Below are 56800 nucleotides of genomic sequence, written 5' to 3'. Positions count from 1 at the left end.
TGATAAAGACAAGAGCCTTTGGGAATATTTGCGAGTGCAAGACGGGCTGGTCGATGAGATCGCGCCATTGCGCACGCTGCTCACTATGGCCGACTTCACCACGCCTTATCAATTCATGGAAATGATTGTTTCAGGTCCCATGCAAGGGCGCAGGAAACTGACGGCGCGGCTGAGCCACGCAGCGCTGGATCCGCTGGAAGAACTGCTGAACACCGCCTTGGCTTTTGAGCAGGATCACATTCCGACTTTGCAGGGCTTTCTCGACTGGTTTGATCGCGGTGATGTCGAGATCAAGCGTGATCAGATGGAGGGCGGCAATGAAGTGCGCTTGATGACCGTTCATGGTGCCAAGGGTTTGCAGGCACCGCTGGTCATTCTCGCCAACGCTACGTTCAATCCCGATAACAAGAAAAGCGGTGGTTTTGATATTCCTGATCCCACCGTGCCGGAGGGCGGGCCCGAATATCCGGTGCTGTCCATCCGCAAGGCAGAGCGGGTGGGATTGCTGGACGCTTATGCCACCGTCGCTGATGCACGCGAAATGGAAGAGCATTGGCGGCTGCTTTACGTCGCAATGACTCGGGCCGAGGAGCATCTTGTCGTCACCGGCACATTGGGACCACAGGCGCGCGGTGAAGTGCCGCGAAATAGCTGGTATGCCAAAGTAGAAGAGGGATTGGCTGCGCTTGGTACTGAATGGAGCGATAATGTCCGTTGGCTTGCCGAGCGGGGATATGAGGGTGCTGTACCATCCGGAAAACCAGCCATTCCGGCGAAAGAGGCTGAGGCATTTGGGGGTGAGGGGTCGCCGCCTCTGCCGGAATGGTTGTTTGCACCAGCGCCCAAAGAGGCGCGGCCACCAAGGCCGTTGACGCCATCGGATATTGGCCCCGATGATGCCGCCAATCCACCTCCGGGACAGGTCATGCGCGAAGCAGCTGAACGTGGGAAACTGCTTCACAGTCTGTTTGAGCGGCTACCGGATATTGCTCCGGAAAAGCGCGCGGATGTCGCGGATCGTTGGTTGGCAAAGCAGAAGCAAATTTCGGATGCCGCACAGCGTCGTTCGCTAATTGATACGGTTTTGGCCGTGCTCGATAATCCTCAGTGGTCGGCACTTTTTTCTCCGGACAGCTTTGCCGAAGCGCCCATTGCAGCGGTGGTTGACCAGCATGTCGTTTCGGGGACGGTGGATCGATTATTGATCACCGACGATCTGGTAAAGGTGGTGGATTTTAAGACCGGTCGTGTCGTGCCGAAAGAGGCAGAGCAAGCGCCGAGGGCCTATTTGCGTCAGATGGCCGCCTATGTTTCCGCTTTGGAGAAGATATTGCCCGACCGGCCTGTGAAGGCTGCGCTGCTCTACACCCATGGACCGACATTATTGGAGCTTTCCGATACGCTGATCGAACAGCATAAACCGAGCAACAAGCCCAGCTTGGAGCGCCCATGAAAATCCTTTTCAGGCAGACACTTGAGCATTGGGCCATGCGGGCCTAGATTATATTTAAACAAGCAAAGGAGATTCCCTGTGCCTACCAAAGCAATTACTGACGAAAGTTTTGAACAAGATGTCCTGAAAGCCGACGGCCCTGTGCTTGTCGATTTCTGGGCGGAATGGTGTGGCCCCTGTAAGATGATTGGCCCCGCGCTGGAAGAAATCAGCGACGAGTTGGGCGAGCAGGTAACCATCGCCAAGCTTAACATTGATGACAGCCCGGATGCGCCCGGAAAATATGGCGTACGCGGTATTCCGACGATGATTCTGTTCAACAAGGGTGAGCCGGTTGAAACCAAAGTCGGCGCAGCGCCGAAGAGCCAGCTCAAATCATGGCTGGAAGAAAGCCTGCCCGCTTAACGATTTACCGGCTTAATCGCTGAAAACGTCCCCCAGAAGCTCGGCGGCCTCGTCCCATAATTTTGGTGATGAGGCCCCGAGCAACCCGGTTTTGCGGTCTGCTGGCCTATAGGCGTCACCATTCCAGCGCGCCGCTTTCCCGCCCGCTTCGTTCAGAAACAATATGCCCGCCGCATGATCCCAGGGCAGGCTGCGTTCAAAAGTGGAAATATGGTTGGTGCCTAGCGCCAATCGCGGATATTGCTCCGCCGCACAGCGCGGAATATCGACAATCTCATAATGCCCGTCAGCCGCGGCAAGAAGCTTGTCGCGTTGCTCTGACGTCATGAAGCCAGTGGCCAGTGCGGCTATGGGTTTTTCATCGGGATCGGCTGATTTGCTGCGTTTTTCACCATTGATAAAGGCCCCTTGCCCTTTCGCGGCGTAGCATAGACGGTCCTGTAAGGGGTCATAGAGCCAGCCGGCGACCGTTTCGTTATCCTGTGACAGCGCGACAATCATACCAAAAGGCGGCCTGCCTGCCGCAAAATTGCCGGTCCCGTCAATGGGATCAATAATCCATGACTGTTCGTCGCCCAGATGCTCCATAACCGACGGATCGGCCGCGCTGGCTTCTTCACCCACAATCGCGGCGTCGGGGAGCAGAGCGGTCAATTTTTCGCCGAGCATCGCTTCGCTCAGCCGGTCAGCCACGGTCACCAGATCGCCGGGCGACTTTTCCTCAATATCTGCGGTTTTGAGGTTCTGATAATGCGGTAGCACCACCTCTTTCGCCACGTCCTTCAGGATATTCCGCACCGCAAGATTGAGGTCGGAATGGTTCATGCGGGGGACAATATCTGGCCGAGGCGCGGAAAATGCACATGCAACGCGCCGGCCTGCTCGTCCTCGCGTTTGATAATGATCTCGCGATCAGTCAGGCCAACCAATGTGCCGCTGACCGCTGCCGGATCTGGAGTTTCTGTTCGCACGGAAACCTTGTCACCAGCTGAAAAACCGGATGCCAGATCCACCGAACTTTCGCTGACAGGCTGCGATGCCTCGGCATAATCGATTGCCTGCTGCCCCGTCCATTTCTCGAAATTACCATAGCCAATGCCATCAATACGGTCATACCAGGCTGCGACATCGGAACCGAAGTCCGATGGTTTCTTGCCAGCAAAACTGGCGAAACGAATGTTCATATAGAGCATCAAGTCGGCGTGGCCGGCTGTGTCACCGCTGATAAAGTGCCGCCCATCTGCCAGGCTTTCGGCGACCAAGGCTGCTCCGGCCTCAAATTGTGCCGTTAGATGCGGAACCATCGGCAGGAATTTCCGGCGATCCATGCCGAACCGTTTGGCGCGATCTTCCCAGAATTCATTACTGACAATCTCAGGATTGGTGCCCAAAGCGACGGCTACCGCTGGCATGAACCACAGGCCGCCCGACCATAAGGCGATCATCCGACCGGCAAAGCCCAGTGGCTCCGGATAAAGGCTTGGCTCAGGCTTCAGCGCCTCAAGTGCATCGACAATGACAGCCGTGTCGCAATAGATTTCCGATCCGATTTGCAGCACAGGAATGCGCTCATAACCGCCCGTCAGAGCGTTGAGATCAGGCTTCGGGCAAATGTCAGGTTGCTCGACAGACTTCCAGTCTATGCTCTTCAATCCCAGCGCCAGCCGCATCGCTTGTCCAAACGGGGAGTTTTCGTAGTGATGCAATATGATTTCGGTCATTCTAGCTCCTGTAGTCGGCGTTTATCGAGATATATCCGTGGGTCAGGTCACAGGTCCAGACAGTGGCCTTGCCATTACCAATTCCGATATCAACGTTTATGTCAATTACGTCGCCCTTCAGATGCTGGGCGACAGGTGCCTCATCATAGCCGGGCACAACCAGGCCATCCCGCGCAACCGTGATCCCGCCAAATCCGATGGACAGCTTGTCGCGGTCTGCGGGTTCGCCAGCCTTGCCGACCGCCATGACAACACGACCCCAATTGGCGTCTTCTCCGGCAATGGCGGTTTTGACGAGCGGGGAATTGGCGATCGAGAGCGCGATACGCTTGGCGCTTTCGTCATTTTGAGCCCCCGTTACGGCAATTTCGATGAATTTGCTGGCGCCTTCACCGTCACGAACGACGAGATGCGCCAGTTGCATGCACAAATCACTCAAGGCCGCCTGAAACGCATCGGCGCCGGGATCGTCAAACGATTGCAGGGCAGGGGCGTCATTCTCTCCCGTGGCAAAGGCGAGGACAGTGTCACTGGTTGATGTATCACTATCGACGGTGATGCAGTTGAAGCTTTTGGCTGTTGCTGCGTTGAGCATATCCTGCAGCAAGCCAGGCTCCACCGTAGCATCGGTGAAAATATAACCCAGCATCGTCGCCATATCCGGAGCAATCATGCCAGATCCTTTGACGATACCATTCAAATATACCGTTTTCCCGCCGATAATCACGCTTGTGGTCGCCATTTTGGGAAAGGTGTCGGTGGTCATGATCGTGGAAGCCGCCTCTCCCCAGCCACATGGCTTCGCAGTGAAAGCAGCTTTCAAACCGGCCTCGGCCCGGTCCTTGGGCAAAGGTTCGCCAATAACACCGGTAGAGGAAACGAATATCTCTTCCTCTGCGCAATTCAAATGATTGCTCGAAAGGGATAATATCCGCTGCACCGCCTCCATGCCACGCGCGCCGGTAAAGGCATTTGCGTTGCCAGCATTGACGACCAATGCTCTTGCCTTGCCTCCGGGCAAGGCCTTGCGGCACCATTCCACCTCTGTCGACGGACATTTGCTCTGGGTGAGCACGCCTGCGACAGATGTGCCTTCGCTGAGCTCGATATAGGTAAGATCGCAGCGATCCCACTCCTTGTACCGCGCCTGGGCGATGCGGCAGGTGACTCCTGAAATTTCCGGAAGCTCTGGTATATGAGCAGGGGCAAGGGGTGATATAGTTTCTGACACTTAACTTGCCTTTATCTATTGGTTTGCTAAAGCGAATATCTTCACACAGGGCTTATTGATGAACGTCTATATTGCAAGTTTTATGTTGCTGCTTTTCAATGCGGTGGGCGTTAATCCGCCGGCTGCTGCTATGGCAACAGAGACCGCTGGCAATGAAGTCGCTTCCGAGTCCGAATTGGCGACTCCATCCGACTGGGATAAAGCGGCTCGGACCTTCATTCAGAGCGAAATGCCGTTTACAGTTCGTGTGTCTGGTGGACGCTATACTACGTCCGTTTGGCCGGTATTGCCCGTCCTGTCGACCATCGGTGACAAGCTGGAGCATGTCGAAGGCGCGCCTTAGCCGCTTGCTGGACAATCACGCGCTTTGATTTGTCCCCAATCGTCCCCAAATGCAGATAATAATGGGTGTGGTTCATGCCCAGTACCTTAAGAAATATCGGAAATCATCATGATCGGCGGCTTTGCCAAATCCCTTTTCGGGTCTTCTAACGACCGTTACGTCAAATCCATCATGAAAGTGGTTGAGAAGATCAACGCTTTCGAACCAGAAATCGAACCGCTTAGCGATGAAGAGCTGGCGGCGAAAACGCCCTATTTCCGCGAACGTGTGGCCAATGGCGAGACGCTTGACGATATTCTGCCAGAAGCATTTGCGGTCGTTCGTGAAGCGGCGAAACGGACCCTGGGTCAGCGCCACTACGACGTGCAAATGGTTGGCGGTATTGTTTTGCATCGCGGCGAAATTTCCGAAATGCGCACCGGTGAAGGCAAAACCCTCGTCGCGACCCTCGCTTGCTACCTGAACGCGATCGAAGGCAAAGGCGTCCATGTTGTTACCGTGAATGACTATCTTGCCCGCCGCGATGGTGAGTGGATGAGCCAAGTTTATAATTTTTTGGGCATGAGCGTCGGAACGATCATTCCCAATATCGGTGAAGAGCAGCGTCGCGCAGCTTATGCAGCCGATATTACCTATGGTACTAACAACGAGTTTGGTTTCGACTATCTACGAGACAATATGAAACATGATCGTGCGCAGATGGTTCAACGACCATTTAATTTCGCAATTGTTGACGAGGTCGACTCCATCCTGATCGATGAAGCGCGGACCCCGTTGATTATTTCTGGGCCGACGGATGACAAGTCCGATCTCTACATTTCGGTGAACGAGGTTGTTCAGAAAATCACCGAAGAAGATTATGAAAAAGATGAAAAAAGTCGCCAGATATCATTAACCGAAGATGGTACCGAGAAGGCGGAACGCCTGTTGGAAGACGCGGGGTTGCTGGAAGGCAGCAATCTCTATGATTTTGAAAACACGCAGGTTGTTCATCACCTCAATCAGGCTTTGATGGCCAATGTCATGCGCAAGCGGGACACGGATTACATTGTCAAAGATGGCAAAGTAGTCATCATTGATGAATTTACAGGCCGGATGATGGACGGACGCCGCTGGTCCAACGGCCTGCATCAGGCGGTTGAAGCCAAGGAAGGCGTTCAGATTGAGCCGGAGAACCAGACAATGGCGTCGATCACTTTCCAGAACTACTTCCGCATGTATCCAAAGCTGTCAGGCATGACGGGTACGGCAGCGACGGAAGCGGCGGAGTTCTTTGAAATCTACAAGATGAATGTCGTGACGATTCCGACGAACAAACCGATCCAGCGTATTGATGAGAATGACGAATTTTACAAAAATACCATCGATAAATTCGCCGCGATCGCAAAGAAAATCAAAGAACATAGCGACAAGGGCCAACCCGTTCTTGTCGGCACGGTGTCGATCGAGAAATCAGAGCTTTTGTCGGATTTCCTTAAAAAAGAAGACGTGACGCATAATGTTCTGAATGCCCGGTTCCACGAACAGGAAGCACATATTGTTGCGCAGGCGGGTAGCCCGGGTGCTGTAACCATCGCTACCAATATGGCTGGCCGCGGCACAGATATTCAATTGGGCGGCAATATTGATTTCCGCGTCGAGCAGGAGCTCGCCGATATGGAAGATGGGCCAGAGCGCGATAAGGCCGTTGCCAAAATCGAAGAAGAAGTTCGCGCATTGCGTGAAGAGGTACGCGCGGCGGGCGGTTTGTTCGTGTTGGGCACGGAACGGCATGAAAGTCGCCGTATCGATAACCAGTTGCGTGGCCGCTCGGGTCGTCAGGGAGATCCCGGGCTCAGCCGCTTCTATCTTTGCCTGGAAGACGACTTGCTTCGGATTTTTGGTACCGAGACGATGTTCGCCAAGATGATGAACAAGAACCTTGAAGATGGTGAGGCGATTGGTGGCAAATGGCTCTCGAAAGCCATTGAAACGGCTCAAAAAAAGGTTGAAGCGCGCAATTATGAAGCGCGGAAACAGGTCGTCGAATATGATGACGTGATGAACGATCAGCGAAAGGTGATTTACGAGCAGCGCTCTGAAATCATGGATGCTGAAACGGTTGGCGACGTTGTCGAAGATATGCGGCTTGAAACGGTCAATGCTATTGTCGCCGACTGCTGCCCACCAGGAAGCTATCCGGAGCAATGGGAAACAGAAACGCTTAAAACCCGGATCGAAGAAGTATTCGGGTTGAAGCCCGATATCGATGCCTGGTTACAGGAAGATGCGGTTGAACCGGAAATCATTGAATCACGGATCGTTGAACTGGCCGATGCTGATTTCAACGCAAAAGTGGAACAGATTGATCCCGAAATCTGGATACAGATCGAAAAGTCCATCCTGCTGGAATCACTCGATCATAACTGGAAAGAACATTTGGCAACGCTCGATGCCTTGCGGCAGGTGGTGTTTCTGCGCGCCTATGCTCAGAAAAAGCCACTTGATGAGTATAAAAAAGAAGCCTTCGGTCTGTTCGAACGGATGCTGGAAGTCATTCGCGAAAGCGTGACAAAAACGATCGCGCTTAGCCAGTTCCATCGTCAGGAAGAGATCGAAGTTCCCGAATTGCCGGAGTTACCCGATTTCCTTACTACGCATATTGATCCGCTGACCGGCGAAGACGACAGTAACGATATTGATGGCGGAACGTTGGGAACCGTCGCGTCAACCTTGCCACCACGTCAATCGGTTGGAGCGGTTCCGGCCGACGTCAACTTTGAGGGGGTGAGCCGCAATGCGCCTTGTCCGTGTGGTTCGGGTCGAAAATACAAGCATTGTCACGGAAAATATTGATATTGTGAAGCTTATGCCGGGCGACACCTGATATGGCTATTGGTATCGCCGGGCTAGCAATATTATTTTTCCTGACCGCCGGGCTTTATGCTTCTGTCGGTTTCGGTGGTGGTTCGACCTATATCGCGTTACTCGCCCTTTCCGATATTGACTATCGGGTGCTGCCAATCATTGCGTTGCTCTGTAACATCATCGTTGTGATTGGCGGAACCATAAGATTTCAGGCTCGGCAGTTGATCGCGTGGCAGAGAATCTGGCCTATCCTGCTATTATCGGTGCCAGCGGCCTGGATCGGTGGAAACATCGCCATTGATCGCGACAGCTTTCTCATTTTGCTTGGATTTTCACTCGCAGTGGCGGGTTTTCTGTTGCTGATTGAACCCTGGTTTCGTAGCCGTATGTCCACTCAAGAATTGATATGGCCGCAGCAATTTTGGTTTGCGCCGGTCATAGGCGGGGCCATCGGATTCCTCTCCGGAATGGTCGGCATTGGCGGCGGGATATTTCTCGCGCCATTATTGTTTCTTACCAATTGGGCTGATAGCCGGAGGATCGCTGCAACGGCCAGCGTATTCATTCTGGTGAATTCCGCGAGCGGTCTTGTTGGTCAATTTATGAAGTCGCACGAAGAGCAAGGGATGGCTGTTTTGTTACCCTATTGGCCGCTATTTCTCGCAGTCCTGGCCGGAGGACAGATTGGCAGTTTCCTGTCAAGCAAAGCATTGCCTGAACTATGGATCAGACGGTTGACCGCATTACTCATTCTTTATGTGGCAATTCGGATATTGTCGCAGCGACTTGGCTAGTTTGGATTTCGTCCAAATACGACAAGACAAAGAAAAATGGCTCCCCGGGACGGATTCGAACCATCGGCCAATCGATTAACAGTCGATTGCTCTACCACTGAGCTACCGGGGAATAGAAGCGATTTGCATCACAACGAGCGCGGCTATAGCAACGTCATTCGCACCCGGCAAGCCATCAAACAACAAATTGTTCCATAGCGATCCGATCATCCAATGCATGCTCGGGATCAAACAACATCGTAAGCGTCTGATTACGATCGATTGAGATGGTCACCTTTGCTACATCACGGACTTCTTGCTGGTCACCAACCGCACTAACAGGCCGTTTTTCGGCATTTAGTACCTTGATGCTGATAGGCATTTTGTCTGGCAATATGGCCCCTTTCCAGCGGCGCGGACGGAACGGGCTAATGGGCGTAAGGGCCAGTAGATTCGAACCCAATGGTAAAATGGGACCATTTGCGGACAGATTATAGGCCGTAGATCCAGCCGGCGTGGCGATTAGCACGCCATCGCAAACCAATTCTTCGAGCATGATTCGATTGTTGACCTGAATTTCCAATTTTGCGGTTTGTCGTGTCTCTCTCAACAGCGAGACCTCGTTGATCGCGGGCAGGACAAAGTTGGCACCGGAGATTGTTTCAACCTCCATTTTAAGCGGCCGCACTTTGAAGGGGCGTGCGCCCTCCATCCGGCGAACCAGATCGTCTTCATGCCAGTTGTTCATCAGGAAGCCGACCGTGCCCAGATTCATCCCATAAACCGGCATGATTTTCCGCCGATTGAGCATCTGGTGCAATGTTTGCAACATAAAACCATCACCGCCGAGAACAACCGCTTGATCCGCTTCTTCAATCGGAACCCAATCCATCAAAGACTGGAGTTTCTCTCCCGCTTCCTGTGCTTGCGGGGTAGGGGACACGACGAGTGCCCATTTCGTTTCGCTCATCCGCCCGTGACGTTCATGTGACGCTCCAATATCTCTGCGGACCCGTCTAATTGCGCATTAAAATCATGTCTTAACGGTTTGAGCTTCAAAGCTTTTTGAAGCAACCGGTCAACAGCCTCGATCCCTTCATTGCGCACTGCGGCGCGTAAATCAACATGCGCGTTATGGCCAAGGCACATGTATATCTTGCCATCAGTGGTCAGACGCAGACGATTGCAGTTGTCGCAGAAATTCTGGCTCAGTGGCGTGATAAGACCCAATCGGATGCCGAGCGGCTCGATAGCCATATAACGGGCTGGTCCCGCACTTTTGTGGGCAATCGGTTTTGCTGTATAAAGGGCCAATAACGGAGCAATAAACTCCTCGGCGGGGATATGTTCAAGCTTTCGATCGGCCCCGACATCGCCGAGCGGCATGGTTTCTATCACCGTCAGATCATGGCCGTTTCTTGCGCAATATTCCGCCATCGGAACCATCGCATTCTGATTAAAATTGCGGAGGGCAACCATGTTGATTTTTACACTAATTCCAGCCTGTTTGGCGGCCTCGATCCCCGCCAAGACTTGCTCGATCTTTCCGCCACGGGTTATTTCCGCAAAATCTGCCGGATTTAGTGTATCCATACTGACATTGATGCGCCGGACATTATGTTTTGCCAAATGATCGGCATAGTCGCTTAATACGGTTCCGTTCGTGGTCAGCGTAAGTTCTTCCAGTTCGCCGGATTTTACTTTCCGCCCAAGCCTCTGGATCACATCGCTCATATCGCGTCTGACTAGAGGTTCTCCCCCGGTGAGCCGGATTTTCTTGACCCCGTGACCAATGAAACGTTCTGCAATAAGGGTGATTTCTTCCAGAGTGAGTAGCTCGGATTTTGGCATAAACGTCATGTTTTCCGACATGCAATATTGGCAGCGGAAATTACATCGATCTGTCACCGATATACGTAGATAGTCGATCTTTCGGCCAAACCCGTCAAACATTGCCTGTATCCATTCGTTATCTATGCAAAATGCTAGCGTTTTGTTCAGATGCAAGCAACGCCCTATAAAGGATTAGCCGCTATGGAAAAAGATAGGAACGTCTGCGCGTGAGTGTAACGCGGCAGCATGGGGAATAAGGGAGCACTAGTAATTAACGAAGAGTCGCATCCACTATCGGACCATATTGGCTTGAAAAGCCTTTTCTTATTGTCCTTTCATGAACGGGATCCCCTGGCTGCGCGGGTTTCTGCCAATGGTTGGCAGGTTAGCTCTGCTCGACGGGCAGATGGTCTGCGCGGTCGATTTTTGGCTTCCAATGCCTTAATCGCACTTATTGATTTGCGGGATGCTGCTGCCGAAGGATTGGCGGCCATTTCCGATATAGCGGCGCTCGATGAAAAGCATGGAATTGCAATTCTTACCTTGGGAAACGAAAGCACGCAGCAGGATATTGCAGTGAAAGCTTATCAAGCCGGCGCGACGCATTTTCTCGATTTTGCCAATCCCAATTCCAATCTCGAACAGGCGATCAAATTTGCCTATCGCTATGTTGAAAATATTCACGGTGGAACGGAAGCCACAGATGATTTTCACAGCTTGCTGACGCAAGTTGGCGAGCAATGGTCATTCTCAAAGGATGCTGTTGGCCAAAATTGGGTCAGTGACAAGTTGAAATCCAATTTTCCGGAGCTCGATTTTGAGCGCTACCCAGCCACCGGAATATATCGATTATTGTCAGCTCAGGAGCGCGCGCGAGTGCGCGGTGCGATGGGCCGCCTGCGCACGGGCGCTGCCCAGGCAGCAGTGCCGCTTTTGTTAAAGGGTGAAAAGATAATCCATCACCTGCACGATGCTGGAGATCGCATAAACGGCCGCTTGGAGCGTGTGACGGAAAGCGAGACGGACCTTGGGTGGACTGGCCGTGATCTGTTGTCAGGCCTGCGCAATGGTTCTGTGGCCAGGAAATGGATGCGTAACCACCTTGCAAACAACAAGAACCTTTGTTTGATCATGTTCGGCCTGAAGAATTTCGGGACCATCAATGCCGCCTATGGACGTGTCGTTGGAGATGAAATCATGCGTCGCATCGGACAACGGCTAGTAGCAGAAACCGTTGATCACTCTGCTGATGACATTCTCGTCGCCAGAATGGACGGGCAGAATTTTGTCGTGGTGATGGCGTTGAATAGCGACAAGCCAATCGTGACAGACGCATTTACGGCTTGTACCGAGAAACTGCTCAGAAGTGTCTTTAAGCCGATTTCCATCGACGCGCGCGATATCGGACTGGTCGCTCGGGCAGGGATCGCGATTGCCAACGATTCGGCCGATGAAACGGTATTGATCAGGCGTGCGACTCTGGCTTTGGCGGAGACAATGTCATCTGACGCCCTGCCATTGAAAATCAGCGATTCTTCTGAGCAAAATATCTTACTCGAACAGCAATTAGAGGCAGATTTGGTCCATGCTCTTCAGCATGGAGAGATAGCGATCGCGCTGCAACCACAGATAAAAGTGGCTACCGGGCAGTTGGTAGGCGCTGAGGCTTTAGCCCGTTGGAACCACCCGCAATTGGGGTTTTTGGGTGCCGCAACGCTGTTCTCGGTTGCAGAGCGGGCTGGATTACTGACTCTGTTATCTTCACACATCCACAAACTCGCCTTTAAGACAGCAGGTCATTGGCCAGAGAGTCTTTCGTTCTTGCGTTTGTCCATCAATGTAACCGCTGGCGACCTTGCCAATGCCGAATTTGTCAGGGACATGATGCATGCGATTGAAGATGCCGGCTTTGCAGCCTCGCGAACGACCCTGGAAATAACGGAAAGCGAGTTGATCGGTAATCTCAGTACGGCCGCTCATCGTCTTGCAACGCTCAGAGAAAATGGACTGCGTATTGCAATCGATGACTTTGGAACCGGTTACAGTAGTCTCTCTTACCTCAAAAATCTGCCACTTGATTATCTCAAGATAGATAGCGGACTGACCCTTGATATCAGCGGTTCTGAAAAGGATCAGGTTGTTGTCAAATCGATTATCGATATGGGACGCAGCCTGGGCCTTGCAGTCATTGCCGAAGGTGTCGAAACAGAAGCGCAACTGGCGACACTGGGCGCGCAAGGTTGTGAGTATTTTCAGGGGTTTCTGCGATCTGGCCCGATCTCACCGGGAGAATTCGAGATATTTGCCTTACGCAGCAATTGATCAGATTCGGATTACCCGGATTTCTGTCCCGCCAATTTTGACAATCCGTTTGTGAGTTGTGTCAAACCATGTAGCCGTGACTTGGGGTCGCGCCAACGCCGTTCGATGAACAGTTTATTGTCAGGCCTGATTTGCGCTGTCCCTTTCAGGCGTTCGGCATAAGCCAGCAGTCCAGGGACATTTGGAAATTTGTCGCGATGGAAACTGACTAATGCACCGCGCGGTCCCATTTCGATCTTGGCGATATTGGCTTTCACGCAATTCATTTTGATTTCCATGAGCTTGAGCAGATTGTCCGTTTCGACTGGCAATGCTCCGAATCTATCGATCATTTCTGCCGCAAAGGCCTGAATTTCCTGATGTGTTTGCAAACCGTTCATGCGGCGGTAAAGGCCCATACGCAACGACAGATCAGGAACATAGTTTTCCGGAATAAGAATGGGGGCATCGACTGTAATCTGCGGTGAGAAGCTCTCCGTTGCCCTATCCAGCCCTGCGCCCTTGGCTTTCGCTTCCAATATCGCGTCTTCGAGCATTGACTGGTAAAGTTCAAAGCCGACTTCCCGAATATGTCCTGATTGTTCGTCACCAAGCAAATTGCCAGCACCACGAATGTCGAGATCATGGCTGGCCAGTTCGAAGCCAGCGCCGAGACTGTCGAGATCACCCAGGATTTTCAGACGCTTTTCAGCTTTTTCCGTGACTATCCTGTCTTTCGGAGTCACCAGATAGGCATAGGCGCGGGTTTTGGACCGACCGACCCGGCCACGGAGTTGATAGAGTTGTGCCAGTCCAAATCGGTCAGCGCGATGGATAACCAGCGTATTGGCACTAGGTATATCAAGACCACTCTCGACAATGGTCGTGGCGAGCAACACGTCATATTTCTTGTCGTAGAAAGCAGACATACGTTCTTCAACCTGTGCCGGTGGCATTTGGCCGTGGGCAACCACGTAACTGATCTCCGGAACATATTCTTTCAAGAATTCCTGTATCTCAGGCAGATCGGCGATGCGGGGTACGACAATGAAGCTCTGCCCGCCGCGATAATGCTCGCGCAGCAATGCCTCGCGCAGCGGAACCGGATCCCACGGCATGACATAGGTGCGCACAGCAAGACGATCGACAGGTGGTGTCTGGATCACGGACAGCTCGCGCAACCCCGTCATCGCCATCTGCAGCGTGCGCGGAATAGGCGTTGCGGTGAGTGTCAGCACATGAACATCCGCTTTCATCGCCTTCAACCGTTCTTTGTGGCTCACCCCGAATTTCTGTTCTTCATCAACTATTATCAGGCCAAGCCTTTGAAACTCTATGGATTTTGCCAGCAAGGCGTGGGTGCCAATGACGATGTCTATTTTGCCATTGGTTAGACCCTCTTTGGTTTTTTTGGCTTCGGCAGCGGGAACCAGACGTGATAATCTGCCGAGGTTGATCGGAAACGGTCGGAAACGTTCTTCGAAGTTGCTGAAATGCTGACGCGCGAGCAGAGTGGTCGGTGCAACTATGGCGACCTGCATACCGGCCATCGCAGCGGCAAAAGCAGCGCGCATGGCAACCTCGGTCTTGCCAAAACCAACGTCACCGCAGACAAGCCGGTCCATGGCTTTGCCTGACGCCATGTCGCCCAGAACTTCTTCGATGGCTTGCTGTTGGTCGTCTGTTTCCTGATAGGGAAACCGGTCGACGAAGCCTGCCATTTCACCCGTTTCGATCCGCGCTGGTGTCGCGGGTTGTAGGGCCCTTGCTGCCGCTGTCTTCAAGAGTTCATGAGCAATGGCCCGAATGCGTTCTTTCAGTTTAGATTTGCGTCGCTGCCATCCTTCACCGCCCAGTCGATCGAGGACAACGGTTTCTCCGCCTTCGCCGTAACGACTAAGCACGTCAATATTCTCAACTGGTACAAATAACTTGTCACCACCGGCATATTTCAGGGCAACACAGTCATGCGGACTTTCGCCAACGGGAATCGAAACAATGCCTTCATAGAGGCCTATGCCGTGCTCCAGGTGAACAACCAAATCGCCCTGACTGAGCGCGGATAGTTCTTCAATAAACGCATCACCACTTTTGCGCCGCTTTGATTTGCGGACCAAGCGGTCGCCAAAAATATCCTGCTCGGTGAGCAGCGCTAGGTCATCGGTTCGAAATCCGGAAGCCAAAGGAAGGACGGTAAGCGCAACGGAGGCGTCCAGCGCTACGCAAGAGTCCCAATCATCGCAAATGGTCGCGTTACTAACGCCATGGTCTTGCAACAAGTCGAACAAGCGCGCGCGCGAGCCATTGCTATAGCTGGCCAGAATAGCCGTGCTGCCGGCTTTCGTAAGCGTATTGAGATGCGCGCCGAGTGCTTTGTAGATGTTTTCGTTGCGAGCGCGCTCGGGAGAGAAGTCACGAGGGGAAGATACCGACAAAGAGACGACCGTAGATGATTCCGGTTCGTCAAACTCACTTATGATGTGGATTGGTGCATTCGACTGCTGTTTGCGCCATTCGGACGGCTCCAAATAGAGCATGTCCGGTGTGAGTGGTCGGTAGCTCGATAAATTGGCTTTGTCCGCCTCCTGCCGGTTTTTGTAATAGTCTGCGATGGAAGAAAATTGCGCTTCTGCGGCAGCGGTTACGGCTTTCTCCCGGAATATAAGTGCATCATCCTGAAGATAATCAAAGAAGCTGACCAATCGCTCTTCTATGAGCGGTAGCCAATGTTCCATGCCGGACAGTCTGCGACCCTCTGAAATGGATTGGTATATCGGGTCGCTTGTTGCGACCGCCCCAAATAGCTCGCGGTAGCGCGTGCGAAAGCGGGTGATACTGGTTTCATCGAGCAAAACCTCGGATACCGGCAGCAGATCGAATCCTTCGACGGTGCCGATCGTGCGTTGGTCCGCTGGATCAAACTCGCGCACGGTTTCGATTTCATCGCCGAAAAGATCAATGCGAAGCGGCATTTTGGCGCCCGGCGGAAAGAGGTCGATTAAGCCGCCACGCGCTGCAAATTCACCACTGTCCGCCACTGTATCAACGCGAACAAAGCCGTTGGCATACAGAAAGGATATCAACTTTTCCTGTTCGACAATGGTGCCCGGGGCAAGCCGTGTAACCAGTTCTGAAACCCGGGAGGGTTCAAGAACGCGCTGGGTCACGGCATTAGAAGTCGTAACCACTAACTGTCCGCCAGATGGAGGCATGGCAAGACGCGACAAAGCTGCCAACCGTTCCGATGTCGTATGTAGCGCTGGTGACGCGCGATCATATGGCAAGCAGTCCCACGCCGGAAATTCGATGATTTCCAATTGCGGTTGAAAATAGCGTGCGGCCTCCGCAACGGCGCTCATTGCTGCGTCATCAGTAGCTATGAACACGGTCCGCCGACCCGACTGAACGGCCATATCTGCGAGGCAATAGGGGCGATAGCCCGAGGTCACACCGGCCAGAGTCAACCCGCCGTCAGCGGATAGTAGTTTGTCGAGATATGACACGTAAATTATCTGTTTCAGTTCGGTTGTCGGGATATCACTTGGTGAAGTCGAAATAGTCTAACTTTTGCATCGCCAGCATTTGGTCTGTTTGAAAAAAATCAGGAACAGGTTGTTTGCCGATTGCCCACGCCATGATGTCGACGTCTTCTTCTTCCAACAGTTTTTCAAACCAGTCGATCTGTTCTTTGGACCACGTTTCGCCCCATTTATCGAAAAAACCGCCAATCATGTTATCGGCTTCGCGGGTTCCACGATGCCAGCTGCGGAAATGTAGTCGTTTCAGCCTGACGTCGCGTTCCATGTCTGCTCCTGATACTCGATTTCCAATTACGCAATTACGTGCGGACTCTTTCTGGCATATCGGTCCGCTTGCGTATAAAGCCGGATAGACATGCGGCCCGAGATACTCAATCCATTATTTGGCGAAACACAGTCCCTGAAAGGCGTTGGCAAAGCGCTGGCCAAGCCGATGGAGAAACTGCGCCTCACGCGTGTGAAAGATTTGCTCTATCAAAAGCCCAGCTATTGGATGCATCGCAAGCGTGTGAAGGAGCTTGATGAGGCAGATGTCGGTTTAACGATTATCGCTGAAGTGACGCCAGCGGATTATCGCAGCGGTGGACCAAGAAGCCCGTTTCGCGTGCAGGCGACGGATGCGCAGGGCAATTATATCAGTCTGACCTTTTTTGGCAGAAATACGGGCTGGCCCAAGAAATTGCTCCCTCTGGGCGAGACCAGAATCATATCAGGAAAGTTGGAGCGCTATGGTGACGAGCTGCAGATGCTGCACCCCGATGTTCTGGAAATCGGCGAGGAGAAAGAAATTGCTCTCATCGAGCCAATCTATCCGCTGTCGGATGGATTGGGGAACAAGCGCATGGGACAGTTGGTGGAACAGGCGCTGGCTCTGGCGCCTGAATTGCCGGAATGGATCGAACCGAGTCTGCTGGAAACCAAAGACTGGAAGAATTGGCGGGAAAGCATTTTTGCTTTGCACAGCCAGGAGAATGCGGGGGATGATGATCGGCTCGCCTATGACGAGATTTTTGCCAATCAACTGGCCTTCATGTTGGTCCGTGCCAACAATCGTCAGAAACGCGGTGTCTCTATTCAAGGCGACGGGCATCTGCGCGATAAGATCAAGCTTCCCTTTGAACTAACTGGCGCGCAAAAACGCTGCATATCAGAAATCGAAGGCGATCTGGCACAGTCATCACCAATGCTGCGATTGTTGCAAGGTGACGTGGGGTCGGGAAAAACACTGGTTGCCCTGATGGCGCTGCTCAGCGCCGTGGAAGCGGGTTATCAGGGCGCATTTCTTGCGCCTACCGAGATATTGGCCCGGCAGCATTTTGAAGGTCTGCAGAAACTATTGACCGGTCTCCCTGTAAACCTTGCCATCCTCACCGGGCGCGACAAGGGCAAAATCCGGGAATCGACTTTGATGGGCCTTGCCGATGGCTCGATTGATATTCTGGTCGGCACCCATGCGATTTTTCAGGAAAAAGTGCAGTATCGCAAACTGGCGATGGCAGTTATTGATGAGCAGCATAAGTTCGGCGTGTCACAGCGTCTGATGCTGACAGAGAAAGCAAAAAACACCCCGCATCTGCTTGCGATGACAGCTACCCCCATTCCGCGAACACTAACGCTCAGCCAATATGGCGAGATGGATGTATCACGAATAGATGAGCTGCCACCCGGGAGACAGCCAATCGAGACGCGCGTGATCGCTGATGCGCGGCTGCCAGAGGTTGTCGATGGGTTGGGCAGGCATATGGCAGCAGGTGGCCAAGCCTACTGGGTGTGTCCGCTGGTGGAAGGAAGCGAAAAAACCGACGTCGCGGCGGCAGAAGAGCGGGCTGCACAATTACGAACCCGGTTCGGTGATCATGTTGGTATGGTTCACGGGCGCATGAAAGGCCCTGAAAAAGACGCTGTTATGGAGCGATTTCAAAGCGGGGATATCCGGCTGCTGGTTGCGACAACCGTAATCGAGGTGGGCGTTGATGTGCCCAATGCGAGTCTGATGATTATTGAAGCGGCAGACCGTTTCGGATTGGCGCAACTCCATCAGCTTCGTGGGCGCGTGGGCAGGGGGGACGTCAAGTCGAACTGCTTGTTGCTGCGCGGGGACACTTTAAGTGAAACTGCGCGTGCGCGCCTCTCTTTATTGCGAGAAACCAATGATGGTTTCAAAATTGCAGAAGAAGATTTGCGCCTTCGCGGTGCTGGAGAGTTGCTTGGTACGCGCCAATCTGGCGACGCCGGTTTTCGGATTGCAACGCCGGAGCAGATATCAAAACTCATAGCTCCGGCCACAGATGATGCGCGGCTGCTACTGGATCGCGATGGCGGGCTTGATAGCCCACGCGGGCAGGCGGCCCGGATCGCACTATATCTGTTCGAACGGGATTGGGGTGTTAGCCTGCTGCGTAGCGGGTAGACTATTTAGGGTTCGGTATGACCAATTTGATCAAGCAGAGCCACAAAGTCCGGTTCGCGAATCACTCGCTCAAACTCAAAGCCAGAACGGCCACTATGGGACCAGACCAAAAATGCTTCGATCCGGCCAGCAACGGGAAGGCGGACGACCACTCTGTCACCTTTATTCAATTCAACCTCGTGGATAAATTGACAACCATGTGCCGAGATGTTGCTCAGCTTGACGGTAAATTCACCATCCTTGCGTGTTTCACAAATCGTCTCAAAATCAACAGGAAAGCGCGTTGCGCGGCGCATCTCCGGCATTTTGGGTTTCGATGTGCTTGGCATTGAAAAGGCTCCGTCCTTTGATGAAACCCTTCATTAACTGCGTTTTCCGAAGAAATGGTAAACCAGCGTAAAAATGTGACGGAATTATGCTGCTCGGCGCAACAGCCCGTGTTTTTTCTTTCCTGCTGAGATTTTTACATCGGCATCGGCAATTGTAATCATGACACCAGCATCCTTGATCTGTTCATCGTCGATTCTGGCACCACCGCCGGCAATCATCCGCTTTGCCTCTCCTTTAGACGCACAAAATCCGATACTTACCAACGCATTGAGGATGGAAATCTCTCCATGAGCAACTTCGAATACCGGCAGATCACCACCTGCCTGGCCGCGTTCAAAAGTCTGCAAAGCCGTATCGGCAGCATCTTTCGCAGCAGCGGCACCATGCGCCATCGCAGTCGCCGCATCAGCCAGAATCTTCTTGGCTTCATTAATCTCAGCGCCTTCCAGCGCTTCCAGCCGAGCAATTTCCGAAAGATCAATATCAGTGAATAGCCGCATGAATTTTCCGACATCCCGATCATCGGTATTGCGCCAAAACTGCCAGTAATCATACGGGCTGAGACGGTCTTCGTTTAACCAGATCGCACCATCGACGGACTTGCCCATTTTTGAACCGTCCGCCTTTGTAATCAGCGGCGTGGTCAGGCCATATAGCTCTGCGCCATCAATGCGCCGGCCAAGCTCAATTCCGTTGACAATATTTCCCCATTGGTCGGATCCACCCAACTGCAAACGGCAATCATGTTGACGGGATAATTCCAGAAAATCATATGCTTGGAGGATCATGTAATTAAATTCTAGGAAGGTGAGGGGCTGTTCGCGATCGAGGCGAAGCTTGACCGAATCGAATGTCAGCATCCGGTTGATCGTGAAATGGCGGCCTACTTCTCGCAGAAACGGGATATATTCCAAACTATCCAGCCAGTCCGCATTATTGACCATAATCGCATCTGTCGGTCCATCGCCAAAGATCAAGAAGCGCTCAAAAGACGTTCTGATCGATGCGATATTGGCGTTAATGCCATCATTATCGAGCAGCTTGCGTACTTCGTCTTTGCCCGATGGATCACCGACCTTGGTGGTCCCGCCGCCCATAACCACGATTGGCTTGTGCCCAGCTTGCTGCAAACGGCGCAACAGCATGATTTGAACCAGGTTACCGACATGTAATGAACTAGCCGTGGCATCAAAACCTACATAACCGGGTATAATGGTCTTTGACGCCAGCTGGTCCAATCCATTAGCGTCGGTTAATTGATGGATATAGCCGCGATCATTCATTAAGCGGAGGAGATCAGATTGATAGTTGGTCATGGAGTGGTGCGTTACATGCAGCAGAGTAAAGTCGCAATATGCGTTTGAACTTGCAATGCCATCCGCTCACACCCGTATCGGTCGTTCAGGATATTGCTGTCGCCTATGAATGGAAAGCGCATGGCAGCTTGTGGCTGCGCTATCATGCCGAAGTTTTGCTCCATGATCTGGACTTACCCGACTTGGTCGAAGCAAAACGGGTTGATGGATTATGGGAAAATACCTGCTTTGAGCTTTTTCTGCAAGAATCGGGGGCAAATCGATATTGTGAGTTTAACTTTTCTCCGTCGAGTTGTTGGGCGGCTTATCAGTTTTCCGATTATCGTGATGATATGCGCAATCTTCAACTACCGAAGCCGCCAGATATTTTTTTGGAGCTGAGCGATTCGCATGTAGCTATGGAAGTGACGCTTGGTCTGCCTGATATATGGGGCGCCGTTGCGCTGAACGCCGCCTTTGCGGCTGTGATCAAGGAAAATAGTGGTCCCAAGTCCTATTGGGCTTTAACACATCCACCGGGCAAGCCGGATTTTCATCACAAAGATTGCTTTACGCATCAACTAAAGGCAGCAGGTACGTTATGAAATTTGGAATTGATAGACTTCTGGATGAGCCAGAATTGCGCGCACCGCTTGCCGGAAAACGGGTTGCATTATTGGCACATCCGGCCTCGGTAACGGAAAACCTTACTCACTCGTTGGATGCTTTGGCACAATGCGATGGCATAGAGCTGACCTCCGCCTTCGGACCGCAGCATGGTCTGCGTGGTGATAAACAGGACAATATGATCGAATCTCCGGACTATGACGATCCGGTCCTCGGTATCCCGGTTTTCAGCCTTTACGGCGAAGTACGCCGACCAACCAAAAACATGATGGACAGCTTCGATATTATCCTGATCGATTTGCAGGACTTGGGCTGCCGAATCTATACTTTCATCACGACATTGCGCTACATATTGGAAGCCGCGGCCGAGCATGGAAAAGCGGTTTGGGTGCTAGATCGCCCCAATCCGGCGGGCCGACCGATCGAAGGCATGATTCTGGAAGAGGGCTGGGAAAGCTTTGTTGGTGCCGCACCGATGCCAATGCGCCATGGCTTGACGATGGGTGAAATGGGCCGCTGGTTTGTCAGCTATTTCAATCTCGACGTGGACTATCAAGTGGTCGAAATGCAAGGATGGCAACCGGAAGGTCCCGGATTTGGATGGCCCACAGATAGGATATGGATCAACCCCAGCCCCAACGCTCCGAATTTATCCATGGCGCGCGCCTATGCCGGTACGGTGATGCTGGAAGGCACAACCCTGTCGGAGGGGCGCGGTACTACGCGTCCTCTGGAACTATTTGGTGCACCTGACATTGACGCCAAGGCGGTAATCGAAGAAATGCAGCGCAAGGCTCCCCAATGGCTAAAGGGCTGTATCTTGCGGGAATGCTGGTTCGAACCAACTTTTCACAAGCATGTAGGCATGCTTTGTAATGGGGTTCAGATCCATGCGGAAGGCCCGACTTATGACCAATCGGCATTTCGTCCCTGGCGTCTTCAGGCCTTGGCGCTCAAAGCGATTAATAAGCTTTACTTCGGTTATGAACTCTGGCGTGATTTCCCGTATGAGTATGAAGAAGGCAAGCTCGCCTTTGATGTGATTAATGGCGGGCCTGGTCTGCGCGAATGGATTGAAAACCCATCGACTATTGCCAATGATCTGGAAGCGGTCACCGCTCCGGACGAACGGAGATGGGGTCAGATGCTGCAGGAATTTCTAATCTACTGACTATCAATCATCAAACATATGATGTTTTTTAGGCCGCTGGTGTATCCGTTGGTGCTGGCCACCGCGGTTCACCCGCCAAAGGAGATAAATAATGCTGCGGCGCAACATAGCTCTTGCGTCGTTCTGCTTTCTTGATATTTTGACGATATGTTACCCAGCAAAGAATTTTTCGAAGGCGTTGCGCTAAAGAAATGCGTCACTGCGACTTATAACCATATGCAAGTAATGCTGGCGCCGCATGTTCTCTATACGCGCCATGATGAAATGCATGTTGATGCAGTCACTATTGAGCGGGAAGGTCAGCCGCCACGAGAGCTGAAATTAGGCACATTCAAACTCTCTGGCTTGAAAGATGTTGTTGTCGAGGATCGTCAATTCGAACCCTATGATATTTTTGATGCTGCTGCTGAGAAATATCAGGGAACGACCCTAATGATGGTCGAACCTTAGTACACAACTAGCCGTGTTTCCGGGTCAGTTCCTTCATCGCATCGCTTAGCCCTTCCAGCGTCAACGGGTACATGCGGTCATTCATCAATTCCTTGACGATTTTTACGCTCTGCGAATAGCCCCATTGTTTTTCGGGGACAGGATTCAGCCAAGCAGTGGCGGGGTAGGTGTTGGTCATCCGATGGAGCCATGTGACTCCGGCTTCCTCGTTAAAATGTTCGACAGAACCGCCGGGATGCGTGATCTCATAGGGACTCATTGATGCGTCACCGACAAAAATCAGTTTATAGTCATGACCATATTTGTGGAGAATATCCCAGGTATTGGTTCGCTCCGAAAAACGTCGCCGATTGTCTTTCCACACACCTTCGTAAACACAGTTATGGAAATAGAAAAATTCGAGATTTTTAAACTCGCTATTCGCAGCACTGAATAGCTCTTCGCATATCTTGACGAAGGGATCCATTGATCCACCAACATCCAGAAACAACAGTAACTTCACCGCATTATGCCGTTCAGGGCGCATATGAATATCAAGCCAGCCCTTTTTAGCTGTGCCATTGATCGTGCTGTCGATATCAAGCTCATCGGCAGAGCCTTCACGGGCAAATCTGCGTAATCGCCGCAGTGCTACCTTGATATTACGCGTACCGAGCTGTTTGGTGTGGTCGAGATTCTGGAATTCGCGCTTGTCCCAAACTTTGACTGCCTTTTTCTGACCGCCTTCGCCGCCAATGCGGACGCCTTCAGGGTTGTAACCGCTGTTCCCGTATGGCGAGGTGCCACCGGTGCCGATCCATTTGCTGCCGCCTTCATGGCGTTTTTCCTGTTCGGCGAGACGCTCTTTCAACGTCTCCATGATCTCGTCCCAGCTACCAAGCTTTTTGACTTCTGCCATCTCTTCTTCGGTGAGATATTTTTCAGCGACTGCCTTTAGCCAGTCGAGAGGAATTTCCTCCTCCTGCATACCATAGCTGGTTTCGATACCTTTGAAGACTTTGGAGAATACCTGATCAAAGCGATCCAGAAGCCCTTCATCTTTAACAAAAGTTGCACGGGACAGATAATAGAATTCTTCAGGACTTCGCTGGATAACCTCTTTGTCCAATGCTTCCAGAAGCACGAGATGTTCCTTGAGCGATGCCGTTATTCCAGCTGCTCTGAGTTCGTCCATGAAGTTGAAGAACATTGGCTGTCGCTCCGTCTAGCGCGCTTCGCGTTTCGCCATGAATGCCAGGCGTTCAAATAGCATGACGTCCTGCTCGTTCTTGAGCAACGCGCCATGTAATGGCGGAATTGCCTTGCTGGGGTCCTGAGACTGCAACACTTCAAGCGGCATGTCTTCAGCCAGCAACAGCTTCAGCCAGTCTAGCAATTCCGACGTGCTGGGTTTCTTTTTGAGGCCAGGAACTTCGCGGACATCATAAAATATATCCATCGCCTTTTTGACCAAAATTCCCTGAATATCAGGGAAGTGAACGTTGATGATTTCCTGCATCGTCTCACGATCAGGAAACTTGATATAATGGAAGAAGCAGCGGCGCAGGAAAGCATCAGGCAATTCTTTTTCATTGTTGGAGGTAATCACAACAATGGGCCGTTCTGCCGCTTTGATGGTCTCTTTGGTTTCATATACATGGAATTCCATCCGATCGAGTTCTTGCAGAAGATCATTGGGAAACTCGATATCCGCTTTGTCGATCTCATCGATCAGAAGGACTGGTAACTCTTTGCTGGTAAAGGCTTCCCACAATTTGCCTTTCCGGATGTAGTTGGAAATATCATGAACCCGCTCATCGCCAAGCTGTCCGTCGCGAAGCCGCGCAACAGCGTCATATTCATAGAGGCCCTGATGCGCTTTGGTTGTCGATTTGACATTCCACTCAATCAATGGCGCTCCGGTAGCCTTGGCGATTTCATGGGCCAGGACGGTTTTGCCAGTACCGGGCTCACCCTTTACGAGGAGAGGCCGGCGAAGCGTAACGGCAGCGTTGACCGCAACCTTCAAATCATCGGTTGCAACATAATCTTTGGTACCGTCAAAACGCATATTCCATATTCCCTTGCCGTAAACGTCAATGGATTAGCGATAGGGAAAAGGCCGTTTTGAGGCAAGTTAATCATTTAGTTAATCAAACAAGTGCGTGATATCTGTGTTCAATCCGCGTTACGCGCATTTCTGCGAGCTTCCAGCAGCTGCCAAAGGCCGCGATGCTGGGTCAATATTTGATCGACACCAAAGTTTATTGCACGCTCAACGGCGCTCGATTGCGACAATTCGGTATTGAGCGCCATTGTCGCTTCGGATGCTGGCAGGACGGCTGCACGAGGCTCCACGCCCAGCTTAATGGCAATTTTTTCGAGCAGCGGCCGAATTGCTTGCCAGTCCAGAACGAGTGCAAAAGAAGCGCCGAGAGCACAGCCATTGCGATCAGACTGGGATAGCATTTCCAGCGCCTTGCGCTGAGCCAATACCGTGGCATTGCTCTGGTCTTCCGCGCGAACACCCGAAATCGGCCCTGCAGCGACAGTCAGTCTGGTCAGAAAGGCTCTTTCGGCCGTGAAGCCGTCCATGGCTTCGACCAGCCATTCACGAGCAATCACATCAGCGGTTTTTGTTGCGGCATGGTCGACAACTCCGGGGTGACGGCCGTGCAATACACAAAGAAAATGTGCAATATCTGCAATATCGCTGCCGTTTAAAATGGCAAAGTCGTCGCAGATATTTTTTACATAGCTAGCTGACTGCGTGCCATGTTCTGCTACGTGGTCCTTCAAGGATGGCCGCGCGGAAATTTTCAGACTTGTTTCTAGCATTGCGCTCACATCACATTAGAGTTTCTGGCGATCTACATGGCATTTTACAGCCGGGTAAACCCTGTTGAACCTTGTGAATAGAGCATAAACCTAAAGACCCGGTTTACGCCGCGTTAGCTAAGTGCAAACCATAGTATCGGACGGTAGCTATAAAACTGACCTTATTGGTCAAGAAAACTGCGCATTTTTCTGCTGCGGCTCGGGTGTTTCAACTTCCGCAACGCTTTTGCTTCAATTTGCCTGATACGTTCGCGTGTAACACTGAATTGCTGACCAACCTCTTCCAGCGTGTGATCGGTATTCATCCCGATTCCAAAACGCATCCGCAGAACCCGCTCTTCACGCGGGGTAAGGCTAGCCAATACGCGCGTTACGGTCTCTTTCAGGTTCGCCTGAATAGCCGCATCCACCGGAATGATGGCGTTTTTGTCTTCGATGAAATCGCCGAGATGCGAATCTTCTTCATCGCCAATAGGTGTCTCGAGGCTGATTGGCTCCTTGGCAATTTTCATCACCTTGCGCACTTTTTCAAGCGGCATAGAAAGGCGCTCGGCCATTTCTTCCGGTGTCGGCTCGCGGCCTTGTTCATGCAGGAACTGCCGTGAAGTGCGGACGAGTTTGTTGATCGTCTCGATCATATGAACCGGGATACGAATTGTACGTGCCTGATCAGCAATTGACCGCGTGATCGCCTGACGAATCCACCAGGTCGCATAGGTTGAGAACTTATATCCGCGGCGATATTCAAATTTGTCGACCGCTTTCATCAGACCAATATTGCCTTCCTGGATCAGATCAAGAAATTGCAGGCCGCGATTGGTATATTTTTTGGCTATGGAAATAACGAGCCGCAAATTGGCCTCAACCATTTCCTTCTTGGCAATCCGTGCTTCGCGTTCGCCCTTTTGGACCATATTGACGATGCGGCGGAATTCATCCAGCGATGTTCCGGTTGCAGCCGAAATGTCCGAAATTTCCGCACGAATCCGTTCTACCGAAACGGCTTCTTTTTCTGCAAAAGCTGCCCATTTTTTGTCCGTCTTGGCCATGCTCGCAAGCCAGCCATCGTCCAATTCATGCCCGACATAGCCTTCCAGAAATGCGCGACGCGGCACTTTATGCCGTTCTGCCAAGCGCAGCATTTGGCCGCCGAGGGCAGTTAGCCGACGATTGAAGGAATAAAGCTGGTCCACGAGAAATTCGATCTTGTTGGCGTGAAATTGCACGCTCTCAACTAGCGCAGTGAGTTCTTCGCGCAGGTTATGGTATTTTTTCTCTGACGCTGCAGGGAAATCATCGCCAACAGAAAAAGCTTCCATACGGGTATTCTGTAACTTGGAGAATTTCTTGAATACGGACGTAATGGTCGCGAATTTTTCCAAGGCCTCCGGTTTCAGGGCTTCTTCCATCTGTGCCAGAGAAAGGGTGTTATCTTCTTCTTCCTCTTCAACAACTCGCTTGGTGCGGCGCTCGGTCAGTTCATCTTCGTCATCACCTTCGCCTTCGGAGACTTCCGGTTCATCTTCGACCTCGTCATCATCCTTGAAAGAAGGTCCAGCGGTTTTCTCACTGATTTCGCCGTCATCATCATCCTCGTCTTCCAGATTTTCGGGAACGGGATCTTTGGAAAGCATCGCGTCGAGATCAAGTATCTCGCGCAGCTGCATCTCGCCATCGTTGAGAGCTGTGGACCACTCGATAATAGCGTTAAAGGTCGTCGGGCTTTCACACAGGCCCCAGATCATAGTATCGCGGCCAGCCTCAATGCGTTTGGCAATGGCGATTTCGCCTTCCCGGCTAAGCAATTCAACCGCGCCCATTTCCCGCAAATACATGCGCACCGGATCATCGGTGCGGTCACCCGCTGCCTTTTTGGGCGCAGCGGCAGTTGAAGCTTTCTTATCTTTGTCTTTTCCGTCGATAGACTCGACTTCATCGCCGCCCATTTCTTCAGCGGCTTCGTCGTCATTTTCAACAATCTTGACCCCCATGTCGGAAATCGATGACATCACATCTTCGATTTGCTCGCTGGACATCTGGTCCTGGGGCAGGGCTTCGTTTAATTCGTCATAGGTAAGGTAACCGCGCTTCTTGGCTTTCGCGAGAAGCTTTTTAACGGCTGAATCATTCATTTCAATAAGCGGTGCATCTTCGGTCGCCGCTGCTTTTTTTGCTTTACTTGCCAATGCCTAAGGCCCCTAAAATTAAAAACTAATCTTCAAAGTTCACACAATTCACACGATGTCATCAACCTGGGTCAACTCAACCAACCGTTCATGAAATTCTTGCTTTGCCTGTCGCAACCGTTGTTGCTCTGCATAGCTGTCTTCATCAAGATTATCCTGCACCCGCCGTGTTGCTTCCGCGAGAGCCGCCTCGAGTCCGGGACGCGCCGTGATCACTTTTATCGCTTCTGCCAAATCATTTTGCGCCCGTTCGATATAATCTGACGGGGCAGGATTTGGCATTTTGCGGTTGAAAGTGAAATTCAGCGCATCGGCCCGTAACAGCCCTTTTGCGACATTATAACAATCTGTCTGTTCCAATATGGTAAGAAGGGCCTGCATATCAAGCATTTCTTTACGCATTGCGATGCCAATCAGTTCAGACAACAACGATTGCATTTGCGAATCAGCAAGTCTGATCGCGGTTAACTCTTCAAAATGCTTGGAAATCTGCGAAGGGTGGCGAATTAGGCCTCCCAAAATAGCCTTTGCGATCCGCAAATCATGTCCATCGATCAGAACCGACTTTGTGTCGTCCATCGGCTTGAGGGACACATATTGGGATTTGTAACCAGTTTTTGAACGGCTGAACTGCCTGCCGGGTGCCTGGCTGTTGCGCTTGGAAAAAAAGGCATTTTCATATCGTTCCTGAAAATCTTGCCGATAATGCTGTGCAATGTCGTGATCGGCAATGTCGCGTACATGATCGGACAGGCGTTTTTTAAGGCCCGCTTTGGTTTCGGGAGTATTCAGTGGTTCCGCATCATATTCTACCTGCCAGATTTTATCGCCCAGCATTTGAGGTCGGTCAATCAAAGCCGCAAATGCTTGCGGGCCGTCGGAACGAATCATGTCATCCGGGTCTTGTCCCGCTGGCAAGGAGATAAAATTGAGACTGTGGGACGGGCGCAGGATCGGCAGTGCCCGCAAGGCAGCGCGCATCGCTGCCTTTTGTCCGGCATTATCACCATCAAAGCACAGGATGGGCGCTTCCACCATTTTCCAGATGCGTTCGATTTGATGTTCGGTAAGTGCAGTTCCGAGTGGCGCTACAACATCTTCAAACCCCGCCTGTGCCAGCGCAATGGCATCCATATAACCTTCGACGACCAAAATTCGTCCGGTCTGGCGTGAAGCAGGGGAGGCTTTGTCGAGATTATAAAGCGTGCGCCCTTTGTCGAATAAAGGGGTATCGGGAGAATTGAGATATTTGGGTTCGCCATCGCCCAATATTCGTCCACCAAAGGCAATGACTCGGCTCCGCGGATCGCGGATCGGGATCATCAATCGTCCGCGGAAACGATCATAAGGATCGCGATCGTCAACCTTGATGAGTAGTCCCGCTTCAACCAGCTGATCAACGCCGTGAACAGACAGCGCTTCCTTGAGCCGTCCACGCGAATCCGGGGCAAAGCCAAAACCAAAATCGCGGATGGTTTTCTCGGAGATACCACGATTTTTCAGGTATTCGCGAGCCGCCGCTCCCTCGATTCCGTTAAATTGCGTGACAAACCAATCCTGTGCTGCCGCCATGACGTCATGTAGTGTGGCACGGGCTTCCTGCCGCTGCGCTGCCCGTGGATCGGGGGCAGGGACCTCCATCTGCGCCTCGGCCGCCAGGTCTTTTACGGCATCCATAAAGCCGAGGCCGCGCTGATCGGTCATCCAGCTGATAGCATCGCCATGGGCCCCGCAACCAAAGCAATGGTAGAAGCCCTTCTCGTCATTAATCGTGAAGCTGGGCGTCTTTTCATTATGAAACGGACAACAGGCCTTAAACTCGCGTCCTGCCTTTTGCACCTTCACCGTCCGGCCGATCAGCGTGGACAAAGTGGTCCGGCTACGCAGTTCATCAAGCCATTGCGGAGAAAGAGTCATAAGTCTTTGATCAGCTGAGCGCTGCCTTCACCAGACCGCTGGCCTTGCTCATGTCGATTTCGGTGCCGTGGCGAGATTTGAGTTCCGCCATCACGCGGCCCATATCTTTCATCGATTCCGCGCCAAGTTCCGATTTGATGCCGTCAATCAAAGCCGCCGTATCGGCTTCGCTCAGTTGGGCGGGCAGGAATTCCTCAATCACAGAGAGTTCCATCTTTTCGCCCTTTGCGAGCTCATCACGACCTCCTGATTCGAACATCTCGATCGATTCGCGCCGTTGCTTCGCCATTTTCTGGAGTACGTCGGTCACCATGACATCGTCATCAAGCGTGCTATCTTTGGTGCGCAACTCGATATCCTTGTCCTTGATCTTCGCCAATATCGAGCGGGTGGCCGCAGTGCGATCCTTGTCCCCAGCCTTCATGGCCGCAATTTGTGCCGCTTTCACGTCATCGCGAATCATAGCGTTCCCCGTAATTTTGGAATAAGCTACCAACATAGCCGCAACTTATTTTTTTTCATAGATTGCAGCGTGTTTTTTCGTCCCCTAGTCACGGCGAAATTTGCTTGAAGCGCAGGAGCATGGGGCTCCCGCCACATTAAAGGACAATGCCCATGACCGACACCAGCATCCCCGCCGCTCCCAAGGGCGCCACTGGGATATTGGTATTGGCCGATGGTACGATAGTATGGGGCAGGGGTTTTGGCGCAACCGGCGCAGCAGTCGGGGAAGTTTGCTTCAATACGGCGATGACCGGCTATCAGGAAGTCATGACTGACCCTAGTTATGCGGGACAGATCATCACCTTTACTTTCCCCCATATCGGTAATGTCGGAACCAATGACGAGGATGTCGAAGCCGATAAGGCACACGCGCTGGGCTGTATCGTGCGCGAAGACGTTACGGAGCCGAGCAGCTTCCGGAACAACAAGCCCTTTGATCAATGGATGGCCGACAATGGCCGCATTGGATTGGCCGGTGTTGACACGCGGGCCTTGACGCGCCGGATCAGGGAAGCCGGTGCGCCCAATGCGGTTATTGCGCATGATCCCGATGGCCAGTTCGATATTGACGATCTGCTCGCAAAAGCGCGGGATTGGTCTGGACTAGAGGGCATGGATCTGGCGGTCGAGGTTACCGGCCATCAGACCAAGATCTGGGACAGCGGTGTCTGGCGTCTTGGTCATGGATATGCGCCATTGGATGAAATGGAGTCACGTCCGCATGTTGTCGCTTTGGACTTTGGCGCAAAGCGGAATATCTTCAGAAATCTTGTGAAGGCAGGCGCAAAAGTCACTGTTGTTCCTGCGCAAACTGCATTTGATGACATCATGGCACTGAACCCGGCAGGGGTGTTTCTATCCAATGGTCCGGGCGATCCGGCAGCGACGGGAGAATATGCCGTTCCGGTGATCAGGGAACTGCTCGACAAGGATGTGCCGATATTTGGTATCTGTCTTGGCCATCAGATGCTGGCCCTGGCCGCAGGTGCTTCGACCGTAAAAATGTTTCAGGGGCATCGCGGTGCCAACCATCCGGTGCAGCGGCACGAGGATGGCACGGTTGAAATTACCAGCATGAACCATGGCTTCGCGGTTGACAGCGCAACGCTTCCCGACACCGTAGAGGAAACCCATACCAGCCTGTTTGACGGCAGCAATTGCGGCATTTCTTTCAAGGATAAGCGTGCCTTTGGCGTTCAATATCATCCCGAGGCCAGCCCTGGACCGCAGGACAGCTTTTATTTGTTTCAGAAATTTGTCGTCATGCTGCAGTGATCAGGAATGTAAAAAGCAAACATAAATCATGCAAATAATGAAAAATTGGCCGGAAGAGTAAAATCCTAATAGTGACAAACCACCTTAAAACTTGCGAAGAGAACCGGGCAGGGTTCGTGCCGTTCACTTCACATTTTCTATGTGATGAGACCTACGCAAATTTTAAGGAAAACAATAATGCGGAAATTTCTCGTAATTTCGGCCACGATTCTGTTCGCGGCCTGCACCCCTGTCAAAGAACAGGCGATGACCGAATGCATGAAGCAGTCAGCAAGCTTTCCAAGCTCGGTAGACCCGGAAAAAATTTGTACCTGCATGACCAAGGACATTCCCGAGGACGCCAATGTAGCGGATGCGGAAAAAGCCATGATGGGCAATATGCAAGCCTGTGCCAGCGAAATGGTCCAGGATATGATCAAGAGCGACCTGCCGACAGCGGAAAAATCTGCCGCAGCCGAATAGGCCGCAATTATTCGTCAAACATAGGCTCTCTCCGCCCAGCCGGCGGGGAGGGCCTTTTCTATGCCTATGCGCCAACAAGCAAGGAACAGGTCACATGAGCAACGTTGATCCCGACTATCTGGCACAGGAATGGGCGACCGATGACGAGATATTGGAGAGCATGGCAGCGGGCGGCGATCTGGCGCGTGTGGTCAGAGAGATTAACGTGCAATTTGTCGGGGCGGTTGCCAACTTGAACAAGTTGAAAAATGACGCGAAGAAACTCGGTTTTCGGTCAGCTTTAGTCGAAAAATATGAAGGTGAGTGGCAGATTGAGCTGCAAATTGACGCCGATACGCGTCAGGAAACCATAAGAGAGCTGACGCGCAAATGCCTTGAGATTGAGCAGGATTATGACATTGACCACGATGGTTGGGGGTGTTTTGCCTGCAATGAAAATGGACCGATTTCTGATGAGAATCCGGCGTGATGGGTGAAAGCACTCACATAAATACCACACACATGGTCGGTACCATCCTTGCTCCCTCTCCCCTGTGGGGAGAGGGCTGGGGTGAGGGGGCTCGACGGTAATGGAGTTCGTAAATTTTCCAGTTACGCGCACGCTTATCCAGCCCTATCGCTTAAGCGAGGCTGCCGAGGGTCGCGACTATAATATCGGGTTGGAACACCCTCATCCAACTGCATCTAGCCAGCAGAGCTGGCAAGATTGCGTATCCTTCTCCCTCAAGGGAGAAGGTTTAGCCATTTTTGGCATTGCGCAACGCATGGCGAATTTCTTCCAGCACGCCATCGATATTTTCCGAGATATCATTATTCCAGAAGCGAATCACGGTATAGCCATGTGCCGCAATCATTTTTGTTCGGGCCTCATCGGAAAGGCTTTCGCTATGTTGGCCACCATCCAGCTCCACCACCAGTTTCGCGCTACGACAGGCGAAATCCGTGATCGCGGTGCCGATGGGAAATTGCCTGACGAACTTGTGGTTTTCCAGTTGAGATCGACGGAGGCGCGTCCAGAGTCGTGTTTTCGTTTCGGTCATATCGCGCCGCAGCTTGCGAGCGGTGCTGGTCAATCGCTTTTTCGCCATATATCTCTGTTTTCTGCTGGCAGATGCGCTAATGTAAGAGATATATTTGGTCAATGGCGGTCTGGGCTGCCGAAAACCCTCATTCAACTTCGTCTCGGCAAACTGGCTGCCAGGACTTTACATTCTTCCCCCGTAGAGGAGAAGATCGGGAACGCTAATGCCAAAAAGAACTGACATAAAATCCATCCTGATCATCGGCGCTGGCCCGATTGTTATCGGACAGGCGTGCGAATTTGATTATTCGGGGACACAGGCCTGTAAGGCGCTGAAAGAAGAGGGGTACCGGATCATCCTGGTCAACTCCAATCCGGCGACGATCATGACCGATCCGGAAATGGCGGACGCGACCTATGTTGAGCCGATTACGCCGGAAATTGTCGAGAAGATCATTGCCAAAGAGCGCCCGGATGCGGTGTTGCCGACCATGGGCGGGCAGACGGCACTGAACACGGCGCTGACGCTCAACAAAAGGGGCGTGCTGGAAAAATATAATGTCCAGATGATTGGCGCGGATGCCGAAGCCATCGACAAGGCGGAAGATCGCGAGAAATTCAAGGCTGCAATGGACAAGATCGGTCTGGAAAGTCCGCGTTCTGCGGTCGCGCATAGCGAAGAGCAGGCGCTGGAGATTTTGGAAGATATCGGGCTGCCCGCGATCATGCGGCCCAGCTTTACCATGGGCGGCACCGGCGGCGGTGTCGCGTATAACCGCGAAGAGTTTATTCATTTCATCCGCACATCGCTGGAAGCCTCGCCGACCAATGAAGTGCTGATCGACGAATCGCTCATTGGCTGGAAAGAATATGAGATGGAGGTTGTCCGCGACAAAGCGGATAATTGCATCATCATCTGTTCGATCGAAAATGTCGATCCGATGGGCGTGCACACGGGAGACTCGATTACGGTCGCTCCAGCCCTGACGCTGACCGACAAAGAATATCAGATCATGCGCAATGCCTCTTTGGCCGTCTTGCGAGAAATAGGAGTCGAAACAGGCGGTTCCAACGTGCAGTTCGCAGTTAATCCGAAGGACGGACGGCTTGTTGTGATCGAAATGAACCCGCGCGTATCTCGCAGTTCTGCGCTCGCATCCAAGGCCACCGGCTTCCCGATTGCGAAAGTCGCGGCGAAGCTGGCTGTTGGCTATACGCTCGACGAGATTGATAACGACATTACCGGCGCGACGCCGGCGTCGTTTGAACCGACGATTGATTATGTCGTCACCAAAATTCCGCGCTTTGCCTTTGAAAAATTCAAGGGCGCCGAGCCTTTGCTCTCCACCGCGATGAAATCTGTCGGTGAAGTCATGGCGATAGGCCGCAATATTCATGAATCGCTGCAAAAGGCGTTGCGCGGGCTCGAAACCGGGTTGGATGGATTTAACCGGGTGCAGGAGCTGATCGGTGCGTCGCGAGACGAGATTGCCGCCGAACTGGCGAGGGCTACTCCGGATCGCTTGTTGGTGGCTGCGCAGGCCATGCGCGAGGGCTTTAGTGATGCGGAAATTTTTGACATTGCCCATTATGATCCCTGGTTTCTGGCGCGTATTCGTGAAATTATCGACGCCGAGCAAGAGATACTGGACAATGGCCTGCCCAATGGGCGGGAAGCGCTCCGCAAGCTGAAATCCATGGGCTTTTCCGACCAGAGACTTGCGAATCTGGCCGTTGATGCCGTGCATGTGGCCGGTGGGGCAGGGCGCGCGGTTGCTGGCGGGCACGGACTGGTTCATGACGCCGTTGCCGCCATGGCTGGTGCGACGACCGAGAAAGAAGTTCGCGAGCTGCGCCACAAGCTGGGCGTGCGACCCGTTTTCAAGCGGATCGATACCTGTGCGGCGGAGTTTGAAGCCAAGACACCCTATATGTACTCCACCTATGAAGCGCCGATTTTTGGCGAACCGGAAAATGAGGCCATGCCTTCCGATCGCCGGAAAATCGTCATTCTAGGCGGCGGTCCGAACCGGATCGGGCAGGGCATTGAGTTTGATTATTGCTGCTGTCACGCCTGTTTCGCGCTGGCCGATGCCGGTTATGAAACGATCATGGTCAATTGCAACCCGGAAACGGTTTCAACCGATTATGACACGTCGGACCGGCTTTATTTTGAGCCGCTGACGGCAGAGGATGTGCTGGAAATCCTGCATGTCGAGCAGAGCAAGGGCGAACTGGTCGGGGTGATTGTTCAATTTGGCGGGCAAACACCGCTGAAACTCGCGTCTGCGCTGGAAGACGCTGGGATTCCGATCCTTGGCACCACGCCGGATGCCATTGATCTGGCCGAAGACCGCGAACGCTTTGCGAAGCTGGTCAATAATCTGGGCCTGAAACAACCCGAAAATGGCATGGCGCGGACCGAAGAGGAAGCGGTGAAAATCGCAGAACGCATAGGCTATCCGGTGCTGATCCGGCCAAGCTTCGTGCTGGGTGGTCGTGCGATGGAAATTGTCGATGGACCGGCGCAGCTTGAGGATTATATCAACACGGCTGTTCAGGTTTCGGGCGATCAACCTGTTTTGGTTGACCAATATCTGCGCGATGCCGTGGAAGTTGACGTCGACGCGATCTGCGACGGTGACGAGGTTATTGTTTGCGGCGTGCTTCAACATATTGAAGAAGCTGGCGTCCATAGCGGCGACAGCGCCTGTACAATCCCGCCCTATAATCTCAGCGATGATATCATTGCCGAAATGGAACGCCAGGCCGAAGCCCTGGCTTTTGGCCTGAAGGTGCGCGGCCTGATGAACATCCAGTTCGCAGTGAAAGATGGCGAAGTCTATCTCATCGAGGTCAATCCGCGAGCCAGCCGGACGGTTCCGTTTGTTGCCAAGGCTATCGGAGTGCCGATTGCCAAGATCGCCTCTCGCGTGATGGCTGGTGAAAAGCTGAAAGACTTGCCAGCGATTGATAGACATATTGATTATATTGCTGTGAAAGAGGCAGTATTCCCGTTTAATCGTTTTCCTGGCATCGATCCCGTTCTGTCACCGGAAATGAAGTCTACCGGTGAAGTTATGGGCATTGACAAGAGCTTCCCTATTGCCTTCGGCAAGGCGCAACTGGGGGCGAATAACATCTTGCCGGATGGCGGAACGTTGTTCGTCTCGGTCAAGGAAACCGATAAAAAAGTGATCGAACCAGCGGCGCGATTGGCCGAAAAACTGGGCTTCAAATTGATCGCGACCAGCGGAACGGCGGATTATCTCACTAGCCAGGAGATAAAGGTCGAGAAGGTCAATAAGGTTGCCGAAGGCCGGCCGCATATTGTCGACCGGATTATTGATGGCGATGTTGATCTGATTTTCAACACGACCGAAGGCTGGCAGTCGCTCAAAGACTCCAAATCAATCCGGGCGGGGGCGCTGAACGGAAAGATTCCGTACTATACCACGGCGACGGCAAGTGTAGCGGCGATGGAAGCAATTGCGGCCATGCGCGATGAGACTCTTGAAGTTCGTGCGCTTCAGTCTTATTATAAGACTTCGCAGACTTAATTCCCGACAATCTGTCACACTGCGGGCGAGCCTTCACAGGGAGGGGCGCCGGGAAACTATTTTTGACGCAGTGGTCCAGAAAACCGCGGCGAATAGAAGGAAGAAAGGCCAAAGATGGCTGTAGAAAAAGTACCGATGCTGGCCGAGGGTCACGCCAAACTGGAAGCTGAGCTAAAGGCGCTCAAAGAAGAGCGGCCCCGCATTGTAGATGCGATTGAAGAAGCTCGTGCCCATGGTGATTTGTCGGAAAATGCCGAATATCACGCTGCAAAAGAACGGCAGGGTCAGGTTGAAGCAACTATCGCGGATATCGAAGACAAGTTGAGCCGCGCACAGGTTATTGATCCAAAGACACTGTCGGGCGACAAGGCCGTATTCGGTGCAACGCTGACCTTGCTTGATGAAGACGATAAACCGGTGAAATATCAGCTGGTCGGTCAGGCAGAAGCCGATGCCAAAGTGGGCAAGATCAGCTATAACAGCCCGATCGGTCGCGCTTTCATTGGTCGCAGCATTGGCGACGAAATTGAGGTCACAGTGCCATCTGGCGACAAATATTATCTGCTTGAGAAGATCGAGTTTATCTGAGGTCATATGAACCTGCCAAACGGAAAACTTACCAACGGGCTTATCATTGCGAATGTCGTGATCTACCTGTTGCTTTGGATTTCCGGATGGCAGGATGAAGCAGTTATTCGCGGTGGTTTTTTCCCGATACGACTGGGTGAGGGGCTTCCCGAATTTGAAGGTATCAGCGGGATGGTGCCTGCATGGCTGACGCCAATGTCATCGGCTTTTCTGCATGGTGGGCTAATGCATATTGCTTTCAATAGTTTGATGCTTTTGTTTTGCGGACGCTTTGTCGAGCAGGCACTAGGGGCGCAATTAATGGCTTTTCTCTACGTTGCGGGTGCCTATGCCGCATCGCTGGCGGAATTTGCGGTCAACGGCCAGTCGCTAATCCCGGTTGTGGGTGCCAGTGGCGCAATATCAGCGATATTGGGCGCTTATGCGTTGTTGTTCGCACGCAATGAAGTGAAACCGGTCGGACCTTTTCCAGGTCATATAGTGCGGATCGCGTGGCTCACACTCGCCTGGATCGGTATCCAGCTCATGATCGGTATTGCCGCACGCGGCAGCCTCAACGGCATCGCGATTTTTGCCCATATCGGCGGTTTTGTAGCCGGACTGGTGCTGACCCGGCCCTTGCTGCAATGGCGCTTTAAAAACGCCTGATCGTTAAAATCAGTCTTCGGCGGGCAGTTCGGGCTCGAGCAATTTATGCAGGTGCACGATGACATACTTCATCTCGGCGTCATCCACCGTACGCTGCGCATTCGAGCGCCAGACGTCTTCTGCTTCTTCATAATTGGGATAAACACCTACAAGATCGACCTCATCGAGATTCTCATAATCCAGTCCGCGCGGATCCTTGACCCGTCCGCCCATCACCAGATGAATTTTGCTGCGTTCACTCATATGTGCCCCAATCTGTCACTTGCCTGATTTTTCCGATTTTACCGCTTCGGTAGCGGCTTCGGCGGCGCTCTTAGCAGCTTCGGCGGCTTTGCCAAGCAGATCTTTTATCTGATCCTGAACACTGTCTTTGCTGAGGCCAAGATTATCAATCTGCTCCCGGCCAGCATCCTTTGCCGCGCCGTAAGCTTTTTTTGCGGTTTCGTTGATTTTCTTGCCTGCTCCGCCGACATATTTGGTTTCGGCCTTGCTCTTGGGAAGCAAAGCCCCGACCAATGCGCCAAGCGCCAGCCCGCCTGCAACCACAGCCAGCGGGCTTTTAGTGATAGTTTCTTCAGATTTGTGCGCAGCCGTCTTGGCAATTTGCTTTGTCGCGGCAACGCCTTCAGCGGCTTTCGCTTTTCCGTCGCTTAGCAAGGCGGCGGCCCGTTGCTTGCTCTCGGACATCTTTTCAATCGCCAGCCCCGTACCTTCACCCGCTTTTTCCTTGGCCATCTCCAGCCGTTCCCGGGAAGCAGCGCGTGCTTTGTCAATATTGTCTGTCAATTTACTCATAGCTCATTCCTCAGGATCATTATTTTTGCTACCGTCATTGTCGGCGCGGCGGTTGGCAAAATAGTTGGTCAGTGGTTTGCGCAGTGCCAGCAACGTGGCGGCAGCTGCCACAGACGCGATTTTTCCGGGATTGTCTTTCACACCCTGCAGGGCACTTTCACCAGTCTTTTGAACCCGGTCCAGGGCCTTGTCTTTTGCTTCCTGAATCAGGTTGGCAGGGCGCAGACGTTCTTTGGTGTTCGAAACATCTTCGTTAAGAATCTCTCGCGCTTCCTTTTTCTCTATCGCAAGATTGCGCAGCTTGAATATATCATCATTTTTCTGGGTCATTGGTCATTTTCATTCGCTATTTTCATCAAGGGGTAACTTGCGCGCCCGTTTTATTGCCATGTTCATCAGCACCGTTGTCACAAGCAAAGCGCTTCCGGTCAATAGGCCTGTGGCTGCGACTGGTCCCCAATAATGGGACAATATCAACAATATGCCCAATATCAGCGCAACCGCACCCGTTACCCCCACTATGATGGCAACACTGAACAGAATCAAAATGGTCTTCGTCGCCTGCATATTGACGGATAATTTTACCCGGTAATATTCGAGCTCTGCCTCTGCCAATTTACGGACATCTTGGACAAGTCCGTCAATCTGTCCTGTAATAGATCTGTCTTCTTCTGCAGGCGCGTCTATTGGCTCCGCACCCTCATCAGGCGGTGGCAGCGGATCTTTTATGGCCACTGTCTTATTGTCCAATATCCAATACCTGTCTTGATCAAACCGATTGTGACAATAACCGCTTTAGCTGCGATCATCTATCCCTGACTTGATCAGGCGGGCGACAATCAAACCAACCACTGCTGCTGCACCAATCGCAACGGCGGGTTTTTTACGAACGAACTCGCGCGCGTCATCGACCATTTCGTCCACATCCTTGGTATTGATTTTTTCTGCAAAAGAAGAGATCGAGTCAGCCGCGGAACGGGCATAATTGCCATATTTCTCTCCCACATTCTCGTCGATGGTCTTGGCGCTATTCTCAATCATTTCGCTTAATGTGCTTATGGCTTCTCCTGCCTTTGCTTTGCCGTCATTGGCAGTTGAACGGGCTTTGTCGATCGCGCGTTCTTTCAGATCAGCAGTGGCATTCGCCGTTTTTCCAGATGCTGCGCGTGTCGCGCCGGCTTTTAGCGGAGCAGAAGGCTTCGCTGAGGTTGCTTTTTTGGCATTGACGCCTTTGGCGGGGGTGGATTTTTTGGCAGCAGTTCGCTTGGTTGCCGGCTTCTTCGTAGCAGGCTTTTTGGCGGTTGCTTTTGCCGTGGACGATTTAGATGTTGTTGGTTTCTTGTCCTGATCTACAGCCATATTGAAAATTCCTTCCTCAAAACCCTTGCCAGTTAAATATAACCAGTTGTTTGACCGGTTCATTTTTCCCTATGCATCAAATGGTGTCTAATCGTTATGATACAAGGCTAAAATACAAGATCACGGCTGCTTGCTTGCAGCAGATGATTGCCACAAGCCTATCATATCGATAAGGGCATTGCGATACGCAAACTTCCGCAGGAGTGTTCCCGAAAATGACCGCCATATTAGATATCCACGCTCGCCAGATTCTGGACAGTAGGGGCAATCCGACCGTGGAAGTTGATGTTCTTCTTGAAGATGGCAGCTTCGGACGTGCAGCCGTGCCATCGGGTGCATCGACAGGGGCCTACGAAGCTGTCGAATTGCGCGACGGCGACAAGGAAAAATATCTTGGCAAAGGCGTTTTGAAAGCCATCGAAGCGGTGAACGGCGAATTGAGCGAAGCCTTGCTAGGCATTGATGCGGAGGATCAGGAAGAAATTGACGCGATGATGGTTGCGCTGGACGGCACAGACAATAAGGGGCGTCTGGGTGCCAATGCTTTGCTCGGTGTCAGCCTTGCCGCTGCAAAAGCCGCCGCGGATGCGCGTGGATTGCCACTTTATCGTTATGTCGGTGGTGTTTCTGCTCGCGTGTTGCCTGTACCAATGATGAATATTATCAATGGCGGCGAGCATGCCGACAATCCGATCGATTTTCAGGAGTTCATGGTGATGCCTGTCGGTGCCGACAGCATATCTGAAGCGGTACGGTGGGGGTCGGAAATCTTCCATACACTGAAAGCCGGTCTATCTGAAAAAGGTTTGGCGACGGCAGTCGGCGACGAAGGCGGATTTGCACCCAATCTTGGTTCTACCCGTGATGCACTCGATTTTGTGATGGCATCGATTGAGAAAGCGGGTTTCAAAGCGGGTGACGAGGTTGTGCTGGCGTTGGATTGTGCCGCGACTGAATTTTTCAAGGATGGCCAATATCATATTTCGGGCGAGGGTAAGGTGCTATCACCAGCGGAAATGTCTGATTATCTCGCAGAGCTTTGCAAGGACTATCCCATCAAATCAGTAGAAGATGGTATGGCCGAGGATGATTTTGAAGGATGGAAGCTGTTGACCGATGCCATTGGCGATAGCGTTCAATTGGTCGGTGATGATCTGTTCGTCACCAATCCGGTGCGCCTGTCGCAAGGCATAAAAGACGGTCTTGCCAACAGCCTGCTGGTGAAGGTCAATCAGATCGGTACATTGTCTGAAACGCTGGAAGCGGTGCGGATGGCACATAATGCATCCTACACGGCGGTAATGTCTCACCGTTCGGGTGAAACGGAAGATGCGACCATTGCCGATCTGGCGGTTGCGACCAACTGTGGTCAGATTAAAACAGGCAGCCTTGCACGGTCAGACCGGTTGGCAAAATATAATCAGCTGATCCGTATTGAGGAAGAACTCGACAGCGTAGCCCAATATGCCGGGAGATCCATCTTCTCGTAATGCAATAGATTGAAAACGATCCGCCATTACGGGCATTTCACCGGCTTTCGACAGCCACAAAGAAATAAAAGTGTTAACGCGCTTGCCAGCAAATCAATATTCTGATTCAAGAGAGATATGGCCCAAAAAGAGAAAATTGGCAGTTTGATAAAGGCGGCGCTGGGCCCCGGCTTTGCACTGATGACTCTCCTTGCAATTGCGGGCTATGCGGTTCTTGGTCCTACCGGGATTCTTGCATGGGGAGAATATAACAGCTCACTGCAAGAACGGCAGACAGAATTGGCGGCACTGGAAGTGGAGCGTGATGCTCTTCGGAACCGCGTCAATCTGCTTGATCCCAATGGTGCAGATCCCGATCTTGTCGGCGAACTGCTCAGAAAAGACGGTAATTTTGTCCATCCCGATGAGATTATCGTTCCGCTGAAATAGCACTCCGTTTTTGATCTAGGATTTTGTGTCTTTTCCAGCGCATAACGCTTGGGAATTTGATGCTATCTGTTTATGGTGTTGTGAAACTAAAAAGACAGGAAACTGCAAGCGTGGCAAAAGCTCCCCAGAAAGCTCCATCAAAGTCCAAGGCGCCCGTCAAACGAGCTCCGAAAAAAACGCCGGCAAAGGCAGCTAGTCGACTGCCGGTTCTGAAGACACCGATATATAAAGCCAGCAAGGCGGAGCTTATGGAGTTCTATGAGCAAATGCTGCTCATTCGGCGTTTTGAGGAAAAAGCAGGGCAGCTATACGGCCTTGGGCTGATCGGTGGTTTCTGTCATCTCTATATCGGTCAGGAAGCTGTCGTCACCGGGCTGCAATCAGCTATTGAGCCAGGCAAAGACAGCGTGATTACCGGCTACCGCGATCATGGCCACATGCTGGCTTGCGGAATTGACCCAAATGTCGTGATGGCCGAGCTGACTGGTCGAGCATCCGGCATCTCGAAAGGCAAGGGCGGTTCGATGCATATGTTCTCCGTTGAGCATGGTTTCTATGGCGGGCATGGTATTGTTGGTGCGCAAGTTTCGCTGGGTACCGGCCTGGCATTCGGTCACAAATATAAGGATGATGGCGGCGTCTGCTTGGCTTATTTTGGCGATGGCGCATCGAACCAGGGACAGGTTTACGAAAGTTTCAACATGGCAGAGCTTTGGAAACTGCCGGTTATCTTTGTGATTGAAAATAACCAATATGCGATGGGCACGAGCGTCAATCGGTCGTCGTCAGAAGACCAGCTATACCGTCGCGGAGAAAGTTTTCGAATACCCGGGATGCAAGTGGATGGCATGGACGTTCTTGCCGTTCGTGGCGCGGTTGAAGAAGCATTGAAATATGTGCGCGGCGGCAAGGGGCCAATTTTGATGGAACTGAAAACCTATCGCTATCGCGGACACTCGATGTCCGATCCAGCGAAATATCGCAGCCGTGATGAAGTGCAGGACGTGCGGGAAAAATCAGACCCGATCGAACGGTTAAAGGCCATGTTGATCAAGCAGGGTGTGAAAGAAGAGGACTTGAAGGCGCTGGATAAAAAGGTTCGTAAAACGGTCATGGAGGCGGCTGATTTTGCTGAAGAATCGCCCGAGCCAGAGGCTGCAGAACTATATACCGACGTTTTGGTGGGGCAATATTGATGGCGATCGAACTGAAAATGCCGGCGCTATCGCCCACGATGGAAGAAGGTACGCTTGCCAAGTGGCTCGTCAAGGAGGGCGACGAAGTCAGCTCCGGCGATATATTGGCGGAAATCGAAACCGACAAAGCAACTATGGAGTTCGAGGCCGTTGACGAAGGCGTCATTTCAAAAATTCTTGTTGCGGAAGGCACTGATAATGTCGCCGTCGGTACTGTAATAGCTGAAATGACCGGCGAAGACGAAGAGATGGCCCCCGAGTCAGAACCGGCAACTGCCGTAGAAAAAGAATCGACGCCTCCGGCATCTCCTGAAGTCGCTGAAGCGGCTCCGGTTTCTTCAGCGGCCCCGGTTTCTCGGGCGGAAGATCCAGTGGTTCCGGAAGGCACCAGCATGACCACCATAACTGTTCGCGAAGCGCTTCGTGATGCGATGGCGGAAGAAATGCGGAAAGATGATCGCGTCTTTGTAATGGGGGAAGAAGTCGCCGAATATCAGGGGGCTTATAAAGTCACGCAAGGGTTGCTTGATGAATTTGGCGGAAAAAGGGTTATCGATACGCCGATCACCGAACATGGTTTCGCTGGCATCGGTGCCGGCGCGGCAATGGGCGGGCTGAAACCGGTGGTCGAATTCATGACCTTCAACTTTGCGATGCAGGCGATTGACCATATTATCAACTCGGCAGCGAAAACCAATTACATGTCGGGCGGGCAAATGCGTTGCCCAATTGTGTTTCGTGGCCCCAACGGGGCGGCCTCGCGGGTCGGCGCGCAGCACAGTCAGAACTATGGCCCGTGGTATGCCAGCGTTCCCGGTCTTATCGTCATCGCACCCTATGATGCGGCGGATGCCAAGGGCTTGTTGAAAGCCGCTATCCAATGTCCCGATCCAGTGGTCTTTTTGGAAAATGAGTTAATTTATGGCCGGTCGTTCGAAATTCCGGATATTGATGACTATACGCTGCCGATAGGGAAGGCGCGGATTATGCGTGAAGGCAACGACGTTACAATTGTCAGCTACTCTATCGGCGTCGGGTTGGCACTCGAAGCAGCCGATTCATTGGCAGAGCAAGGTATCGATGCGGAAGTCATCGACCTCAGGACATTACGCCCGCTTGATAGTGAAACGGTTCTTAACAGCCTCAAGAAAACCAACCGTCTTGTCGTCGCTGAAGAAGGTTGGCCAACCTGTTCCATAGCCAGCGAAATTGTAGCAATATGTATGGACGAGGGATTTGATGACCTCGATGCGCCGGTTGTTCGGGTAACGAATGAAGATGTCCCGCTACCCTATGCTGCGAACTTGGAAAAAGCGGCGTTGATCGACAGCGATCGCATCATCGCCGCCGTGAAAAGGGTCTGTTATCGCTAAGAGATAGTCGCATAACGGTTGCATGTCCAAAGGTCAGAACTGCCAATGTTACTGGCATTCTTCATTGCGTGATCATTCCGCTCGCGTGCGACGAATGCGCTTTCGTAACGAATAACAATTTCACCAAAAAATCGATCTGATATCAGTGGTTTATAATCATACACCACTTCAACGAAATTGACTGCTGTTGCAGGAGTAGCTGCGATCTTTTTACCAGTCGGACCAATGCCGTTGGCAAGAGATGAATCTGTTCTGCCATCATCTTCCGCACCATAGGTCGAGGAATATTTTGTATTTCCACCATAACAGCGCTGCCAACGTATCCACTGTCCTTCGTCGGACCCTGCCAGACCGTTATGTTCAAGATTTGAAAGAATAATTCTAGCGTTCGGGGAAAAGTCGATGCTGCTGCCAGTCAAATGTGCGCCAGTGAAAATTTCCCGGATATCTGCTTCATCGATTGATTCACGGACACGCGAAGCGTTATCCGCAACCAGCATCGCAACCTGACTAACTTGCAGATGCCCGACGGCCAGATTGGCTGTTTCCATTCCGGTCAGTCCAACGGTCAGCATGAAAGGCGCAACAAAAGCAAATTCGATTAACGCCAAACCGCTGGTGTCATGACGCAAATTGGCCAAAACACGAGCTATCCGGCTGTTTGACACAGATGCCTTGATTGAATTATTTTTCAAAATATCGCTCATTTTATGGCTCACATAATTCGGGGTCAGGAACCTGAGATCCGTAAGGCTGGTTTCTAACGGCTGTGGCATTGTAGCTGGTCATTTCCTTGCTACCGCCAAATAGTGTGGTGAGAGGAAATACTCTCGGTGAAACAATCGTGATTTCATAGTTCACAATATCATCGGGTCCGCCAGTTCCACTTCTGCCGGTATTGATATCAAATACACCATTATCGTTGCCATCAAGATAACAGTCTCCGCTATCGAGATTGCCATCGTTATTGATGTCCTTCGTCAGTTTTTCTGGCTTCCCGATATTGGTGAATTCAAAATAGCTGCGCACTTTCACATCGACGGTCGCATTGCTGAGTAACAGCGGGTCTAGGCCGTCTTTGATTTCGGTCTCTATCTGCGCAACTGACTTGCCTCCGACAGATGCCTGGCGTGCAACTTGATGCATGATGGATTTGGACATCGTGTCGACATAGCCTTGATAGCCAATCTCCATGATTCCAAATAGCAGCGCGATAAGCGGACCAGCTATCAAACCGAATTCCATCAGTGTGGCGCCTTCATCGTCGCGACGCAGGCGAGATAATTTTGATTGTATTTTCATTAGTTTGACAACCTCAATCCACCGATTTTTTGGGCAATGTTACTAAATGCCGCGCGCAACGTATCTCTGCTCGTTGCAGGAGCTGCATTCTCAGGACCCGACGCACAGGCCAGCATGTCAGCACTGACCGTAGTCACACCAAATTGCACAACCCAAATTGTCCAGCCTTCCTTCTTGGCTTCTTGGCACATGAGCTTGAAACGGTTGGTCTGGCGTGCTTCCAAATCCAGCTCGCCTGCTGAAGTGGGAGCAATTTTGCCCCAATAATCGTTTCGGTTGAACGACCCATAGTTGTTACCCCGGATATCAATCTCACCATCGGTCATGAAGATCAGATGCCGGCCAATATTGAACCCATTGGGAGTCGTGGAATTTTCCGCTGCAAATAAGCCATTTTCTGACAATAACCGTGCGCCCCAAATCATACCAATCGCATGATTGGTACCACCATTTGCCTGCAGGCTAGCGATATAATCCGCCATGCTGCTCGTGGTTGGGTTACCGTCCGCTTGTGTCCCTATAGCATCAAACGAAGCATAGGATGCCAGTTTACGGGCTTCGGTTGGACACGGCGCGAAACCATTGCTCATATTAGTAATGTTGCCGCTTGTGGGATCAATCACAACTTCCGGCCAATGCGGACGCCAGCGCGATGCGGAGTCCGTTGGCAAAAGATTGATATCCATATCCAATGACCCAGCCGGAATGCTGTTTGCCGTTCCCGAAAGTTGCTTAGAGTCGCGCTCCTCAATACAGCCTCTCCAGCGATCGAGCTGCAATCCGTTTACTGTTGGGCGCTGCGCAGGCGGATTGCTGGGGTCGATCGATTGGACATATGCAGAAACGTCATGAGAAAATTTTCCGCGTGTCCAACCAAGGAAAGTGGCGCCTGGTTGCCAAACATCTACGATCTCAACAGGAAACTCTTCCGTTACGATTTCGACGGAACGTTCACAGTTTCTCCAGAATGCATTGCCGACTGCATTGGCTGGCGGTGGAGCGTTGCTACCATCCCAGCTTAGATAGCTGTAGGTGGTGGTAACCCGCGTAAAGATGTTACCTGCTCTGCTGGTCGAAACAACGGGATTGCCGGATGGATTTGCATTCCACCAGCCCGGGACGCTTTGGTTTTGGCTAAACTGATTCGTACATTCTGGTCCATCGACGAATGTCAAAAGCTCATCATCCGGATTTACCGTGGTTGAACTTATCGGTGTATCACCAATGACTTCCCACTGGCCTTGTTGCGTTTGATAAGACCAACGGTTGTCAGCATCATTTGCTGTGCCGCCAACCAACCAGGAAGGGTTCGCATCATAGAGAATTTTCCCGACGTTAACGGTGCTGGTATAGGGAACAAAGCCGTAACGGATTTGTTCGCCGCTGGAACCACCACCGCCACCTAGAATGCCATAGAAATCCTGCACGGCGAGCTGCAGCGCTGTGAGTCTCTGGTCTGCTACCGGAGCAGTTGCCGAGGAATTATTGCTGGCGTCTGCGCTTCGCAGCATCGAGCCGGTGACGTCAAGTACCATCATGACATCGACATTGCCGACATCAAGCCGGCTGCTGCAATCCGTTTTGATGACCATGTTCTCATAGCCGAAAACACGCATCAAAGTTGTCCGGATGGTGGTTTGCGCTTCGCCTTCGACGACGCGCACATCGCTGCCATCTTTGAATACCAACTTATTTTGGGATACCAGTGTACCGTCTTTATCGGTTACGGTTGCATCAAACTTGGTTGAACCAAAAGATTCTTCAGGAAAGTTGAAGTCAAAAAACTTTTGGGCTTCAGCTTTGTCTGCAGCGGTCAGGGTGTCCTGAGTCATGTTGCGTCGTCCGGCGAGAACGGCCGCATCGCATGCTTGTTGCAAACGTGCTTTGGCCATATAGGCGCGTCCCATATCCACACCGCCGCCAACGAGGCCCATGATTGGGAAGAGCGCAGCAGCGGCCATCGCCAATGTATTACCGGCGCTATCCTTGCGAAGCCTTTGTAAAAATGGTGTCGGCGATTTTATCTCGTTCTTGTCAACCATATGCCCCTGGCCTTTATTCGTGGCGCAACAATTCACGCCGGTGGATTTCAGTTCAGCGTGTCTGATAGAGAAAAAAGGGTTAGCGGCTGCCCAATGCCTTTGGTTAAAGCAATGTTTACCTTGATTTCCGGCGGAAAACTGGCATCGGCCTGTTCATGCAAGATGCGCTTTTACAGCTTGACCCATTTCATCGGTTGGTTTTTGCCTATGCAAAGCGCTCAGATCGCGCACGATATGCTCTTGTCTTTGCATTGGATTTGAGATTTGCGGAGGTTATCCGATCGACCTCTGAAACATTGATTGGACAAATGCGGTTAACCTGGTGGCGCGATATTTTAACCAAGCCGATCGAGCAGCGACCTGTCGGAGAACCATTAGTGGCGCTTATCAATGACGCAGAGCAACAGGGCGTTGATCTTGGTCCCTTGCTGAATATTCTGGATGGTTGGGGGTTGTTACTGGACGATTTTCCATGGGACGATCGCCAATTTGACAAATATGCAGCCAAACGGGGCGAAGGAATATTTGGCTTTGTTCGCGGCGGAGATCGCGAATTGACAACGGATCAGCGACAGGCAGCGCGGGCCTGGGCCCTATGGGATTTTGCGCGCCATTGCTCTGACGCAAATATGCGCGAGCGGGCATTTGAAAAATGTAGCGCCATGTATCGCGAGGCGGGATCTGTCCGTTTTGACAGAAGCGGACGACCGCTCTCTATTTTCTGTAAATTGGTCAAGAGCGATGTCACAAATGGGGCGTTAACGGCCGATCTTTATCGTCCAGGGGTCGCAAGTAAGATTATCTGGCACGGCGTTACCGGCTGTTAACACCAGGAGAACAGCAGGAAGGAGCAAGTGGCGCATGAAACGGTACATTGCTGGTGCTGGAAGCATGATGCTGCTGATGACTGCCGGGCTGTTCTTGTGGATTGGCGCCAGCGGACAAGAGCCGATAATTCCTGACACGCCGCCGCCTCCAGAGTCGATCGAACCAGAGGGGCTACCGGAGTCCGCAGCAAATGCTCCGGCAATCGGTACACCGCCACCAACCCCTCCGAAAGCCTATACAGCCTCTCGAGAAGAGCGGCGCTTCAATCGCTACGACCGCAATCGGGATGAGAAGATAACGAGGCTCGAACTGATGAGCAGCCGTACGAAGGCATTCAAGGCGTTGGATACAGATGGCAACAATCTGCTCACATTTGAAGAATGGGCCGTGGCTACAAGCAACCGCTTCGCCGGTGCAGACACGGATGGTGACGGGCATTTGACCCGATCTGAATTCCGTACTACCCGGCCGAAACGTACGGCTCCTGAACGCTGCAGATGTTAGGCAGCTTGTGACGCGCCCACGGATGTCCGTTGCCAATCGGCAAAATCTTTTCGTGCCCGGGCGGTATAGGCTTCCTTTCGCTCTTTCTTTTTGATGCGCTGCTCAAACGGCGGAAACAGACCGAAATTGACATTCATCGGCTGATAATCCCGCGCATCTGCACCGCCGGTAATGTGCGATAATAGAGCACCGAAAGCTGTCGTCAGCGGCGGATAAGCAAATGCTTCTCCCTTAATCTCCGCCGCCGCCATGCGTCCAACCATCAAGCCAACAGCCGCACTTTCTACATAGCCTTCACAGCCGGTAATCTGGCCAGCAAAACGGATATGCGGTGCCTTTTTCAGACGCATTTCCTGGTCGAGCAATTTCGGCGCGTTGATGAACGTGTTCCGGTGCAAACCTCCCATACGGGCAAACTCAGCATTCTCCAGACCGGGGATAGATCGCAGCAGTTCGGCTTGCGCACCATATTTCAACTTGGTCTGAAAACCGACCATGTTCCAAAGGGTGCCGAGCGCATTATCCTGCCGCAATTGCACCACAGCATAGGCGTTCTCACCGGTATGCGCATTGGTCAGGCCGACCGGTTTCATCGGGCCGAAGCGCAGGGTTTCAGGGCCACGTGACGCCATAACTTCAATCGGCATGCAGCCTTCGAAATAGGGTGTATCTTTTTCCCATTCCTTGAAATCCGTTTTTTCACCATCGAGCAGGCCTTGGATGAACGCTTCATATTGGTCGCGGTCCATCGGACAATTGATATAGTCTTTGCCATCGCCTTCCGGACCGATTTTGTCCCAGCGCGATTGCATCCAGGCGATATCCATGTTGATGCTGTCTTTATAAACAATCGGCGCGATCGCATCGAAAAAGGCGAGGGCGTCTTCACCTGTTGCCGCGCCAATGCTTTCCGCCAGTGTCATGGCGGTTAGCGGTCCGGTAGCGACAATCGTAAGCCCGCTCTCTGGCAACTTATCGATCCGCTCACGGACAATTTCAATATTGGGATGCTCGCTTAGCGCCTTGGTAACGCCGTTGGAAAAATGATCGCGGTCCACTGCCAGCGCGGAGCCAGCAGGCAGCCGGTGCTTGTCGCCTTCTCCGATAATTATCGAGCCAAGATCCCGCATCTCGGCGTGGAGCAAACCGACAGCATTTTTCTCGGCATCATCAGATCGGAAACTGTTGGAACAGACGAGTTCGGCCAGCCCCTCAGTCTGATGCGCCGGCGTCATGTCGCCACTTCCCCGCATTTCAGACAAGCGCACGGTAATGCCCGCTTCCGCCAATTGCCAAGCCGCTTCTGATCCAGCGAGTCCGCCGCCGATAATATGTATCTGTGTCATCGCGTCTTAGTGTTGCCGGAAGTTGTAAAAGTCAATCTGGCAGAGAGGAGGAGAGCATGATAGGCGAGGAAGTATGAAACGTGCAATCATCGAGTCCCGGCCTTATCTGCTGCTCAGCCTGCTCTTCGGGATCAGCTATTTTTTCATAAAGGACAGCGATTTTCCGGGCATGTATCTGATGTTCTGGAAGGGGGCAGCGGTTGGTTTTCTCGCTGTCTACGCGCTTCGCCGGTCTCATAATTTTGAAGGAAAATTAATTGCTGCCGTGATGGCTTTCGGTGCGTTCGGAGACATGCTGATCGAAATTGATCTCATGGCGGGGGCAGGGTCATTCATCGTCGGTCATTGTATCGCGATCTGGCTTTACGCGAGGCATCGCCGGGAAAAGACTGCATTTAGTCAGAAGATGTTCGCGATATTGCTCGTCCCGGTAACGATGTTTATCGCTTGGTCACTGCCCTTTGATCGCACAGAAGCACTTGGTTTAGCGGTCTATAGCCTGTTTCTAGCGGTCATGGCGGCAATGGCGTGGACCAGCAGTTTTCCTAGATATCGGGTTGGTATTGGTGCGTTACTATTCGTTATGTCCGATCTTTTTATCTTCGCTGAAATGGGATTCTTGCAAGAAACCCCTATTCCATCCCTGGCCATTTGGCCGCTCTATTATGTCGGCCAATTTCTGATTGTGACAGGCATTGTTCGGACTTTGCGCAAGGAACTGGCGATACCCAATCCCTAAGACATGTAAGCCCCAATTGTCGTCCGGTGGAGCAGCCGGTCATGCCCTTCATAGCCACCTGTAGCGCAATGGAGAACGGAACGATTGTCCCACATCACCAGCATGTTGGGTTCCCATTTATGGCGATAGACAAATTCATCGCGGCTTTGCCAGGCATATAATTCGGTAAGCAAGGGCAAGGCTTCTTGTTGCGTCATTCCCTCAAAGCCGATGATATAGCCCATGCAACTGAACAGGCCGCGCCGACCAGTTTCGGGATGTTCACGGATTAGCGGGTGAACCTGCGTTTTCCGGGCAGACTCATCGGGACGAATGGCCATGCTGCGACCTTCATCCTTTTCTCCATAAGCACCATCGGGTGCATAAGCGAGCTGCGCGCTGTGAATAGCGCCCTTGCCTTCCAGTTCGGCGCGCATTTCTGAAGGCATGAGGTCCAGTGCGGCATGTTGATTGGCGAATAACGTATCACCTCCCACAGGTGGTATGGTGATACTGCGAAGGCAGGTGCCAGCGGGAGGATGTTCCTGAAAGCTCCAATCGCTGTGCCAGTTTTCGGCAAAAAGTGGAGAGGTTTCATCGGCATTACGCTGAATTGCGGCAATATGTTCCCGGCCTTCTATGGGATCAAAAAACGGGTCATGACCGAAACCGCCAAAATATAGTGTGAAACGCTCCAGATCATCATCGGAAATATCCTGATCGGGGAAGGACAATACATGATGTTGCAGCCAGGCTGCTCGGATCTCGCCTATTTGCTGATCATCTAGCGGCTGCGACAAATCGACGCCGGTGACTTTTGCTCCACAAGCTTGACCCGATGGCGTAACAGTAAGTGGCATAAGATTGTCTCCCTCTATCCTTTGTCGGCAGTGGCGCTTCACCAAGGCAGACCGCATAAATCGATATTGCCGCATACGTTTGCGGATTCCTTCAATGGTAACACCATCACGTTGCGAAAAGAAAATGGGCCGGTCTGGCCCTTCTGTTCAACGACCATGTCACCTTCAAAAATTATCCAGCCCAATTTACCGTAGAACGCGACATTATGATCCTCACAAAATAGCAGGCTGAAGGCACATTGGGCTTCTGTTCGCAGCAGATCCATCAAGTGGAGCATGACTTGTCTGCCATAGCCGAGACCTTGATATTTGGGTTCGGTCATCACGCCGCCTATCCCTGCAACACGAAGTCTCTTGCCATCACACAATATTTCCCGCTCGTGGATGCCGGCCACTGCGCGAACTTCGGTATCAACATAAAGGAGCACGCGCCTTTGTGCATGCGCCCACTCGATTCCGTGCATGGGTGTATTTATGAGTTTTTCAGGCGGGTATATTCTTTCCCGCATATCCGATATTTCAGGCCAACTCAGCGCGCCATCTTTAACTAAAAAGAGCGGCGCGCTGGATGTCATGCCTCGGAGCTATCCTCGGCTCCCGGTTCGGCAGGTGCTTCTTCGGATGGGTCTGAGGTATTCAACTCGTTCGCGACCAGCTCCTCGGCCTCGTTTTCCGGTTCGTCTTCCTCGTCAATTTTTGCCGCTCCGACAACAGTTTCACCGGGAGCAACATCGAATAGCTTTACGCCAGAGCTATTGCGCCCAATGACCCGCATATCGGCAACTTTCATGCGGATAAGCTTGGCCTGATCGGTCACCAGCATGATTTGCTCTTCATTCTTGGCTTCAAAGCTCGCAACAACCGTGCCGTTGCGTTTGATATTGTCGATGTTGAGGATGCCCTGGCCGCCGCGACCGGATTGGCGATATTCAAAGGCGCTTGAGCGCTTGCCATAGCCATTGGCGCAAACGGTCAGGATGAAATCCTCGGATTCGGAAAATTCTGCGAGACGTTCAGGGGAAAGCTCCGACATATTCTCGTTTTCTTTCCAGGGTGCGGCCTTGAGATAGGCATCGCGTTCCTCTGTCGTGACCTCAAAACCGCGTAAAACTGAAATCGAGATTACTTCGTCATCATCCTTCAGCGCAATGCCACGAACGCCTGTCGATGTGCGGCTTTGGAATGAACGCACAGCGTCACCTGCAAAGCGAATCGCCTTGCCGTTTTTGGTTGCCAGCAGGACGTCATCATCGTCCGTCAGCAATTCGACACCGATTAGCCGATCGTCACTATCCTCATCAAATTTCATTGCGAACTTGCCGTTTGACGGCACATTGGTGAAGCTATCCATGCTGTTACGGCGCACGCCACCTTTGGCGGTCGCAAACATCACATGCAACGCGCCCCATTCGGTTTCGTCTTCCGGCAATGGAAGAACCGTAGATATTGTTTCTCCTTCTGCCAGAGGCAGCAGGTTCACCATCGGACGCCCTTTGGTTTGAGGTCCGCCTTCCGGCAGTTTCCAGACTTTCAAGCGATAAACCTTGCCATGGGTTGAGAAGAACAACACCGGCGTATGGGTTGATGTGACAAACAATTCCGTAATCGCGTCTTCTTCCTTGGTGGCCATGCCGGCGCGGCCTTTGCCGCCACGACGCTGCGCACGGAACGTATCGAGCGGTGTCCGCTTGATGTAACCGCTGTGCGTTACAGTGACGACCATTTCCGCGCGTTCCATCAAGTCTTCATCTTCGAGACCATCCCACGCAGCGGTAATTTCACTGACACGCGGGGTCGCAAATTCATCCCGCACCGTTTCCAGCTCTTCGCGCATAACCGCATAGAGTTTGACGCGATCCGCCAAGATTGAGAGATATTCTTCAATAGCAGCTGCAAGCTCTTTTAACTCATCGCCAATTTCTTCCCGACCAAGTGCAGTCAGTTTTTGCAGACGCAAATCCAAAATTGCTTTCACCTGAATGGCGGAAAGCTTGTAAATGTCACCTTCTACTTCGGTTTCCGTCGCTTCGACCAGTTTGATATAACCGGCGATTTCAGCAATTGGCCATTCACGGGCCAGCAAGGAATCACGGGCTTCTGCAGGCGTTGATGATCCGCGAATAATCCGAACCACCTCGTCCATATTGGTAACGGCGACGACCAGGCCGAGCAGGACATGGGCGCGTTCCCGTGCTTTGTTCAATTCAAACTTGGTCCGACGGGTAATGACCTCTTCGCGGAATTTGACAAACGATTCGATAATGTCGCGAAGATTAAGCACTTCGGGACGCCCACCGCGAATGGCCAGCATATTGGCCGGGAAACTGGATTGGGCAGGGGTAAATCGCCAGATTTGATTAAGCACGACGTCAGCGGTCGCATCGCGTTTCAAGTCAATGACGACCCGGACACCGGCGCGACTGGATTCATCGCGTATGTCGGAAACGCCTTCAATACGTTTGTCCTTCGCGGCTTCAGCAATTTTTTCGACCAGGCCGGATTTGCCAACCTGGAAAGGGATGGAGGTTAGAACTATTGAACGTTTGTCACCGCGCCCCTCTTCAATCTCGTGACGCGCCCGCATCATGATCGATCCGCGCCCCTCTCTATAGGCCGATTTTGCACCGGACTGGCCAAGAATCAGAGGAGCCGTAGGGAAATCTGGTCCCGGGATGATATCAATAAGCTCGTCAACGGTAATCCCCGAGTTTTCCATATAGGCGAGACAGCCGTTTATCACTTCGCCAAGATTGTGCGGAGGAATATTGGTCGCCATGCCGACAGCAATACCGCCAGCACCATTGACCAACAGATTAGGAAAACGCGCCGGAAGAACCGAAGGTTCCTTGCGGCTGCCATCATAATTGTCGATAAAATCGACTGTATCCTTGTCGAGGTCGTTGAGCAGGCTATTGGCAACCTTGTTCAGCCGCGCTTCGGTATAACGCATGGAAGCCGGCATATCGGGGTCCATAGAACCGAAGTTACCCTGACCATCGATCAGCGGCACCCGCATCGACCAGTCCTGCGTCATACGCGCCAGCGCCATGTAGATCGCGCTGTCGCCGTGGGGGTGATAATTACCCATTACGTCGCCGACAATTTTGGCGCATTTGCGATAGGGGCGTCCGGCGACAAAGCCGCCTTCCTGAGAGGCGAACAAAATTCGACGGTGAACGGGCTTCAGGCCGTCGCGAACGTCTGGTAAAGCGCGGCTGACGATAACTGACATGGCGTAATCCATGTAGCTCGATTTCATTTCATCGACGATATCAATCGGTTCAATATCAGACGGTTCCGGGACTGAGGTTTGTTCGTTCACAAACGGGCCTTTTTCATAGGTTTTTTGATTACGATTCTTCTAGGGGAAGTGGTTATTAAAAGCCAGCTTTTCGGTCTGGATTTACCTGAAAAAACACGAACCGATTTCAAGGTTTGATTTCTTCACCATCCCAAGCAAAAATTTTACCGCTATCGACCGGTTTTAAACCATCCAAAACATCCAAAAGCTGTAACGCTGCACGTTCAGGGTCAAACAGTTTGCCGGGCAAAACGTTACTCTGAAACGGTTTGCTCAGGCCGGTATCGACCGTTCCAGGGTGAAGGGCGACAATGATGCTGCGGTTATTCTTGCGCGCCCATTCTATCGAAAGGTTGCGAATGATCATATTAAGCGCTGCTTTCGCCGCACGATAGCCATACCAGCCACCTAGCCGGTTGTCCGAAATGCTCCCGACACGGGCCGATATGGCCGCAAACTTGGTAATTTGGTCATTTGGCATGAGGGGCAGGAAATGCTTGGCAATCAGGGCGGGGCCAACGGCATTGATCTGATAATTTTCGAGCATCCACTGAGGACTGAGTTCCCGCATGCTTTTTTCAGGCCCATTCTGCTCGTTGTGGAGCAGGCCGGTGGCCACAAATATCATGTGCGGCTTAATGTTCGCGTCTTTCAGCCAGTGTGCTGCCGACTGGATTGAAGGCTCGGATGTCAAATCAACCGCGATCGGGCTATCCGCTTCGCGTGAAAACCGAACAACCTGTGCGAATTCGTCTTCCTGTTCCAGCACATCGGCCATTGCTCGCCCGATGCCGCCGGAAGCGCCAACGATTACAGCAGTTTTGCCGCTCATGATCGCACGAAGCGCAGGCTATCCTCGGTGCTGTTTTTCTGGTCAAATCGATACCCGTCGCTATCGAATTCCTTGAGTGCTTCGATATCTTGCAGGTGGTGCTCGCAAATATAGCGTGCCATCATTCCCCGCGCCCGTTTGGCTTCAAAGCTGATGAATTTGGGACCATTTGGTCCATCCTTGCGAAAATCAACTTCTATGATCCGTGCATTCAGTTCGCTGGTATGCGGTTTGATTGCCGCCCAATATTCATTGCTCGCCAGATTAACTATGATTTTTTCCTTTGTTTTTTCCAGATCCTTGGCGAGTTCCTTGGCAATTTTATCTTTCCAGAAATCTGTCAACTTCTTGTAGCGCGGTGCCCATTTCGTTCCCATTTCCAGGCGATGTGGTCTGATCGGGTCAAGAGGACGCAGCAAACCATAGAGGCCTGATAATATCCGAAGATGGCTCTGGGCGAAACGCAGGCCTTCCTGGTTCAAGCTTTGGGCTTCAAAACCTGTGTAAACGTCGCCGTTATATGCATAGATCGCGGCTCGTTCAGGCTGATCAAAAAACTGGCTGTAGCGCCCATGATTGAGATCGATCAAATTGTCGGACACAGGCATGATCGACTTCAGTTTCTTTTTCGACAAGTTGGAGATTGCAACAGCCAACCGCGCCGTTTCTTCTGGAAAACGCCCTTCAGTCAATTGGTGGGCAGGGACGGCGCTGTCAA

Annotated in this window: 54 protein-coding genes and 1 tRNA gene (2 of these 55 running past the window's edge); 24 read left to right on the top strand and 31 right to left on the bottom strand. The window is 52.1% G+C overall.

The genetic code is table 11. From position 1 onward, the window contains the following. Together addA and trxA are read left to right on the top strand one after the other, a co-directional pair. A protein-coding gene (gene addA, locus ACO6S1_RS17795) for a double-strand break repair helicase AddA (RefSeq protein WP_422343889.1) crosses the window boundary here: on the top strand, positions 1 to 1453 show its final stretch. 2003 nt of this gene lie to the left of the window's left edge; the window shows 1453 of its 3456 coding nt (coding positions 2004-3456); its start codon lies beyond the left edge, outside the window; the stop codon is at positions 1451 to 1453. 78 nt (positions 1454 to 1531) lie between these two features. Then, complete coding sequence (gene trxA / locus ACO6S1_RS17790; protein WP_422343888.1) at positions 1532 to 1858, top strand: thioredoxin TrxA; 327 nt, start codon at positions 1532 to 1534, stop codon at positions 1856 to 1858. A 12-nt stretch (positions 1859 to 1870) separates the two neighbouring features. On the opposite strand, the gene ACO6S1_RS17785 is transcribed toward trxA, so the two are convergent. From ACO6S1_RS17785 to argJ, 3 genes are read right to left on the bottom strand one after another with little or no spacing between them, the layout of a single operon-like run. Next, positions 1871 to 2683, bottom strand: coding sequence for an inositol monophosphatase family protein (locus ACO6S1_RS17785; protein ID WP_422343887.1), 813 nt, complete (start codon positions 2681 to 2683; stop codon positions 1871 to 1873). Beyond that, positions 2680 to 3579, bottom strand: coding sequence for a glutathione S-transferase family protein (locus ACO6S1_RS17780; RefSeq protein ID WP_422343886.1), 900 nt, complete (start codon positions 3577 to 3579; stop codon positions 2680 to 2682). The genes ACO6S1_RS17785 and ACO6S1_RS17780 overlap by 4 nt, the downstream gene beginning before the upstream one ends. A 1-nt stretch (position 3580) precedes the next feature. Beyond that, entirely contained in the window at positions 3581 to 4810 is a 1230-nt protein-coding gene (gene argJ / locus ACO6S1_RS17775) for a bifunctional glutamate N-acetyltransferase/amino-acid acetyltransferase ArgJ (protein WP_422343885.1), read from the bottom strand. 58 nt (positions 4811 to 4868) lie between these two features. On the opposite strand from argJ, the gene ACO6S1_RS17770 reads away from it, so the two are divergent. From ACO6S1_RS17770 to ACO6S1_RS17760, 3 genes are all read left to right on the top strand, one after another. Then, positions 4869 to 5153: a hypothetical protein gene (locus tag ACO6S1_RS17770; protein WP_422343884.1), complete on the top strand. Its 285-nt coding sequence runs from the start codon at positions 4869 to 4871 to the stop codon at positions 5151 to 5153. A gap of 108 nt (positions 5154 to 5261) precedes the next feature. Beyond that, positions 5262 to 7988 (top strand): preprotein translocase subunit SecA, encoded by a 2727-nt coding sequence (gene secA / locus ACO6S1_RS17765; protein ID WP_422343883.1) that lies wholly within the window; start codon positions 5262 to 5264, stop codon positions 7986 to 7988. 32 nt (positions 7989 to 8020) lie between these two features. Then, a complete protein-coding gene (locus tag ACO6S1_RS17760; protein ID WP_422343882.1) occupies positions 8021 to 8794 on the top strand; it encodes a sulfite exporter TauE/SafE family protein in 774 nt (257 codons plus the stop codon). A 37-nt stretch (positions 8795 to 8831) separates the two neighbouring features. On the opposite strand, the gene ACO6S1_RS17755 is transcribed toward ACO6S1_RS17760, so the two are convergent. From ACO6S1_RS17755 to moaA, 3 genes are all read right to left on the bottom strand, one after another. Then, positions 8832 to 8906 (bottom strand) — tRNA-Asn (locus tag ACO6S1_RS17755). Positions 8907 to 8969: 63 nt separating this feature from the next. Next, positions 8970 to 9743: an NAD kinase gene (locus ACO6S1_RS17750; protein WP_422343881.1), complete on the bottom strand. Its 774-nt coding sequence runs from the start codon at positions 9741 to 9743 to the stop codon at positions 8970 to 8972. Beyond that, the gene (gene moaA, locus ACO6S1_RS17745) at positions 9740 to 10726 is read right to left on the bottom strand and encodes a GTP 3',8-cyclase MoaA (protein WP_422343880.1); all 987 of its coding nucleotides are present in this window, start codon (positions 10724 to 10726) and stop codon (positions 9740 to 9742) included. Before moaA ends, ACO6S1_RS17750 begins: the two co-directional genes overlap by 4 nt. Positions 10727 to 10915: 189 nt before the next feature. Here moaA and ACO6S1_RS17740 point away from each other — a divergent pair, with 189 nt between their 5' ends. Continuing rightward, positions 10916 to 12928, top strand: a complete 2013-nt coding sequence (locus ACO6S1_RS17740) for a putative bifunctional diguanylate cyclase/phosphodiesterase (protein ID WP_422343879.1) — start codon at positions 10916 to 10918, stop codon at positions 12926 to 12928. Positions 12929 to 12939: 11 nt separating this feature from the next. Here the strand turns inward: ACO6S1_RS17740 and mfd are convergent, their stop codons facing one another. Then, positions 12940 to 16410, bottom strand: a complete 3471-nt coding sequence (mfd, locus tag ACO6S1_RS17735) for a transcription-repair coupling factor (RefSeq protein ID WP_422343878.1) — start codon at positions 16408 to 16410, stop codon at positions 12940 to 12942. Between the two features lie 34 nt (positions 16411 to 16444). Then, positions 16445 to 16711: a succinate dehydrogenase assembly factor 2 gene (locus tag ACO6S1_RS17730; protein WP_422343877.1), complete on the bottom strand. Its 267-nt coding sequence runs from the start codon at positions 16709 to 16711 to the stop codon at positions 16445 to 16447. A gap of 90 nt (positions 16712 to 16801) precedes the next feature. Between ACO6S1_RS17730 and recG the strand changes: the two genes are divergently transcribed. Further along, on the top strand, positions 16802 to 18856 hold the full coding sequence (gene recG, locus ACO6S1_RS17725; RefSeq protein WP_422343876.1) for an ATP-dependent DNA helicase RecG: 2055 nt from the start codon (positions 16802 to 16804) through the stop codon (positions 18854 to 18856). A 5-nt stretch (positions 18857 to 18861) separates the two neighbouring features. Here recG and ACO6S1_RS17720 read toward each other — a convergent pair whose 3' ends face one another. Continuing rightward, a complete protein-coding gene (locus tag ACO6S1_RS17720) occupies positions 18862 to 19185 on the bottom strand; it encodes a PilZ domain-containing protein (protein WP_422343875.1) in 324 nt (107 codons plus the stop codon). An 84-nt stretch (positions 19186 to 19269) separates the two neighbouring features. Beyond that, positions 19270 to 20502 carry a tyrosine--tRNA ligase gene (gene tyrS / locus ACO6S1_RS17715; protein ID WP_422343874.1) on the bottom strand — a complete coding sequence of 411 codons (1233 nt, stop codon included), beginning with the start codon at positions 20500 to 20502 and terminating at the stop codon, positions 19270 to 19272. 38 nt (positions 20503 to 20540) lie between these two features. On the opposite strand from tyrS, the gene ACO6S1_RS17710 reads away from it, so the two are divergent. The 3 genes from ACO6S1_RS17710 (at position 20541) to ACO6S1_RS17700 (ending at position 22729) form a co-directional block, all read left to right on the top strand. Next, positions 20541 to 21086, top strand: a complete 546-nt coding sequence (locus ACO6S1_RS17710; RefSeq protein WP_422343873.1) for a DOMON-like domain-containing protein — start codon at positions 20541 to 20543, stop codon at positions 21084 to 21086. After that, positions 21083 to 22279 (top strand): exo-beta-N-acetylmuramidase NamZ family protein, encoded by a 1197-nt coding sequence (locus ACO6S1_RS17705; RefSeq protein WP_422343872.1) that lies wholly within the window; start codon positions 21083 to 21085, stop codon positions 22277 to 22279. Before ACO6S1_RS17710 ends, ACO6S1_RS17705 begins: the two co-directional genes overlap by 4 nt. A gap of 147 nt (positions 22280 to 22426) precedes the next feature. Then, on the top strand, positions 22427 to 22729 hold the full coding sequence (locus ACO6S1_RS17700; protein ID WP_422343871.1) for a hypothetical protein: 303 nt from the start codon (positions 22427 to 22429) through the stop codon (positions 22727 to 22729). Between the two features lie 7 nt (positions 22730 to 22736). On the opposite strand, the gene ACO6S1_RS17695 is transcribed toward ACO6S1_RS17700, so the two are convergent. From ACO6S1_RS17695 to ACO6S1_RS17670, 6 genes are all read right to left on the bottom strand, one after another. Further along, positions 22737 to 23918 (bottom strand): vWA domain-containing protein, encoded by a 1182-nt coding sequence (locus ACO6S1_RS17695; RefSeq protein ID WP_422343870.1) that lies wholly within the window; start codon positions 23916 to 23918, stop codon positions 22737 to 22739. A 15-nt stretch (positions 23919 to 23933) separates the two neighbouring features. Continuing rightward, positions 23934 to 24779 (bottom strand): AAA family ATPase, encoded by an 846-nt coding sequence (locus ACO6S1_RS17690; protein ID WP_207987983.1) that lies wholly within the window; start codon positions 24777 to 24779, stop codon positions 23934 to 23936. Between the two features lie 107 nt (positions 24780 to 24886). After that, positions 24887 to 25546 (bottom strand): DUF6975 family protein, encoded by a 660-nt coding sequence (locus ACO6S1_RS17685; protein WP_422343869.1) that lies wholly within the window; start codon positions 25544 to 25546, stop codon positions 24887 to 24889. A gap of 161 nt (positions 25547 to 25707) precedes the next feature. Continuing rightward, complete coding sequence (gene rpoD / locus ACO6S1_RS17680) at positions 25708 to 27732, bottom strand: RNA polymerase sigma factor RpoD (protein WP_422343868.1); 2025 nt, start codon at positions 27730 to 27732, stop codon at positions 25708 to 25710. 48 nt (positions 27733 to 27780) lie between these two features. Then, entirely contained in the window at positions 27781 to 29649 is a 1869-nt protein-coding gene (dnaG, locus tag ACO6S1_RS17675) for a DNA primase (RefSeq protein WP_422343867.1), read from the bottom strand. A 10-nt stretch (positions 29650 to 29659) separates the two neighbouring features. Further along, a complete protein-coding gene (locus ACO6S1_RS17670; RefSeq protein ID WP_422343866.1) occupies positions 29660 to 30112 on the bottom strand; it encodes a GatB/YqeY domain-containing protein in 453 nt (150 codons plus the stop codon). A 152-nt stretch (positions 30113 to 30264) separates the two neighbouring features. Here ACO6S1_RS17670 and carA point away from each other — a divergent pair, with 152 nt between their 5' ends. The 3 genes from carA (at position 30265) to ACO6S1_RS17655 (ending at position 32359) form a co-directional block, all read left to right on the top strand. After that, positions 30265 to 31428 carry a glutamine-hydrolyzing carbamoyl-phosphate synthase small subunit gene (gene carA / locus ACO6S1_RS17665; RefSeq protein ID WP_422343865.1) on the top strand — a complete coding sequence of 388 codons (1164 nt, stop codon included), beginning with the start codon at positions 30265 to 30267 and terminating at the stop codon, positions 31426 to 31428. A gap of 177 nt (positions 31429 to 31605) precedes the next feature. After that, positions 31606 to 31890, top strand: coding sequence for a hypothetical protein (locus tag ACO6S1_RS17660; protein WP_422343864.1), 285 nt, complete (start codon positions 31606 to 31608; stop codon positions 31888 to 31890). A 94-nt stretch (positions 31891 to 31984) separates the two neighbouring features. Then, positions 31985 to 32359 carry a ribonuclease E inhibitor RraB gene (locus ACO6S1_RS17655; RefSeq protein WP_422343863.1) on the top strand — a complete coding sequence of 125 codons (375 nt, stop codon included), beginning with the start codon at positions 31985 to 31987 and terminating at the stop codon, positions 32357 to 32359. A gap of 268 nt (positions 32360 to 32627) precedes the next feature. Here the strand turns inward: ACO6S1_RS17655 and ACO6S1_RS17650 are convergent, their stop codons facing one another. Next, a complete protein-coding gene (locus ACO6S1_RS17650) occupies positions 32628 to 32978 on the bottom strand; it encodes an endonuclease domain-containing protein (protein ID WP_422343862.1) in 351 nt (116 codons plus the stop codon). Between the two features lie 157 nt (positions 32979 to 33135). Between ACO6S1_RS17650 and carB the strand changes: the two genes are divergently transcribed. From carB to ACO6S1_RS17635, 3 genes are all read left to right on the top strand, one after another. Then, entirely contained in the window at positions 33136 to 36471 is a 3336-nt protein-coding gene (carB, locus tag ACO6S1_RS17645) for a carbamoyl-phosphate synthase large subunit (RefSeq protein ID WP_422343861.1), read from the top strand. A 114-nt stretch (positions 36472 to 36585) separates the two neighbouring features. Next, positions 36586 to 37059, top strand: a complete 474-nt coding sequence (gene greA, locus ACO6S1_RS17640; protein WP_422343860.1) for a transcription elongation factor GreA — start codon at positions 36586 to 36588, stop codon at positions 37057 to 37059. A 6-nt stretch (positions 37060 to 37065) separates the two neighbouring features. Next, a complete protein-coding gene (locus ACO6S1_RS17635; protein ID WP_422343859.1) occupies positions 37066 to 37707 on the top strand; it encodes a rhomboid family intramembrane serine protease in 642 nt (213 codons plus the stop codon). Between the two features lie 9 nt (positions 37708 to 37716). Here ACO6S1_RS17635 and ACO6S1_RS17630 read toward each other — a convergent pair whose 3' ends face one another. From ACO6S1_RS17630 to ACO6S1_RS17610, 5 genes are read right to left on the bottom strand one after another with little or no spacing between them, the layout of a single operon-like run. Continuing rightward, positions 37717 to 37950: a DUF4170 domain-containing protein gene (locus tag ACO6S1_RS17630; RefSeq protein ID WP_422343858.1), complete on the bottom strand. Its 234-nt coding sequence runs from the start codon at positions 37948 to 37950 to the stop codon at positions 37717 to 37719. A 15-nt stretch (positions 37951 to 37965) separates the two neighbouring features. Continuing rightward, positions 37966 to 38502, bottom strand: a complete 537-nt coding sequence (locus tag ACO6S1_RS17625; protein ID WP_422343857.1) for a hypothetical protein — start codon at positions 38500 to 38502, stop codon at positions 37966 to 37968. A 3-nt stretch (positions 38503 to 38505) separates the two neighbouring features. Further along, the gene (locus tag ACO6S1_RS17620) at positions 38506 to 38832 is read right to left on the bottom strand and encodes a hypothetical protein (RefSeq protein ID WP_422343856.1); all 327 of its coding nucleotides are present in this window, start codon (positions 38830 to 38832) and stop codon (positions 38506 to 38508) included. Positions 38833 to 38841: 9 nt separating this feature from the next. Then, complete coding sequence (locus tag ACO6S1_RS17615; protein WP_422343855.1) at positions 38842 to 39237, bottom strand: phage holin family protein; 396 nt, start codon at positions 39235 to 39237, stop codon at positions 38842 to 38844. A 60-nt stretch (positions 39238 to 39297) separates the two neighbouring features. Next, positions 39298 to 39861: a hypothetical protein gene (locus tag ACO6S1_RS17610; protein ID WP_422343854.1), complete on the bottom strand. Its 564-nt coding sequence runs from the start codon at positions 39859 to 39861 to the stop codon at positions 39298 to 39300. Positions 39862 to 40076: 215 nt separating this feature from the next. On the opposite strand from ACO6S1_RS17610, the gene eno reads away from it, so the two are divergent. From eno to ACO6S1_RS17590, 4 genes are all read left to right on the top strand, one after another. After that, positions 40077 to 41351 carry a phosphopyruvate hydratase gene (gene eno, locus ACO6S1_RS17605; protein WP_422343853.1) on the top strand — a complete coding sequence of 425 codons (1275 nt, stop codon included), beginning with the start codon at positions 40077 to 40079 and terminating at the stop codon, positions 41349 to 41351. A gap of 117 nt (positions 41352 to 41468) precedes the next feature. Then, positions 41469 to 41780 carry an FtsB family cell division protein gene (locus ACO6S1_RS17600; protein WP_422343852.1) on the top strand — a complete coding sequence of 104 codons (312 nt, stop codon included), beginning with the start codon at positions 41469 to 41471 and terminating at the stop codon, positions 41778 to 41780. Between the two features lie 110 nt (positions 41781 to 41890). After that, a complete protein-coding gene (gene pdhA, locus ACO6S1_RS17595; RefSeq protein ID WP_422343851.1) occupies positions 41891 to 42976 on the top strand; it encodes a pyruvate dehydrogenase (acetyl-transferring) E1 component subunit alpha in 1086 nt (361 codons plus the stop codon). Beyond that, a complete protein-coding gene (locus tag ACO6S1_RS17590) occupies positions 42976 to 44349 on the top strand; it encodes a pyruvate dehydrogenase complex E1 component subunit beta (RefSeq protein ID WP_422343850.1) in 1374 nt (457 codons plus the stop codon). Before pdhA ends, ACO6S1_RS17590 begins: the two co-directional genes overlap by 1 nt. Here ACO6S1_RS17590 and ACO6S1_RS17585 read toward each other — a convergent pair. The 3 genes from ACO6S1_RS17585 to ACO6S1_RS17575 are packed head-to-tail and all read right to left on the bottom strand — an operon-like array spanning position 44346 to position 47693. Next, positions 44346 to 45056 (bottom strand): TadE/TadG family type IV pilus assembly protein, encoded by a 711-nt coding sequence (locus ACO6S1_RS17585; protein ID WP_422343849.1) that lies wholly within the window; start codon positions 45054 to 45056, stop codon positions 44346 to 44348. The genes ACO6S1_RS17590 and ACO6S1_RS17585 overlap by 4 nt on opposite strands. A 1-nt stretch (position 45057) precedes the next feature. After that, entirely contained in the window at positions 45058 to 45651 is a 594-nt protein-coding gene (locus ACO6S1_RS17580) for a TadE/TadG family type IV pilus assembly protein (RefSeq protein ID WP_422343848.1), read from the bottom strand. Next, positions 45651 to 47693, bottom strand: coding sequence for a TadE/TadG family type IV pilus assembly protein (locus tag ACO6S1_RS17575; protein WP_422343847.1), 2043 nt, complete (start codon positions 47691 to 47693; stop codon positions 45651 to 45653). Before ACO6S1_RS17575 ends, ACO6S1_RS17580 begins: the two co-directional genes overlap by 1 nt. On the opposite strand from ACO6S1_RS17575, the gene ACO6S1_RS17570 reads away from it, so the two are divergent. From ACO6S1_RS17570 to ACO6S1_RS17560, 3 genes are read left to right on the top strand one after another with little or no spacing between them, the layout of a single operon-like run. Continuing rightward, a complete protein-coding gene (locus ACO6S1_RS17570; RefSeq protein WP_422343846.1) occupies positions 47694 to 47954 on the top strand; it encodes a hypothetical protein in 261 nt (86 codons plus the stop codon). Positions 47955 to 48001: 47 nt separating this feature from the next. Then, positions 48002 to 48520, top strand: a complete 519-nt coding sequence (locus ACO6S1_RS17565) for a hypothetical protein (protein ID WP_422343845.1) — start codon at positions 48002 to 48004, stop codon at positions 48518 to 48520. 34 nt (positions 48521 to 48554) lie between these two features. Then, positions 48555 to 49025: an EF-hand domain-containing protein gene (locus ACO6S1_RS17560; protein ID WP_422343844.1), complete on the top strand. Its 471-nt coding sequence runs from the start codon at positions 48555 to 48557 to the stop codon at positions 49023 to 49025. Here ACO6S1_RS17560 and trmFO read toward each other — a convergent pair. Next, on the bottom strand, positions 49022 to 50371 hold the full coding sequence (gene trmFO, locus ACO6S1_RS17555; RefSeq protein WP_422343843.1) for a methylenetetrahydrofolate--tRNA-(uracil(54)-C(5))-methyltransferase (FADH(2)-oxidizing) TrmFO: 1350 nt from the start codon (positions 50369 to 50371) through the stop codon (positions 49022 to 49024). The genes ACO6S1_RS17560 and trmFO overlap by 4 nt on opposite strands. 73 nt (positions 50372 to 50444) lie before the next feature. Between trmFO and ACO6S1_RS17550 the strand changes: the two genes are divergently transcribed. Next, complete coding sequence (locus tag ACO6S1_RS17550) at positions 50445 to 51110, top strand: lysoplasmalogenase (RefSeq protein WP_422343842.1); 666 nt, start codon at positions 50445 to 50447, stop codon at positions 51108 to 51110. Here ACO6S1_RS17550 and ACO6S1_RS17545 read toward each other — a convergent pair. From ACO6S1_RS17545 to yaaA, 5 genes are all read right to left on the bottom strand, one after another. Then, complete coding sequence (locus tag ACO6S1_RS17545; protein ID WP_422343841.1) at positions 51107 to 51949, bottom strand: TauD/TfdA dioxygenase family protein; 843 nt, start codon at positions 51947 to 51949, stop codon at positions 51107 to 51109. The two genes, ACO6S1_RS17550 and ACO6S1_RS17545, sit on opposite strands and share 4 nt — an antisense overlap. Before the next feature lie 38 nt (positions 51950 to 51987). Further along, the gene (locus tag ACO6S1_RS17540; RefSeq protein WP_422343840.1) at positions 51988 to 52524 is read right to left on the bottom strand and encodes a GNAT family N-acetyltransferase; all 537 of its coding nucleotides are present in this window, start codon (positions 52522 to 52524) and stop codon (positions 51988 to 51990) included. Next, positions 52521 to 55208 (bottom strand): DNA gyrase subunit A, encoded by a 2688-nt coding sequence (gene gyrA, locus ACO6S1_RS17535; protein ID WP_422346229.1) that lies wholly within the window; start codon positions 55206 to 55208, stop codon positions 52521 to 52523. Before gyrA ends, ACO6S1_RS17540 begins: the two co-directional genes overlap by 4 nt. Before the next feature lie 169 nt (positions 55209 to 55377). Continuing rightward, positions 55378 to 56082, bottom strand: a complete 705-nt coding sequence (locus ACO6S1_RS17530; protein ID WP_422343839.1) for an SDR family NAD(P)-dependent oxidoreductase — start codon at positions 56080 to 56082, stop codon at positions 55378 to 55380. Next, positions 56079 to 56800 carry the 3' portion of a peroxide stress protein YaaA gene (gene yaaA / locus ACO6S1_RS17525; RefSeq protein ID WP_422343838.1) on the bottom strand. 37 nt of this gene lie beyond the right edge of the window, so only the last 722 of its 759 coding nucleotides appear in the window; its start codon lies beyond the right edge, outside the window; it ends in the stop codon at positions 56079 to 56081. The genes ACO6S1_RS17530 and yaaA overlap by 4 nt, the downstream gene beginning before the upstream one ends.

Origin of the sequence: Parasphingorhabdus sp. (genome assembly GCF_965233695.1) — a bacterium.
In the GTDB taxonomy this organism is placed as follows: domain Bacteria; phylum Pseudomonadota; class Alphaproteobacteria; order Sphingomonadales; family Sphingomonadaceae; genus Parasphingorhabdus.
This window is presented reverse-complemented; position numbering and strand designations above follow the sequence as displayed.

What these genes read in the sequence shown, in the direction of transcription:
- ACO6S1_RS17685 (WP_422343869.1), bottom strand. Translation starts at nt 25,546, where the DNA reads ATGCTAGAAACAAGTCTGAAAATTTCCGCGCGGCCATCCTTGAAGGAC.
- secA (WP_422343883.1), top strand. Translation starts at nt 5,262, where the DNA reads ATGATCGGCGGCTTTGCCAAATCCCTTTTCGGGTCTTCTAACGACCGT.
- recG (WP_422343876.1), top strand. Translation starts at nt 16,802, where the DNA reads ATGCGGCCCGAGATACTCAATCCATTATTTGGCGAAACACAGTCCCTG.
- ACO6S1_RS17700 (WP_422343871.1), top strand. Translation starts at nt 22,427, where the DNA reads ATGTTACCCAGCAAAGAATTTTTCGAAGGCGTTGCGCTAAAGAAATGC.
- ACO6S1_RS17560 (WP_422343844.1), top strand. Translation starts at nt 48,555, where the DNA reads ATGAAACGGTACATTGCTGGTGCTGGAAGCATGATGCTGCTGATGACT.
- ACO6S1_RS17585 (WP_422343849.1), bottom strand. Translation starts at nt 45,056, where the DNA reads ATGAGCGATATTTTGAAAAATAATTCAATCAAGGCATCTGTGTCAAAC.
- moaA (WP_422343880.1), bottom strand. Translation starts at nt 10,726, where the DNA reads ATGTTTGACGGGTTTGGCCGAAAGATCGACTATCTACGTATATCGGTG.
- dnaG (WP_422343867.1), bottom strand. Translation starts at nt 29,649, where the DNA reads ATGACTCTTTCTCCGCAATGGCTTGATGAACTGCGTAGCCGGACCACT.
- ACO6S1_RS17550 (WP_422343842.1), top strand. Translation starts at nt 50,445, where the DNA reads ATGAAACGTGCAATCATCGAGTCCCGGCCTTATCTGCTGCTCAGCCTG.
- tyrS (WP_422343874.1), bottom strand. Translation starts at nt 20,502, where the DNA reads ATGACCAACTATCAATCTGATCTCCTCCGCTTAATGAATGATCGCGGC.
- ACO6S1_RS17750 (WP_422343881.1), bottom strand. Translation starts at nt 9,743, where the DNA reads ATGAGCGAAACGAAATGGGCACTCGTCGTGTCCCCTACCCCGCAAGCA.
- ACO6S1_RS17770 (WP_422343884.1), top strand. Translation starts at nt 4,869, where the DNA reads ATGAACGTCTATATTGCAAGTTTTATGTTGCTGCTTTTCAATGCGGTG.
- ACO6S1_RS17760 (WP_422343882.1), top strand. Translation starts at nt 8,021, where the DNA reads ATGGCTATTGGTATCGCCGGGCTAGCAATATTATTTTTCCTGACCGCC.
- ACO6S1_RS17705 (WP_422343872.1), top strand. Translation starts at nt 21,083, where the DNA reads ATGAAATTTGGAATTGATAGACTTCTGGATGAGCCAGAATTGCGCGCA.
- ACO6S1_RS17660 (WP_422343864.1), top strand. Translation starts at nt 31,606, where the DNA reads ATGCGGAAATTTCTCGTAATTTCGGCCACGATTCTGTTCGCGGCCTGC.
- carA (WP_422343865.1), top strand. Translation starts at nt 30,265, where the DNA reads ATGACCGACACCAGCATCCCCGCCGCTCCCAAGGGCGCCACTGGGATA.
- ACO6S1_RS17655 (WP_422343863.1), top strand. Translation starts at nt 31,985, where the DNA reads ATGAGCAACGTTGATCCCGACTATCTGGCACAGGAATGGGCGACCGAT.
- greA (WP_422343860.1), top strand. Translation starts at nt 36,586, where the DNA reads ATGGCTGTAGAAAAAGTACCGATGCTGGCCGAGGGTCACGCCAAACTG.
- ACO6S1_RS17650 (WP_422343862.1), bottom strand. Translation starts at nt 32,978, where the DNA reads ATGGCGAAAAAGCGATTGACCAGCACCGCTCGCAAGCTGCGGCGCGAT.
- ACO6S1_RS17545 (WP_422343841.1), bottom strand. Translation starts at nt 51,949, where the DNA reads ATGCCACTTACTGTTACGCCATCGGGTCAAGCTTGTGGAGCAAAAGTC.
- trmFO (WP_422343843.1), bottom strand. Translation starts at nt 50,371, where the DNA reads ATGACACAGATACATATTATCGGCGGCGGACTCGCTGGATCAGAAGCG.
- ACO6S1_RS17620 (WP_422343856.1), bottom strand. Translation starts at nt 38,832, where the DNA reads ATGACCCAGAAAAATGATGATATATTCAAGCTGCGCAATCTTGCGATA.
- ACO6S1_RS17670 (WP_422343866.1), bottom strand. Translation starts at nt 30,112, where the DNA reads ATGATTCGCGATGACGTGAAAGCGGCACAAATTGCGGCCATGAAGGCT.
- ACO6S1_RS17575 (WP_422343847.1), bottom strand. Translation starts at nt 47,693, where the DNA reads ATGGTTGACAAGAACGAGATAAAATCGCCGACACCATTTTTACAAAGG.
- ACO6S1_RS17690 (WP_207987983.1), bottom strand. Translation starts at nt 24,779, where the DNA reads ATGCGTTTTGACGGTACCAAAGATTATGTTGCAACCGATGATTTGAAG.
- ACO6S1_RS17785 (WP_422343887.1), bottom strand. Translation starts at nt 2,683, where the DNA reads ATGAACCATTCCGACCTCAATCTTGCGGTGCGGAATATCCTGAAGGAC.
- ACO6S1_RS17530 (WP_422343839.1), bottom strand. Translation starts at nt 56,082, where the DNA reads ATGAGCGGCAAAACTGCTGTAATCGTTGGCGCTTCCGGCGGCATCGGG.
- gyrA (WP_422346229.1), bottom strand. Translation starts at nt 55,208, where the DNA reads ATGAAATCGAGCTACATGGATTACGCCATGTCAGTTATCGTCAGCCGC.
- ACO6S1_RS17630 (WP_422343858.1), bottom strand. Translation starts at nt 37,950, where the DNA reads ATGAGTGAACGCAGCAAAATTCATCTGGTGATGGGCGGACGGGTCAAG.
- carB (WP_422343861.1), top strand. Translation starts at nt 33,136, where the DNA reads ATGCCAAAAAGAACTGACATAAAATCCATCCTGATCATCGGCGCTGGC.
- ACO6S1_RS17540 (WP_422343840.1), bottom strand. Translation starts at nt 52,524, where the DNA reads ATGACATCCAGCGCGCCGCTCTTTTTAGTTAAAGATGGCGCGCTGAGT.
- ACO6S1_RS17625 (WP_422343857.1), bottom strand. Translation starts at nt 38,502, where the DNA reads ATGAGTAAATTGACAGACAATATTGACAAAGCACGCGCTGCTTCCCGG.
- ACO6S1_RS17695 (WP_422343870.1), bottom strand. Translation starts at nt 23,918, where the DNA reads ATGTTCTTCAACTTCATGGACGAACTCAGAGCAGCTGGAATAACGGCA.
- ACO6S1_RS17710 (WP_422343873.1), top strand. Translation starts at nt 20,541, where the DNA reads ATGCGTTTGAACTTGCAATGCCATCCGCTCACACCCGTATCGGTCGTT.
- ACO6S1_RS17635 (WP_422343859.1), top strand. Translation starts at nt 37,066, where the DNA reads ATGAACCTGCCAAACGGAAAACTTACCAACGGGCTTATCATTGCGAAT.
- ACO6S1_RS17720 (WP_422343875.1), bottom strand. Translation starts at nt 19,185, where the DNA reads ATGCCAAGCACATCGAAACCCAAAATGCCGGAGATGCGCCGCGCAACG.
- ACO6S1_RS17590 (WP_422343850.1), top strand. Translation starts at nt 42,976, where the DNA reads ATGGCGATCGAACTGAAAATGCCGGCGCTATCGCCCACGATGGAAGAA.
- ACO6S1_RS17780 (WP_422343886.1), bottom strand. Translation starts at nt 3,579, where the DNA reads ATGACCGAAATCATATTGCATCACTACGAAAACTCCCCGTTTGGACAA.
- ACO6S1_RS17565 (WP_422343845.1), top strand. Translation starts at nt 48,002, where the DNA reads ATGCGGTTAACCTGGTGGCGCGATATTTTAACCAAGCCGATCGAGCAG.
- ACO6S1_RS17580 (WP_422343848.1), bottom strand. Translation starts at nt 45,651, where the DNA reads ATGAAAATACAATCAAAATTATCTCGCCTGCGTCGCGACGATGAAGGC.
- ACO6S1_RS17610 (WP_422343854.1), bottom strand. Translation starts at nt 39,861, where the DNA reads ATGGCTGTAGATCAGGACAAGAAACCAACAACATCTAAATCGTCCACG.
- ACO6S1_RS17730 (WP_422343877.1), bottom strand. Translation starts at nt 16,711, where the DNA reads ATGGAACGCGACGTCAGGCTGAAACGACTACATTTCCGCAGCTGGCAT.
- eno (WP_422343853.1), top strand. Translation starts at nt 40,077, where the DNA reads ATGACCGCCATATTAGATATCCACGCTCGCCAGATTCTGGACAGTAGG.
- ACO6S1_RS17570 (WP_422343846.1), top strand. Translation starts at nt 47,694, where the DNA reads ATGCCCCTGGCCTTTATTCGTGGCGCAACAATTCACGCCGGTGGATTT.
- ACO6S1_RS17600 (WP_422343852.1), top strand. Translation starts at nt 41,469, where the DNA reads ATGGCCCAAAAAGAGAAAATTGGCAGTTTGATAAAGGCGGCGCTGGGC.